At 56.6% G+C, this 43,960-nt stretch carries 43 protein-coding genes and 2 pseudogenes; 24 read left to right on the top strand and 21 right to left on the bottom strand.

Going from position 1 to position 43,960, the window contains the following annotated elements; genetic code table 11:
- The 3 genes and pseudogenes from PHA01_RS27990 to PHA01_RS29560 all read left to right on the top strand — a co-directional run.
- A pseudogene (locus PHA01_RS27990) lies at positions 1-259 on the top strand (hypothetical protein); the annotation flags it as partial.
- A gap of 221 nt (positions 260-480) precedes the next feature.
- Entirely contained in the window at positions 481-1,584 is a 1,104-nt protein-coding gene (locus PHA01_RS27985) for a phospholipase D-like domain-containing protein (RefSeq protein ID WP_271899534.1), read from the top strand.
- Positions 1,581-2,000 carry a phospholipase D-like domain-containing protein gene (locus PHA01_RS29560; protein ID WP_417021059.1) on the top strand — a complete coding sequence of 140 codons (420 nt, stop codon included), beginning with the start codon at positions 1,581-1,583 and terminating at the stop codon, positions 1,998-2,000. Before PHA01_RS27985 ends, PHA01_RS29560 begins: the two co-directional genes overlap by 4 nt.
- Here PHA01_RS29560 and PHA01_RS27980 read toward each other — a convergent pair.
- Positions 1,885-2,895 (bottom strand): putative bifunctional lysylphosphatidylglycerol flippase/synthetase, encoded by a 1,011-nt coding sequence (locus tag PHA01_RS27980; RefSeq protein WP_271899533.1) that lies wholly within the window; start codon positions 2,893-2,895, stop codon positions 1,885-1,887. The genes PHA01_RS29560 and PHA01_RS27980 overlap by 116 nt on opposite strands.
- A 118-nt stretch (positions 2,896-3,013) precedes the next feature.
- Between PHA01_RS27980 and PHA01_RS27975 the strand changes: the two are divergent.
- Together PHA01_RS27975 and PHA01_RS27970 are read left to right on the top strand one after the other, a co-directional pair.
- Positions 3,014-3,608: pseudogene (locus tag PHA01_RS27975) on the top strand (endonuclease/exonuclease/phosphatase family protein); the annotation flags it as partial.
- 107 nt (positions 3,609-3,715) lie between these two features.
- Positions 3,716-3,871: an alpha-hydroxy-acid oxidizing protein gene (locus tag PHA01_RS27970; RefSeq protein WP_271899532.1), complete on the top strand. Its 156-nt coding sequence runs from the start codon at positions 3,716-3,718 to the stop codon at positions 3,869-3,871.
- A gap of 129 nt (positions 3,872-4,000) precedes the next feature.
- On the opposite strand, the gene PHA01_RS27965 is transcribed toward PHA01_RS27970, so the two are convergent.
- Positions 4,001-4,165 carry an alpha-hydroxy-acid oxidizing protein gene (locus PHA01_RS27965; protein WP_271899531.1) on the bottom strand — a complete coding sequence of 55 codons (165 nt, stop codon included), beginning with the start codon at positions 4,163-4,165 and terminating at the stop codon, positions 4,001-4,003.
- Positions 4,117-5,241: an alpha-hydroxy acid oxidase gene (locus PHA01_RS27960; protein ID WP_271899530.1), complete on the bottom strand. Its 1,125-nt coding sequence runs from the start codon at positions 5,239-5,241 to the stop codon at positions 4,117-4,119. Before PHA01_RS27960 ends, PHA01_RS27965 begins: the two co-directional genes overlap by 49 nt.
- A 251-nt stretch (positions 5,242-5,492) precedes the next feature.
- On the opposite strand from PHA01_RS27960, the gene PHA01_RS27955 reads away from it, so the two are divergent.
- Positions 5,493-7,775: a CDC48 family AAA ATPase gene (locus PHA01_RS27955; protein WP_271899529.1), complete on the top strand. Its 2,283-nt coding sequence runs from the start codon at positions 5,493-5,495 to the stop codon at positions 7,773-7,775.
- A 186-nt stretch (positions 7,776-7,961) separates the two neighbouring features.
- Here the strand turns inward: PHA01_RS27955 and PHA01_RS27950 are convergent, their stop codons facing one another.
- Positions 7,962-8,180: a hypothetical protein gene (locus tag PHA01_RS27950; RefSeq protein WP_271899528.1), complete on the bottom strand. Its 219-nt coding sequence runs from the start codon at positions 8,178-8,180 to the stop codon at positions 7,962-7,964.
- Positions 8,177-8,857: a DUF1194 domain-containing protein gene (locus PHA01_RS27945; RefSeq protein ID WP_224514156.1), complete on the bottom strand. Its 681-nt coding sequence runs from the start codon at positions 8,855-8,857 to the stop codon at positions 8,177-8,179. Before PHA01_RS27945 ends, PHA01_RS27950 begins: the two co-directional genes overlap by 4 nt.
- 192 nt (positions 8,858-9,049) lie before the next feature.
- On the opposite strand from PHA01_RS27945, the gene PHA01_RS27940 reads away from it, so the two are divergent.
- Complete coding sequence (locus PHA01_RS27940) at positions 9,050-9,643, top strand: ATP-binding protein (RefSeq protein WP_271899527.1); 594 nt, start codon at positions 9,050-9,052, stop codon at positions 9,641-9,643.
- A 12-nt stretch (positions 9,644-9,655) separates the two neighbouring features.
- On the opposite strand, the gene PHA01_RS27935 is transcribed toward PHA01_RS27940, so the two are convergent.
- From PHA01_RS27935 to PHA01_RS27890, 10 genes are all read right to left on the bottom strand, one after another.
- The gene (locus tag PHA01_RS27935) at positions 9,656-9,988 is read right to left on the bottom strand and encodes a DUF779 domain-containing protein (protein ID WP_271899526.1); all 333 of its coding nucleotides are present in this window, start codon (positions 9,986-9,988) and stop codon (positions 9,656-9,658) included.
- 68 nt (positions 9,989-10,056) lie between these two features.
- Complete coding sequence (gene adh, locus PHA01_RS27930) at positions 10,057-11,574, bottom strand: aldehyde dehydrogenase (RefSeq protein ID WP_271899525.1); 1,518 nt, start codon at positions 11,572-11,574, stop codon at positions 10,057-10,059.
- 162 nt (positions 11,575-11,736) lie between these two features.
- Complete coding sequence (locus PHA01_RS27925) at positions 11,737-12,729, bottom strand: GAF domain-containing protein (RefSeq protein WP_271899524.1); 993 nt, start codon at positions 12,727-12,729, stop codon at positions 11,737-11,739.
- A 400-nt stretch (positions 12,730-13,129) separates the two neighbouring features.
- Positions 13,130-13,414: a helix-turn-helix domain-containing protein gene (locus tag PHA01_RS27920; RefSeq protein ID WP_271899523.1), complete on the bottom strand. Its 285-nt coding sequence runs from the start codon at positions 13,412-13,414 to the stop codon at positions 13,130-13,132.
- Between the two features lie 154 nt (positions 13,415-13,568).
- Positions 13,569-14,537, bottom strand: a complete 969-nt coding sequence (locus PHA01_RS27915) for a DUF4432 family protein (RefSeq protein WP_271899522.1) — start codon at positions 14,535-14,537, stop codon at positions 13,569-13,571.
- A gap of 3 nt (positions 14,538-14,540) precedes the next feature.
- Positions 14,541-16,073 (bottom strand): sulfatase, encoded by a 1,533-nt coding sequence (locus PHA01_RS27910; protein WP_271899521.1) that lies wholly within the window; start codon positions 16,071-16,073, stop codon positions 14,541-14,543.
- Between the two features lie 20 nt (positions 16,074-16,093).
- Entirely contained in the window at positions 16,094-16,933 is an 840-nt protein-coding gene (locus tag PHA01_RS27905; RefSeq protein ID WP_271899520.1) for a carbohydrate ABC transporter permease, read from the bottom strand.
- The gene (locus PHA01_RS27900; protein WP_271899519.1) at positions 16,930-17,880 is read right to left on the bottom strand and encodes a carbohydrate ABC transporter permease; all 951 of its coding nucleotides are present in this window, start codon (positions 17,878-17,880) and stop codon (positions 16,930-16,932) included. The genes PHA01_RS27905 and PHA01_RS27900 overlap by 4 nt, the downstream gene beginning before the upstream one ends.
- A gap of 2 nt (positions 17,881-17,882) precedes the next feature.
- Entirely contained in the window at positions 17,883-19,217 is a 1,335-nt protein-coding gene (locus tag PHA01_RS27895) for an extracellular solute-binding protein (RefSeq protein WP_271899518.1), read from the bottom strand.
- A 161-nt stretch (positions 19,218-19,378) separates the two neighbouring features.
- On the bottom strand, positions 19,379-20,344 hold the full coding sequence (locus PHA01_RS27890; protein ID WP_271899517.1) for a LysR family transcriptional regulator: 966 nt from the start codon (positions 20,342-20,344) through the stop codon (positions 19,379-19,381).
- A gap of 415 nt (positions 20,345-20,759) precedes the next feature.
- On the opposite strand from PHA01_RS27890, the gene PHA01_RS27885 reads away from it, so the two are divergent.
- The 11 genes from PHA01_RS27885 to PHA01_RS27835 all read left to right on the top strand — a co-directional run bounded on the left by PHA01_RS27885 (position 20,760) and on the right by PHA01_RS27835 (position 33,794).
- Positions 20,760-21,800: a zinc-dependent alcohol dehydrogenase gene (locus PHA01_RS27885; protein WP_271899516.1), complete on the top strand. Its 1,041-nt coding sequence runs from the start codon at positions 20,760-20,762 to the stop codon at positions 21,798-21,800.
- Position 21,801: 1 nt separating this feature from the next.
- On the top strand, positions 21,802-23,151 hold the full coding sequence (locus tag PHA01_RS27880) for an ABC transporter substrate-binding protein (RefSeq protein ID WP_271899515.1): 1,350 nt from the start codon (positions 21,802-21,804) through the stop codon (positions 23,149-23,151).
- Positions 23,152-23,223: 72 nt separating this feature from the next.
- Positions 23,224-23,775, top strand: a complete 552-nt coding sequence (locus PHA01_RS27875) for an SIS domain-containing protein (protein WP_271899514.1) — start codon at positions 23,224-23,226, stop codon at positions 23,773-23,775.
- 40 nt (positions 23,776-23,815) lie between these two features.
- Positions 23,816-24,718 (top strand): carbohydrate ABC transporter permease, encoded by a 903-nt coding sequence (locus tag PHA01_RS27870; RefSeq protein ID WP_271899513.1) that lies wholly within the window; start codon positions 23,816-23,818, stop codon positions 24,716-24,718.
- The gene (locus PHA01_RS27865; protein ID WP_271899512.1) at positions 24,715-25,536 is read left to right on the top strand and encodes a carbohydrate ABC transporter permease; all 822 of its coding nucleotides are present in this window, start codon (positions 24,715-24,717) and stop codon (positions 25,534-25,536) included. The genes PHA01_RS27870 and PHA01_RS27865 overlap by 4 nt, the downstream gene beginning before the upstream one ends.
- Entirely contained in the window at positions 25,533-26,444 is a 912-nt protein-coding gene (locus PHA01_RS27860; protein WP_271899511.1) for a sugar phosphate isomerase/epimerase family protein, read from the top strand. The genes PHA01_RS27865 and PHA01_RS27860 overlap by 4 nt, the downstream gene beginning before the upstream one ends.
- A 7-nt stretch (positions 26,445-26,451) precedes the next feature.
- Entirely contained in the window at positions 26,452-27,426 is a 975-nt protein-coding gene (locus tag PHA01_RS27855) for a sugar-binding transcriptional regulator (protein WP_271899510.1), read from the top strand.
- 22 nt (positions 27,427-27,448) lie between these two features.
- Positions 27,449-29,059, top strand: coding sequence for an FGGY-family carbohydrate kinase (locus PHA01_RS27850; protein ID WP_271899509.1), 1,611 nt, complete (start codon positions 27,449-27,451; stop codon positions 29,057-29,059).
- A complete protein-coding gene (locus PHA01_RS27845) occupies positions 29,060-30,145 on the top strand; it encodes an ABC transporter ATP-binding protein (protein ID WP_271899508.1) in 1,086 nt (361 codons plus the stop codon).
- Complete coding sequence (gene xylB, locus PHA01_RS27840; RefSeq protein ID WP_271899507.1) at positions 30,145-31,617, top strand: xylulokinase; 1,473 nt, start codon at positions 30,145-30,147, stop codon at positions 31,615-31,617. Before PHA01_RS27845 ends, xylB begins: the two co-directional genes overlap by 1 nt.
- Positions 31,618-31,982: 365 nt before the next feature.
- Complete coding sequence (locus PHA01_RS27835) at positions 31,983-33,794, top strand: chloride channel protein (protein WP_271899506.1); 1,812 nt, start codon at positions 31,983-31,985, stop codon at positions 33,792-33,794.
- Positions 33,795-33,808: 14 nt separating this feature from the next.
- Here the strand turns inward: PHA01_RS27835 and PHA01_RS27830 are convergent, their stop codons facing one another.
- Positions 33,809-34,252 carry a MarR family winged helix-turn-helix transcriptional regulator gene (locus tag PHA01_RS27830; RefSeq protein WP_271899505.1) on the bottom strand — a complete coding sequence of 148 codons (444 nt, stop codon included), beginning with the start codon at positions 34,250-34,252 and terminating at the stop codon, positions 33,809-33,811.
- 419 nt (positions 34,253-34,671) lie between these two features.
- Between PHA01_RS27830 and PHA01_RS27825 the strand changes: the two genes are divergently transcribed.
- The gene (locus PHA01_RS27825; RefSeq protein ID WP_224515437.1) at positions 34,672-34,872 is read left to right on the top strand and encodes a cold-shock protein; all 201 of its coding nucleotides are present in this window, start codon (positions 34,672-34,674) and stop codon (positions 34,870-34,872) included.
- Between the two features lie 583 nt (positions 34,873-35,455).
- Here the strand turns inward: PHA01_RS27825 and PHA01_RS27820 are convergent.
- Positions 35,456-36,082, bottom strand: coding sequence for a hypothetical protein (locus tag PHA01_RS27820; RefSeq protein ID WP_271899504.1), 627 nt, complete (start codon positions 36,080-36,082; stop codon positions 35,456-35,458).
- Positions 36,083-36,671: 589 nt separating this feature from the next.
- Here PHA01_RS27820 and PHA01_RS27815 point away from each other — a divergent pair.
- The 5 genes from PHA01_RS27815 (at position 36,672) to PHA01_RS27795 (ending at position 41,279) form a co-directional block, all read left to right on the top strand.
- A complete protein-coding gene (locus PHA01_RS27815; RefSeq protein ID WP_271899503.1) occupies positions 36,672-38,105 on the top strand; it encodes a cytochrome ubiquinol oxidase subunit I in 1,434 nt (477 codons plus the stop codon).
- Between the two features lies 1 nt (position 38,106).
- Positions 38,107-39,114: a cytochrome d ubiquinol oxidase subunit II gene (gene cydB, locus PHA01_RS27810; protein WP_271899502.1), complete on the top strand. Its 1,008-nt coding sequence runs from the start codon at positions 38,107-38,109 to the stop codon at positions 39,112-39,114.
- Positions 39,114-39,263 carry a DUF2474 family protein gene (locus tag PHA01_RS27805; protein WP_271899501.1) on the top strand — a complete coding sequence of 50 codons (150 nt, stop codon included), beginning with the start codon at positions 39,114-39,116 and terminating at the stop codon, positions 39,261-39,263. Before cydB ends, PHA01_RS27805 begins: the two co-directional genes overlap by 1 nt.
- A gap of 798 nt (positions 39,264-40,061) precedes the next feature.
- A complete protein-coding gene (locus tag PHA01_RS27800) occupies positions 40,062-40,265 on the top strand; it encodes a hypothetical protein (RefSeq protein WP_271899500.1) in 204 nt (67 codons plus the stop codon).
- A gap of 174 nt (positions 40,266-40,439) precedes the next feature.
- On the top strand, positions 40,440-41,279 hold the full coding sequence (locus PHA01_RS27795; RefSeq protein WP_271899499.1) for a phytanoyl-CoA dioxygenase family protein: 840 nt from the start codon (positions 40,440-40,442) through the stop codon (positions 41,277-41,279).
- 726 nt (positions 41,280-42,005) lie between these two features.
- Here the strand turns inward: PHA01_RS27795 and PHA01_RS27790 are convergent.
- From PHA01_RS27790 to PHA01_RS27775, 4 genes are all read right to left on the bottom strand, one after another.
- The gene (locus PHA01_RS27790) at positions 42,006-42,353 is read right to left on the bottom strand and encodes a hypothetical protein (RefSeq protein WP_271899498.1); all 348 of its coding nucleotides are present in this window, start codon (positions 42,351-42,353) and stop codon (positions 42,006-42,008) included.
- Positions 42,354-42,462: 109 nt separating this feature from the next.
- Positions 42,463-43,032, bottom strand: a complete 570-nt coding sequence (locus tag PHA01_RS27785; RefSeq protein ID WP_271899497.1) for an OmpA family protein — start codon at positions 43,030-43,032, stop codon at positions 42,463-42,465.
- 27 nt (positions 43,033-43,059) lie between these two features.
- Complete coding sequence (locus PHA01_RS27780; protein ID WP_271899496.1) at positions 43,060-43,482, bottom strand: hypothetical protein; 423 nt, start codon at positions 43,480-43,482, stop codon at positions 43,060-43,062.
- A gap of 88 nt (positions 43,483-43,570) precedes the next feature.
- Entirely contained in the window at positions 43,571-43,939 is a 369-nt protein-coding gene (locus PHA01_RS27775) for a response regulator transcription factor (RefSeq protein ID WP_271899495.1), read from the bottom strand.
- Positions 43,940-43,960 lie beyond the last annotated feature (21 nt).

Below are 43,960 nucleotides of genomic sequence, written 5' to 3'. Positions count from 1 at the left end.
CCGGTTTTATTTTGTTTCCTCAATTAAAAAAGCGCCGGCGGGGTCAAAACAAAACGCTACCTATCGGGGGCGGCCGGGCCAACCCGGCCGCGCACCTCTTCAAGGGAGTGCGAACATGAACAAGTTTGTCTTAACTGCCACTGTGCTGTTGCTTTCCTCGCCTGCGGTTGCGCAGTCTGCAACGGAAAAAACCGGCGTGAATTCGTTGATCGGTGTGGCGCCGACAACGGAAGATTCGAGCGCCGACCTCTTCCGCTGATTGTCATTCTTGGATTGCTTGCTTTTGAGAAGCAGAAATCAGGATGACGAGGGCATACAAAATTCATTTCCGCCGAAGAACCCCTGTTAGAGGCTGCCGGCCTCCGGTCGCGATCGGCTCTCGCACAGGGAACTATCTGGCCAGACCGATGTTTTGGTTTCGCTGCACGCCGCTTGGCCCTCGTTGGGCGCAGTCGATGAGAAAGAAGGTGTCCTGACTAGATGGCATTCACACAGATCGAAGAGTCTTCATTAAAGCCAACACTCCCCGCGCAAAACCAATCGCTCATAAGGGTGGGTGTGAATGCGTGGCGTCTTGTATCCGCTGGGCGGATCGCGATGCTGGTGGATGCCGCTGACTATTACCGAAATCTCGACGAAGCCTTCGCTACCGCCCAACGCTCTATCCTTATCGCAGGCTGGGACTTTAACGGAGAAATCGCTTTACGCCCCGACCAGCCCAATCAAGAGCGGCTGGGTCACTATCTGCGGCGATTGATCGATGAGCGGCCGGATCTTCATATTCATATTCTGGTCTGGGCCAACGGCCCGATCTATTCCGCCCGGCAGATGCGCGTTTTTCCCCGGGAGCGGTGGGCAGATCACCCACGTATCGAGCTCTGTTACGGCCACCATCCCTGGCGCGGCTGTCATCATCAGAAAATAGTTTGCATCGATGACAAAATCGCTTTTTCCGGCGGTATCGATCTGACCGTTCACCGCTGGGACACCTCGGATCATTTCGGAATCGACAGTCGGCGCAAAGACTTGGATGGCACACTTTATCCTGCGGTGCACGATGTGCAGCTTGCCGTGGACGCGGAAGCCGCAAGGTCTTTGGCCGATCTTGTGCGCGCGCGTTGGCTGGCGTGCAAAGGCAAGAAGATTGCCCCGGTACATCTCAACGGCAATCGATGGCCCGCCGGCCTGAAACCTGATATTCGCAATGTCAACGTTGCCATTGCCCGCACCGTACCCGGTGCCTTCGGGCGAAAAGGCATTCGGGAAATCGAGCGTCTGAATCAGACCGCACTGAAGGCCGCCCACCGCTTCATCTATATAGAGACCCAGTATCTCACGTGTCGGCGAATAGGAAATTTGATTGAAAACAGGCTGGTGAGCCTGATGGCCCGGAGGTCATCATCGTCGTCCCGCAAGAATGCCATGGCGGCCTGGAGCGACTGTTCATGGGCGGCAATCGCGACCGTCTTGTTCGCCGGCTTAGACGAGCCGACGTACACGGGCGGCTGCGCGTGGTTTACCCGGTCGTCGTTGATAGTGAAGGCTCTCATGAAGCCCCTGTCTTCGTCCATTCCAAACTCATGATAGTAGACGACCGGTTTGCGCGTATCGGCTCGTCCAATCTCAATAATCGCTCTTGCGGCATGGACACCGAATGCGATCTCTCTATCGAAGCAGCTACCGCGTCGGAGCGTGCAGCTGTGGTCCATCTGCGCGATCGGTTGCTAGCCGAGCACCTCGGTATGACACCCAACGAGGTGCAATCGCGCATTAACAAGCGTTGGTCCATTGCAGGGGTAATCGACGAGTGTAGCCGCGGTAACCGCCGCTTAAATCCTATAACGATCGACGCAACCGCCGGGCCGGAGAAGCCTATCCTCCTGACTACGTTATTCGATCCGAAAAGACCCATGCAACCCGCACGATTTGTCGTGAAATGCTGGCAAAGCTTAGGGGCGTGGCTGGGCCGACACTGTTGGTCTTGCTCGCATCCTTCCTGAAGACGCGTTCCGATATGGCAAGCAGAAGAACGCCAAAAGGTAGCGGAAGGAAGAAATAGACACATCGGAAAGCTATGACAGCGCCGATCGTTGCAGCCTGCGGCAACAGGCACTGCGTGGTGGCTTCCAGGACTCCGAGACCACCCGGAACATGGGTCGCGATCGCCATTCCGTTCGCTATCGCGTAAACCGCAGACACTTCCCAATAATGTACATCCTGATAGGCCAACAACAGCTGCTGAAGGCTCGCGCAGATGAAAGCGAAGTTGGTCGTCCCAAGCAACAGTTGCACAATTGCCAATGGCAGAGATGGCAAATTGACTTTCCACTTCCGGACGGTCAGGGGCCGCCGGATCTGCCAGCACAGGATCAGATAGAGTGCAAGAACTGCGAGAAGTGCCATGCCTATAAAGAACGCGGCCCTTCGCTCAAGACCGACGACAACTGCCGAGCTTGCGCTCATGAGCATGGCCCACCCGCACAGCGATAATAGGCCGACGGTAACAGTCGCCCCCGAAAACAGCACGACCTTGGTCACATCCTCGGCTGTTAGTCCCCATCGCGAATAGAAACGATAGCGAATGGCACCACTGCTCAGAGCCGACAGGCCGATATTGTGGCCGATTGAAAGGCTGACGAAGGACGTCAGTGCGGCCTTGCGGTAGTTGAGCGACTTGCCGGCATAGATCAGTCCAAAGGCGTCGAAACCCGTGAGGCAACCATAGCTGACTGCTGCGAAGGCAATGGAGAGAGCGAGATGGTCAAAGGGGATGGCGCCAAGCGATGCCACGATCTCTGCCGGACTGTAGCGGCTGATATTCCGGTAGAGCAGCCAGCAGAAAAAGGCGGCCGCTGTGGCGAGCGCGAAGTTAAATATTGCTTTTCTGCCGTGCATTGCTTTCCCTTTAGGTCTCGACGGCGAGATGGCGTGTCGAAGGGAATGAAGCTGCGGTTCGGAAAGTTCCTTTAGCAAACAGACCGAGGAGATTGCTATCAAGATCCTGACCTATAACGTGCACAGCTGTGTCGGCAGTGACGGTCAACCATCTCCGGGGCGAATCGCGGAGGTTATTGCCGCCTGCGAGCCGGACGTGGTCGCGCTACAGGAGCTCGACGTGGGCCGCAAACGCACCGGCTCTGTGGATCAGGCGCATGCCATTGCGACTCATTTGAACATGAAACTGTTCTTCCACCCGGTGATGCAAATCGCCGGAGCAATATGGCGACGCAATTTTGAGTTCGCTCGACATGCGGCTGATCAAGGCTGGACCCCTGCCCTCTTTCGGCGAACGCCGCGGAGCCCTCTCGGTCGAAGCGGCCTACCGGGGGATAACTTTCAACATTGTAAATACCCATTTAGGCCTGTCGCGGCGCGACCGGTCGGCGCAGGTTGCAGCCCTTTTGGGACCCGGATGGCTCGGACACGTCGATTGCAGATCGCCGAAAATCTTGCTGGGAGATTTCAACGCTGTCAGATCATCATTGGCATACAGGCAGATTTCCAGCCAATTCGCCGACGCATGGGCAAATGAGGCTGGTCCCCCGGCAAAAACATTTCCTGCGCGGCTTCCTCTTGTTCGCATCGACCATATCTTCGTGGAGAGATCGATGAAGGTAACCGAGGTCGGCGTGGTAAATGGACGGGCCGCGCGCATGGCTTCGGATCATCTGCCTCTTTACGCCAATGTCAGCATGAGGGACACGTAGCGGTAAGAGTGCAGGTTGGAATCGTATGGGGCCTAGCGTCGTTCGGAGAGGCGGGTGTGGAATATGTGCTGCAGATGTTGGACGATGAGTTCATCACCATCATGCGCCAGGTGGGTGTTGTCAATATCAAGCAGATTTCGCGTAACCACGTTACTCGTGCATAGCCGCAGTTCCTCGTTTTTGAGTTCCGGCCTTCCATACAGTGCCAAGGAATGCGATCGACAATGAACCCACCTCGCGAAAGACATCGCATTATGCGGTCTTTTCAGGCTGAAGTTGAATCTTGCTTTGGGTTACGCTGGCAATAGCTGGCAGGACTTTAACAGAGCGGCCTCGCACGCGCGGTGAGCGAGGTCGATTGCGTATGGCCGGCCAATACCAACAGCCGTTGCGCCTAAGGCGAGCGCCTTCAGCATGTCAGTGCCGCGACGTATGCCTCCGTCGATAAGCACCGGCATGCGGCCGCGTGACGCCGCCACCACCTCGGCCAGAACTCCGATTGTCGCCTGTCCGCTCTCTTCGGGCGACCGCCGTGGTTGGAAACGATGAGGCCGTCTACGTCGTGGTGCATCGCTTCCTTAGCATCGTCGGCCGTCATAATACCCTTAAGAACGAGCTTGCCCTTAATGATCCCACGAAGGCGATCGACGAATTCCCATGTCATGCCGGTACCGTATAGGTTCGTAACCTTGGAAACATCAATATTCGAGAAGTTGGCCTTGCGGCTCACATCGTTGGAAAAGCCTGGTGTGTGGCAGGAAGAGCAGTCTCGCAGGTCATTACGCCGCTCACGGAACAAGGTCTCGGTGTTGCGGCCCCCTTGTCGGTCGTTGGTGAGGACGATAGCTGGGGAGCCCGCACTCTCGGCCAACTGCACAAGCGCGCTGGTCACATTCCAATCGTCGGTCGGGTACAACATGAACCAAGCGGGCGAACCGCGTGCATTATTCACGTCAACAATGCTGGCGTTGTCGACGGTAGATAGTATCATCTGGTGGTTGCGTTTCGCGGCGGCGCGCGCCACTGCGACCCCCGCCTCGGGATCGTACGCGCCGAGACTGCTGACCGGGCACAGAAAGAGTGGGCTGTCCCAGGTTTCACCGAAGATTTTCACGGTGGTGTCAACCCTGCGCGCATCGACAAGGCGCTGGACGCGGATATGGTAGTTCGCGTAGGCGGTGTGATTGACATCGCGCGTTAAGTTATCGTCCACACCGCTTTCCAGGTAGCCCCAGTGCGCCGGCGCTTCTTGGCTGAGCAAAGCCTTCTTCGCCGCTGGCTCGAATTCGAACACATCCAGTGCATCGGCCGGATTGGTGATGATCCCGTCCGGCCCGAGGGCTCTTTGAGAACCGCGCAGTACGTCGTAGCTTTGCGCGAGCGCTTGATCCGAGGTTTCCGCCAATAGGCTGGCGATAGTGCCAGCCGCGGTCGGGGTCAGAAGCGGGCTGCCGGCGAGAAGGTGTAGGAATTGGCGACGGGCCATCTCCGTCCGCTTCGGAATTCCCGACGCTGTGTACGCAATCTGAGTCATGAGTACCTCTATTGTCCAACCAAACGACAAACCGGGAATTGTTGGAATGAGCGAACTTGAGACAACTCTTGTGGGAGGACTATCAAGACGGAGAAGTAGCCGTTTCGCGTCCTGTCAGTCTAAGGGATTGATAAAGTCAAAGAATTCCTGTCAGGATCGCGACCCCGGCTAACGCGGTGGCCCCACCACCGATCTGCGGCGCAAATCGGGAGTTTGCGCCATACGGACAAGCAAATTGGAAAGGAAGTTCCATGGCTGTGGAAGATTTCACCATCAAACTTCAGGTTGCTAATACCAGACTGACGGACGCCGGGACGAGCATAGCCCGACTGTCGCCCTCTTCAATGAAGAAGATTGGTGTTCAGGAAGGGGAGATCGTTGAGCTGCTCGGAAAGCGCCATACTGCGGCAATAGCCATGCGACCATATCCGGAAGACGACGGGCTGAATATCGTGCGGCTGGATGGATTGCAGCGTGTCAACGCTGGTGCGACGAGTGGTGACCATATAGAAATCAAGAAGGCGGAAGTCAAAGCTGCCACGAAAGTCATTCTCGCCCCGGCGCAGAAGAACCTCCGCCTCCAGGGATCGGGTGATGCCCTCCAGAGGACTTTTCTTTACCGTCCGATGGTTGCCGGAGATGTGGTGTCTACCTCTGTTCAACAGAGGGCCAGCGGCCAGGGTTCTCGCAATACCGATGACCTCCTTCGAGGCCTCTTCGACCTGCCGGCATACGGTCTCCAGGAAATCAGGCTTGTTGTAGTCTCGACACAACCACGCGGCATCGTTCAAATGACCGAAGATACGGTCGTTGAGCTTCGGCCTCAGTTCGAAGAGCCAAAGGAAGCTCGGCGGGCGGATGTCACTTACGACGACATAGGCGGCCTTGGTTCTTCAGTCGATCAGGTTCGTGAGATGGTTGAGCTTCCGCTTCGCCATCCTGAACTCTTCCAGCGGCTGGGCATCGATCCACCCAAGGGAGTGCTGCTTTACGGACCTCCGGGAACCGGGAAAACACTTCTGGCTCGGGCGGTGGCGAATGAGACAGAGGCGCACTTCTTCCACATCGCCGGCCCGGAGATCATGGGCAGCCGTTATGGAGAGTCGGAAGAGCGGTTGAGACAGGTCTTCCAGGACGCCGCGCAGAATGCGCCGTCAATTATATTTATTGATGAAATAGACTCGATCGCTCCAAAGCGGGAACAAGTCACAGGAGAGGTCGAGCGCCGGATTGTAGCTCAGCTTCTGACTTTGATGGATGGACTGGAACCGCGCCAGAATATAGTCGTCATCGGCGCAACCAACCGACGGGATGCCATTGACGAAGCGCTAAGGCGTCCGGGACGTTTTGACCGGGAAATTGTCATCGGTGTTCCTGATCAGGAAGGAAGGCGTGAAGTCCTGGCCATCCATACGCGGGGTATGCCTCTTGCCGAAGATACTGACCTCGACGACATCGCCAGAACTACCTATGGTTTTGTGGGTGCTGATCTTGGGGCTTTGGTACGCGAAGCAGCCATGGACGCGTTGCGCCGGATCCTGCCGGACATCAATCTGCGGGAAGGCATACCAGCCGAAATATTGGAAAAATTGACTGTATCTCAGGATGATTTCCTGACGGCGATGAAAAGGATTCAGCCCTCGGCCCTGAGGGAAATCATGATCCAGGCTCCCAATGTCCGCTGGGATGATGTGGGAGGCCTCGACGAAGCGCAAATAAAGTTGCGCGAGGGGATAGAACTTCCCTTGCGATCACCTCAGTCCTTCAAGCGGCTTGGCATACGTCCCGCGAAGGGCTTCCTGCTTTTTGGCCCACCGGGAACGGGGAAAACTCTGTTGGCCAAGGCAGTCGCACGCGAAGCCGAGGCAAATTTCCTGGCTACGAAGTCTTCCGATCTACTGTCAAAGTGGTACGGAGAGTCCGAACAACAGGTATCGCGTCTTTTTGAACGCGCAAGGCAGGTTGCGCCGGCCGTTATATTTATCGATGAGATAGATTCCCTTGCCCCCGCCAGAGGTGGGTCCCTGGGGGAACCTGCAGCAACGGAGCGCGTCGTCAACACTCTTCTTGCTGAAATGGACGGGCTTGAAGATTTGCAGGGGGTCGTCGTCATGGCTGCAACGAACCGGCCCAATCTCTTGGACCCGGCATTGCTTCGGCCAGGCCGCTTTGACGAACTGGTATATGTCCCGGTCCCGGACGCAAAGGGCAGGCGAAAAATTCTAGGTATTCATACGTCGAAAATGCCAATCGCTGATGATGTGGATCTCGATGATTTGGCAGAGCGTACCAAGAGGTTCACGGGTGCCGATCTCGAGGATTTGACACGTCGGGCAGGTTTATTTGCCCTGCGCCAGTCGCTCGACGTAGCCCAAGTGACGTCAAAGGATTTTGAACAGGCTCTAAAGGAAGTGCGCCCATCAGTGACGCCTGGGGTTGAGAGAGAATACGAGGACATGCTCAGGACACTCCGACAAGAAGACCCCATCAGGAGGCAGATCGGCTTCACCCCTCTCAGGCAGGCGCAGGAATGAGCATTCGCCAAGATCGATGCCTGCTGGGCGCGGACATTCTCCCACTCCTTTTAGCTTCGATCTGCGCTCGGCCATCAATATTACCGAAAAGCGACACCTTCGTACGATATCCGTTCCGTTGACTGGAGCGTTCGCGAACCCGGGTTCGAGCCGGAACTGACGGAGCCAAAGTATTTTACTTTATTGTTAGCCGCGTCGCCACAAGTGCAAACGGGCAATTTTTTGATGATGGGCAGGATGGTAGTAACGGTAGGGGCGACACCACAAGCCATTGAGATCGTTGAAAAAATTATAAGAAACGGCGGAGAGAGCGTCATTTACTATGACTATGTCAATTGGTCTGGGTTCTCGAAACAGCATCCAGTCCAATGCCGAAAGCTGCAGCATGGCACCTTTTATGGTCATGACAACTCCCGGATGAGCTTCAGCCTGATCGCCCTCGCAAAATCCTCGAATTTCGTAATGTCCATAACAAACCTGTTGGGGCCCATGATAACACTCTTGTGGTAGTAATCTGCGAGGTCGGCTTCCTCGTCCGAGATCACCAGCCCGTTGATTGTCACTCCCATCGCTTCCGCGCGGCCGCGCGCCTGATGAAGAGAGATCGACTTTCTCCGCTTGGGCGCGATGGTTTCCCTTCCATCCCCGGAAATGTCCACGATTAGCCTTCGGGCGCATAACTTCGGGTCTGAAAGCAGATCAAGTGCGACCCAGAGGCCGCCACCTATGTCGGTATTTCCCCAAGCCGTTCGCTGATTGCGCTCGATTTCAAGCGCGAACTGCTCCGATGGCTTGATTCCGTCCATGATAATCCAGCTGATTCTTTGTGAGGATAATTCGCCGTCTCCCCAGAATACAGCGGCTACTGCCACGCTCCCGGAGGTTCGTATGGCTGACAGCACCGATGCGTCGCGGAAGGCAGAGACGATCGCAGACTTCTGAAATCCATATTCGTCGTCGGTTATGCTGCCAGAACCATCCACCGCTAATACCAGCGCCGTGTCGACGCATGCTTCCGAGCGCGTGGCGACAGTCATAACAGCCAACGCCCCAGCCGCCACGAGCCATGCCTTGCGCATCATCTCCACCCCCCGTGCCCTCGCCAGCGACGATTGTTGTTCAAAGTAGCATGTCCGCAGCATGAACACGCTTAGCCGAAGAGGTTAGAAAACTCGTTTCTATTGTTGAGTGGGCCGAAAATCTGACAGGTGGCAGCGAGGACAACTTATGGGTATTGTTGGATTGATACCGAGCGTGGCCTCAAGAGGTTGACGATGAAACTGGAGAAACCGTCGATCTACATAACTGGAGCATCGTGTTCAGGGGTGACAACGCTAGGCAGTGGCCTTGCCTCAGCGTTGGGAGTCCGCCATGTGGATTGTGATGACTTCTATTGGTACCCGACCAATCCGCCGTTCTCGACCAAGCGTCCCCCGGCCGATCGCGTCCGCCTGATCGAAGAAGCGCTGGGCGAGGATGGCTGGGTGTTGTCCGGATCATTCGACGGGTGGGGAGATACCCTGATCAAGAAGGTCAATCTGATTGTATTTGTGTACACTCCGACGCCAATTCGGATGGAACGGCTCTTGGCGCGGGAACATCAACGATACGGCAACCGAATATTGCCATCAGGCGACATGTATGAAATCCATACCGCCTTCGCCGCTTGGGCTGCTCAATATGACAAACCGGATTTTCCAGGACGGAATTTGGCGCGGCATGAGGCGTGGTTGGGGACACAAATTGCCCCTGTACTACATCTTGATGGAACCCAAGCGCCTTGGATTCTCGTCTCGCAGGTCCTCGCCGATCTGCCGGATCCAATCAAGGCGTTGGGAGGAAGTCCAGTAGCTTCACCGAGGGAATAGCACCCGACCTGGTTAGATGATGCAGACTTTTGATCGCGTCAGAAATCTCACTTCCCGGCCATTGTCGAGTGAAAACATGCCGCCACGGCCTGGGACGACGTCTATGATAAGCTCGGTGTGCTTCCACACGTCATATTGCGGGGCGCTGATGTAGACGGGAGCTCCACCGATTTCACCAAGCTGAACATCTTGGTCACCGATGATAAAATCGCCTTTTGGATAACACATCGGTGACGAGCCGTCGCAACAGCCACCGGACTGATGAAACAAGATCGGTCCGTACTCCGTCTGCAGCGTCGCGATCAGTTCAAGCGCAGCAGGTGTGGCGCTGACTTTGTCTTTCATGGTGCTCCTCCGCAAAACGTCATCGGCGGCAACAAAGTGCCACCGACGTTTCATTCCAGCCTACGAACTCAGAAGAAACCGAGCTTCTTCGGGCTGTAGCTGACGAGCATGTTCTTGGTCTGCTGGTAGTGATCCAGCATCTTCAGATGGTTTTCACGGCCAATGCCCGACTGCTTGTAGCCACCGAATGCCGCATGCGCCGGATAGGCGTGGTAACAGTTTGTCCAGACGCGCCCTGCTTGAATTGCACGTCCGAAGCGGTAGCAAGTATTGGCATCGCGGCTCCAGATCCCTGCGCCAAGACCATAGAGCGTATCGTTGGCGATCGACAGCGCCTCGTCATTGTCCTTGAAGGTCGTCACCGAAACAACGGGGCCGAATATCTCCTCCTGGAAAACCCGCATGCGGTTGTGACCCTTGAAGACCGTCGGCTGCACATAATATCCGCCCGCCAGATCACCGGCGAGCAAATTGCGTTCGCCGCCGATCAGCACCTCGGCACCCTCCTGTTTGCCGATATCCATGTAGGAGAGGATTTTCTCCAGCTGTTCGCTCGAGGCCTGAGCGCCGATCATGGTCGCTGGATCCAACGGATCGCCTTGCACGATCGCTTCCACGCGCTTCAGCGCCTTTTCCATGAATTTGTCGTAAATGGATTCATGGATGAGAGCGCGGCTCGGACAGGTGCATACCTCACCCTGGTTGAGGGCGAACATGACGAAACCCTCGATCGCCTTGTCAAAGAAATCATCATCTTCGGCCGTGACATCCTTGAAGAAAATGTTGGGGGATTTGCCGCCCAGCTCCAGTGTCACCGGTATCAGGTTCTGGCTGGCATATTGCATGATCAGCCGTCCGGTCGTCGTCTCGCCGGTGAATGCGATCTTGGCAATACGGGGGCTCGAGGCTAGCGGTTTGCCGGCTTCAAGGCCAAAACCGTTGACGATGTTGAGCACGCCGGGCGGCAGGATATCTGCGATCAGTTCGGCGAGCACCAGGATGGATGCAGGAGTTTGTTCCGCAGGCTTCAGCACGACGCAATTTCCCGCAGCCAATGCCGGGGCAAGCTTCCACACCGCCATCAGGATCGGGAAGTTCCACGGGATGATCTGACCGACGACACCGAGCGGTTCATGGAAATGATAGGCCACCGTATCGTGATCGATTTCCGAGATACCACCTTCCTGTGCACGGATCGCCCCGGCGAAATAGCGGAAATGGTCGACGGCAAGCGGTAGATCAGCCGCCGTGGTTTCGCGGATTGGCTTGCCGTTGTCCCAGGTTTCCGCCTGGGCAAGCACAGCGAGGTTGTCTTCCATCACCTGTGCAATCTTGTTGAGCATGACGCTGCGTTCGGCAGCGCTCGTGCGGCCCCAGGCTTCCTTGGCAGCGTGTGCTGCATCGAGTGCCGCATCGACATCGCTTGCGTCGGAACGGGCGATCTCACAAAGAACCTGACCGTTTACCGGCGACGTGTTTTCAAAATAGCGCCCGGCTTTCGGTTCGACGAATTTGCCGCCGATGAAGTTGCCATAGCGCTTTTTGAAATTGGGTTTGACTGTGCGATTGAACTCTACCTTGTTCACGGATTTTCCTCCCTTGCAGCGCAGTTCGCTCCTGCAAACCGGCTGCGTTGAAAACACCGCCTGCTGCGGTATCAAAGGCAAGCATCGCGCTCTATGACTGATATGTCAGCCCAGCCAAGGCAGGGCCGTCGTTGATCTGTCGCAATTTTGCGACAGCTGCGATTAGAAATCGCTGAACGAGACCTTATCGGGAAAGCCGAGCCGTTTCAGTTTGCGATGCAGGGTGGCGCGGCTGATACCCAGATTGTTTGCAGCAGCGGATATGTTGCCGCCAGAACGTGCCAAAGCACGCTGGATGGCACCTCGTTCTGCGGTGGCATAATCGAGCTCGGCATTGGCTTGCTCGCCCAGAACGTCAGAAGCCGGCAAGGGCTTGCGGAGCGATTCATCGGTCAATCCAAGCATATGGCGGGCTGCGCGGGAAGCGCCGATAACGAGATCATCCTCATCCACAGCAATCAGTGCATGCACGGCTCGTTCGCTCGCGGCGTCCGCGCCTTGCGCCAAAACAATTCTTGCCTTGGGAAATGCCAACCGGAAGTTCTCAGCCTCGAGCCTGCGCGCGGCATCAACCACGGCAACCGCGATGAGTTTGACGAAATCCTCGGTCAAGTCGCGACGGGCCGAGGAGACGTCAATTGCCGCAATCAGACGGCCCCGATGATCAAAAATCGGGGCAACGGTACAGGACAGCGCAGTGTTGCGGCTGCGGAAATGTTGATCCCGGTGGATCGTAAGTGCCCTCTGTTCGGCAAGTGCGGTACCAATTCCGTTGGTCCCTTCGCTCTCCTCGCTCCACACTACTCCGGTCCAAAGACCGATCGTGCGGAATGTCGCGTCATCGCCTTCGTAGCCGCGGCGATCAACCGGAACTCCATCCTTGTCAGCGAGCAGCACACAGCAGCCTGCACCACCGACAGCGGAATAAAGGCGCTCCAGCGCCGACTCTGCGGTATCGATTAATGATCCAAGCCGTTCGCGCGCATCTTTCAGTTCACGGTCGGTGAGCACATTCGGAGCGCCTTCTTCGGGACTCAAACCGTAAAGACGCATCGAACGGCCCCAGGACGCGATCAGCGCAGATTGTGCAGCGGCACTTCCGATCAATGCGGACTGTATATGTTCGGCATGCAAGCCATCATGCCGCATTGCCATGGCCTCCTCCCAAGGTTCAAGCGAACTACCATCGCTATTGCCAGCGTATGCTACTTTGACTTGCCGTCAATGGTCGACTTTGTCGTCACGGCTGGCGGCGGACACCTCCGCCACCAGCCGATGGCATCAGAAACTTACTTGCTCCAGCTCTTGACCAGCTCATCGTAGTTGACGGTCTGGGGCTTTTCCTTTTCGTTCTCGATCTTCAACTGGGGCGCCAGATGGCCGTTTTTGACGGCATCGGCATTCCAGTAAGCGGCCTTGGCCCGATCGTCCGGAGTGGACTTAAGCAGCGTCCAGGAACCCGCATCCTGAGGGTCGACATGTCGCCAATCTCCTTGTCAAGGAATGCCTCGGCTTCGTCCATTCCGGCCCAGGCAATAGACGTCCAGCAGACGCGTCATGACACGCGCTCCCGACGACTGCCGACGGAAACACGCAATCCTAAGGTCGCCGCCACCTGCAGGGCGCGTCCTATCTGGTAACTATCCTTCGCGGCTTCGAGTTCGCGCACGAAAAGCACCCCAACCCCCGTCAGCGCCGCGAGCTGTTCAAAAAAGAACCGTTCGGGACCATTTTTTGAATAATCGTAAATGAAGTCCTGAATAATCCCGTTCGGGATGATCACCAGGGTATTTACTGTTCCAGACGAGGCACTATGCGATTTTCGAAGTACCGAGAACATCACGTGCGCTGCCACACCTCGCCATGAGAAAACGCAGGCCAAGGGTAAACCGAGCTACGTGAGCGCTTGCATCCAAGGTACTGTGCTTTTTTGCCAATTTTGCTAATGAGATATTGCGAAGTCATCTGGCGTATAAGCGCGACATCAGTAAGGTTCAAAAATCTGCAAACGAAACCGCTAAGCTGAAGGGCATTGCGTTCCCGGGTGCAATTGAGGGCACGTCCTGGTTGATACGATATTCACGAGCAGAAGTTACCGGCTCAATTCCGATCACCTGACTGTAGGGACGAAGATCGTGCCAAACTTGAGCATGGGGCAACGTGGAAGTCTCCCAGCTCACGATTGCCTCCGTCCCTCGCCTCAAACCGCTGTTCTCGCGCCGGATCACACATCTCGCTTGGCTTTGATCACCAACTTCAAAACACCTCACGGTCGGCTGGGCCTGGAGGTCAACGTCATGGAGCGGCCCGAGCAGAGGACTGTCGTTCAATGACACGGTTGTTCCGGAACCCACAATAGGGAAACCGAAGTTCATATGGTACAGCACCGCAACCGTTTCATGACGCCTGCCAATATTGAGGACCTCATCAATGATCCTCAATACCGCTCCTCCAATTGGGGCCTCGATCCGGCGCTTTAAGCGCAGTCTTTCACCGTTAAGCCGTGCTTGCGTAGTCTCACCTTCACAGAAAATGACCGGCTCGGCAGCATCCCAATCCTCACCATGAGAAAGCAGTCTGCCAGGTGTGAATGGCAGGTGACCGTGCAGCGGTTTCCCGTCAGCCGGTTGACGGATGTGTTCCAGTCCGCACGTCACCAGAAAACCCGAAAACAACCGTTCAAAGCCGAACCCGCCATCGCCGTGGGGATCGCGCAGGTAGGGCGAAGCAAAGCCGGATGGGCTCTGCCAGGCGATCGGCGTGCCGCGCCACCACAGGGGACCGATATCAAAGCTTCGATCGCACAGCACCCAAAAATCCAGACCGCCACCGGTGGAAAAGGCCAGCGCTTGAACGCCACGTTCAGGTCCTTCATCGAGGATTATCCGACGGACAGATGCAAGCTGCCGCAAATCGCCAACAAGGGGGCGAAGCTCTTTTCCACCTCGTGCTGCCTGCCACATGGGTCAGGTATCCATGGATTCAACAACAGGGACAGGGATTTCCAAGCGTCGGTATGCTTCGGGAGGCGCTTCGTTTGCAAGCATGAGGGAGGCCATCAAATTGGACATCTCGGCTTCCGTTGTAGGATTATCAAGAGGACTGTTTTGTCCGGGGTCTGAAACCAGATCATAAAGTCTCGTGTCATTCTCAATCATTGCTCCGGGTCCATAATGTTCATTCATCGGGGAGCGTTCGATGACCGGAATTTTAAGAAGCGGCACGCCTTTGCTGAACTCGAACGGTTCTGACAGGGACGCATTGGACAGTTCTTCCGTTGTGAAAAAACTGGAGATGTGCGTAGGCATCAACGTGTATTGGTTGATTTCCTGCCGAATGAGATCTGCAGGATAGCAGTGGTAACTGTATCTACCGTCCGTGACGTTGACTGCCCCACCGAAATATCCAAACAACAACCCGTCGCGCATTGGCTGGTCCAACGAGGCAAACAGCGATGGCGCCGTCATTTCGGCCGCAGGCTCCACGCCAAAGAAGTCGAGAAAAGTGGCCGCGAAGTCGGTGGTTTGGGTCAGGTTACCGCACCGGGTTCCGTCAAGGAACTGTTTTCGCGGATCATGCACGAACAATGGAATATGAACGATCTCCTGATACATGTTCATGCGGTTCTTGGCCCAGAAGTCGTGTTCTCCCAGCAAGAAACCGTGGTCGGTGGTCACAACCAACGCGGTGTCCTTCCACATGTCGTGTTGATCGAAATAATCCAGCAGATCGCCCAGCAAGGAATCGCATAGAGCTACTGTTGCATAGTAGTTGGCGCGCAGTTCCTCGCATTCCTCCGGCAGTTCATCCACTCGTCCGTATCGCGGCCAATCGCGGATGGGTCCGTTCCACCCGGTGTCGAATTTGTCCTTGAACCGCTTTGGCGCATAGAAGGGCTCATGCGGATCGAAGGTTTCTATCTGCACGATCCAATCGTCAGCTTCGCGGTTAAGGTCGAGAAAATCGAACCCGGCCTTGAATACCTGCACCGACGGGAAATCTTCTTCTTCTTTAATGAACCCGCGGTTGATGATGTGTTGAGACTTGTAGTCTCGCCTCTTGGCCGAAAATTGGCGCGCATGGTACATTTCGCGGAGCCGGTCCCAATGCGGTTGAACCATTGCTTTCCAGCGGTCACCTTCCTGCCCGCGCACGAAATCATAAGAGTCATACCGGTTGTGATATGTCGCACCACCATCCTCGAAGTAATGATAGTGATCTGTGATGAGATGGCTGTAGACGCCGGAGGCAGCAAGCAGCTCCGGGAACGAATTGTCGTAAGGCTCCATCGGGCCCCAACTGCGGTGGAGGAAACTCAGACGCCCGGTTAGCATGTCGCGTCGGGCTGGCATACAAGGCATGCTTCCGACGTAGTGATTGTCAAAGGTAATCGTATGCTGGGCAAGACGGTCAAAGTTCGGTGTCGGGATCCGTGTACCGCCATAGGGACCAAGCATATGGCGGTTGAGCGAATCGAAAAGCGCGAAAACAACTTTCATGATGTCATTCCTTCGGTCGGTTACTTCACCGCGCCAGTGGTCAGGCCGCGGACAATGAAACGTTGGGCAATGAGTAGCAGGAGCACGGCAGGCATCATCGAAAGCACGGACGCCGCTGCCATCTCGGTGTAGGCGATGGTATTCTCCTGGGCATATTTGCCGATGGCGACTGGTACCGTGGCGGTCTGCCGCTGGCTCAGGGTCAACACGACGGCAAATTCATTCCAGCTGAAGATGAACGACAATATGCCTGCTGCTGCGAGACCCGGACGGACAAGCGGCACAACGACATGGCGCAGGATGCGTGGCGTTCCGGCACCATCGATTTTTGCCGCTTCGATCAGTTCCCTTGGAACGTCGCGAACAAAGACTCCCATCATCCAGAGGGCCATGGGCAGATTAAGTGTCGTATGTGCGAGAATGAGTCCCGTATAGGTATTATCGAGCCCAATTGTCCGGAACATCGAGTACCATGCACCAGCCAAGGTGATCGGAGGTACCATATGGAATATCACGGACCAGCCCAGCATGGAGTGAAGTACCCACGACGGCCACTGCATGCACTGCAGCGAATAGGCAGCCAGCGTCGCAACCACGAGAACAAGTACCGTACTCGCACTCGCAATGACCAAACTGTTGCTGAAGTTACGGACATAGTCGGACGTGCTGGAGAAAAGCACATCCACGAAATTTGCCAACGTGGGCTGAAAGAGAAGCTGGCCCGTCAGCAGCGCGATCTGTGTCTTGAAGGCGGCTGCGACAATCCACAGGAACGGAAACAGGACTAGGGCTGCGGCTATAACCAGAAGCCCGTGTCGGAAGAGCATCGGACGGAGGGGGGCACCGTAAGCCGCACTCATGACGTGCTCCCTTTCCGGCGCGTCACGGCAGAGACGACTATGATCATCAGCGCAATGAGGGCGAACGTCGTGACCGACATCGCCGATCCATAGCCGGGCCTGTCTTCCGTAAAAAAGCGGCGGAAAATGGTAAAGCTGACCACTTCGGTCGATGTCCCCGGCCCCCCGCCCGTCAGCAGATAAACTTCATCGAAGACCTTGAATGCAAGGATCAGACGGAAAACGAAAGTTACGGCAATTGCGGGGAGCATCAGGGGGATTGTGATGTACCAGAGACTTTGCCAGCTGGTTGCGCCGTCAATGTCGCTTGCTTCATAAACATCCTGAGGCAGGGTCTCGAGTGACGCGAGCAGAAGCAGGAAACAGAACGGCGTCCAGTGCCAGATGTCGACGACAATGATCGAAGCAAGGGAATAAGTGGCGTCCCCCAGCCAGTCACGCGGCATGATGCCAATCGCGCCTGCCATCTGATTCAGCACGCCGAAATCGAAGCTGAACATCAACTTCCAGATAGCACCGATAATGATACCCGGGACAAGTATCGGCAACAGGAATACCGTTCGGTAGAACAGCCGCCCATGGACAATTGAACTGGTCAGCAAGGCAAGGGCAAAGCCAAGAACCATCTGAACGGAAACGGCCACGGTGGAAAAGACCAATGTATTGAGGATACTTGCCTTAAAAAGCGAATCCGCCGCGAGAGATGCGTAATGCTTGAGGCCAACATAGGTCCAGCTTGAAAGCCCTTGCGCCCAATCGATGTCGTGCAGGCTGAGAACTACCAGATTGACCATCGGCAAGACCGTCAGCGCGAGGAACAACACAATCGCAGGCGCTAGCGTAAGATTTCTCCAAAAGCGGTCACGGTTAAGGGACAGCAAGCTGACATTCTCCACCAGACCTTCCGGACTGGCGGAGCGACCATTTTCCGTAGAGGAGAGATACACTTTCAATCCTTCAGGTCAGGAAGGAGTGGAGCCTTATATCCGGCTGCAGTCATCACTTTCTCCATCTCTTTCGCCATATTGTTCAGGCCGTCGTTAACGGTCGTTTGGCCGGAGATGATTTGATTGAACCCCAGTTCGGTAATTGCCAGTATTTGAGCGGATTCGGGAATGAAAAATGGCAGTCTGGCGGTAGTCAAACCCTTGGAGAGCGCCTTCATCCATCGGTATTTTGGTTGATTTCCAAGGTCCGATTCCAATACGGCACGGCTGACGGGTGGCGATCCTGCCTCGGCATAAGCCATCTGTGCGTCCTTGGACTGGAACCAGTTCAGAAAGGCTAGCGCAGCCTTTTGACGATCTCCGGGGATGTTCTTTGGGATGCCTCCCAGCCAATGCCCGAGCCCGGGCGATGACTGAAAGCCCGGTGCATGCGGCGGCGGAGCGAACCCGACCTTGTCAACCACGGCAGACTGGTTCGGATCGTCAAATATAGAAGCGGCCAGAACAGCAATGATGTTGCCTGCCTTGCCCGTAGCCATATTCTGGAGAACGTTGGCTTGCGTCTGGCCGGCGGTTGACGGATGTCCGGCTTCCTTGGCCAGCTTCAGGTACATCTCCATCCCTGCCTTAGTCTCCGGGCTATTGACGATTATGCTGTAGTCGCCTGCCTTCTGATCCTTCAATAGACCGCCGCCGTAGCTCCAAATATAAGGGAGAACGTCATACGTGACGTCGAACGTTCCGCGCGCGCCACGTTGAACAATGCCGTACATGCTCGGGGGATTGTTCAGTGCCTTGGCATTGGCAAGAAGATCGTCCCAGGTCTCAGGGACTTTCAATCCTTTCTCCGCGTACAGGTCTGACCGATAGTGAAGGATCGGAATGAACGGGTTGATCGGGACCGACATCAGCTTGCCGGTCTTCGCGTCGATCTTGTTGGTCGATGGGTCCCAATAGACAGAATCATCAAACGTATAGAGATCCTTGTCGAGAGCGAAGTTCGGGTCGATGTCGTTCAGCGGAGACAAAAAGCCGCCCTTATACATCTCGATAAAGAAGCCGGCATTCATGATGAGAATGTCGTAGGGGCTCTCTTTCGAACGGACCGCACTCCGCTGCTTTTCCAGACTTCCTGCAAACGGATTGACGTCGAGCGAAACTGTATTGCCGGTCTTTTCCTGATATTGCCCCACGACAGTCTGAAACCCGGCGAACCAGGGTGACTGATTGATAACGATCGTAATGGGTACTTGGTCCTGCGCGTGGGATATATTCATGAATGCAAGGGGCAAGGTAAACGCAATCAATGCCCCGCGTATTTTCGCACACACGTTCATTCTTCTCTCCTCTCGCAAGGCGCAACCACCACCCGTCTCGTATCGTGGACACGGGGCCTCCCAGCCAATAAGTGTAGTTCACCGCACGGAGACTTGCATTTTCAGTTTTTTCTAACAACTAACTTCGAGTGCACAACCCATAGCTAAAAGTAATGGCACGCTTAGTTGTATGGGTCTTCGGCGCTGATTGTCCTGAGGGCTTGGATGACAACTGAGGCGGCGGGCGAAACCCAAGAATCCTTGCGTCTGACTATGCCTGCCGCTCGCTCGGACGTCAGCCCGGTCATCGGGAGTACAACCAGTCCCTCTCCCTCCGGATTGGTAACGGCCGTGCTGGTTGTATAGCTGAGTGCGTCTGAACATCGGACCAAACTGATCATGAAAGCAAGCGATTCAGTTTCGACAGTGGGTACGGGGGGCGAGACATTGTGCGACGTGAACTGGGCATCGAGCCTTTGTCGCGCCCGCGTTATTCCGTTTGGCAAGACCCACGGATAAGCCAGCAGTTCCTGTAAACTGACGGAATCCTTGAGTGACAGGGGATGTCCCTTTCGTGCGACGACACAAAGGTCGATAGATGTCAGGACCTCAACATCGAGGTCACTGGCATTCTGCGACCACGGTGTTTCCGATACCACGAAGTCAACTTCACCCCGGCGTAACTTCCGAAAAAGGGCTTCATCGAAACCTTCGGAGATGAAGATCTTCAACTCCGGCCGCGTTGAGATCGCCCGAGCGATGGCCTCCGGCAAATGCCTGCGCAACCAAGCCGGTCCAGCCCCAATGGTCACTGTTCCGCTATCGCCTTTTTGCAGGGCATTGAGTTCCGAGCGCGCTTCCGCCATCTGGACTTTGATACCTTGGGCGTGGCGAACGAGGTGTTTGCCGGCTTCGGTAAGTTCGACTCCTCTCGGAAAACGGTAAAAGAGCGCACTGCCAAGTTCCTCCTCGAGCAGTCTCATGCTCTTCGTAAGGGTTGGCTGCGCCACGTTAAGTTCCGCCGCGGCAAGAGTGATGCTCTTGCGCTCCGCTACCCGAAGAAAGTACGTCAACTGTCGCAGGTCCACGCGCACCTCGTAAGGGATCGGCAGTTTCGCCAGAAATTTCCACACTGCAGATTTATTCACCGACGTAAAGCGATCCGATGCTGTTCAGGTCCCACCGTTGCAGCATCCCCTCAAGGTTGCAATCAACTCCCTTGGCTGTCGGGCACGGACGCACTGGTAGATGGCAGTGCGGCCGCAGAGGCGAGATTCTTCGCAAGCTTGCCGTCGCTTGGCTGGAAGTTCGCCCCTGCCCCTGATCGGCCTGATCCTCGCTTTCGGCGCGGACCCGGCCAGCCACTTCAAGCCCACAAGGTAAACGCCATGACCGAGGACGCCCTAGTTCTCACCCGCGGCGTTGGCCGCGCAAGAGCGGACCCCATCGTCGTGATGGATAGCTGACAATGCCGACGAAATTTGGTGGACCTATACACTTGAAAAATCTGTTTTACATTTGTATGGTGTTTGAGATCCCTTATCGAGTCCGACGGAAAACTTCATGAGCCGTGCCCTTTTCATCCGTGGAGCCCATGACGCCTATGTAGCGCCGTTCAAGCTTCGCGACGGACGTCCGGGGGAAGTGCTCATCGACGTCGCCTCGGTCGGCCTCTGCGGTTCGGACCTCCATTACTACAAGGATGGCGGTATTGGCTCGGCAGTCGTCAAGGAGCCCTTCGTGCCGGGTCATGAGTTCGGCGGTTATCTGTGCGAGGACCTGGACGAACTTTCGCTTGCGCGCGGAGCGCTCGTTGCCGTGGATCCAAACAAGGCCTGCGGGCATTGTGAGTTCTGCGAACGGGGTCATCCCAATCTTTGCCCGAATGTTGAATTTATTGGCGCGCCGCCATTCGACGGAGCGATGACCGAGCGTATCTGGGTTCCGGCGGCGCAGGTCGTGCCGTTGCCGGCGAATTTCACGCCGCTTCAGGCGGTGATGCTGGAGCCCTTGGGCGTCGCCATTCACGCGGTTGATCTTGCCAAGCCGCGGCTGCTCGAGCAGGTGGCGCTCATCGGCAGCGGTCCCATCGGATTATTGATCCTCCAGGTCCTGAAGGCCGCCGGGGCAGGTGAGATTCTGGTCATCGACCCGCTTGAGCACCGCCGGGAAATGGCTGCCAGGCTTGGTGCAGCGCGCACGGGCACGTCGGTGGACGATATCCGTGGGTGGACCGGTCGCGTCGGTGCGCCACTGGTCATCGAGGCCACCAATTCTCCGCTTGGTTTCCGCGATGCCGTTCTTGCCGCGAAGATCGGCGGCCGCATTGTTTTGGTCGGCATCCCGGACGGCGATATCTACACACTGCCGGCCGCTGAAGCGCGCCGCCGTGGTCTTAAAATCAAATTCGCGCGCCGGATGGGGGAGGTCTATCCGCGTGCAATCGAACTCGTCGCTGGAGGAAAGGTCGATGTCAAGTCACTTGTGACGCATGAGGTCGCCCTGGACGAGGCGCCCGACACCTTCCGCAACCACGCGGACAATGCGCCGGGTTACATCAAGAGCTTGATCTATCCGAATGGAGTAACAAAACTGGGAGGATGACGTGAGGAAACTTTTATATGCATCGTTAAGCGCTGTGGCGCTTCTGGCCGGCGCAGTATCGCTGCCGTCGGCGGCTCTCGCCGATTGGCTGGAAACTGCGGCGCAGCCCTTCAAGGGCAAAGAGATCAATGTGATTTTCCTGGATCGTCCGGGCTATCGCGCGATAATCAAGCTGCTGCCGGAGTTCGAAAAGAAAACCGGTATCAAGGTCAATTACGAGATCGTGCCCTACGAGAACACCCGCGAGAAGCAGGTACTCAATTTCACCTCTAGTGGCGACCTGACGATCGCGCTGGTCGATCTGGTATGGATCGGCGAGTTCGCCGAAAATGGCTGGATCACGCCTATCGACGAATTCACAGCCGATAAATCCATCACCGATCCCAATTTGAACCTCACGGGATTCTTTCCGCTCCTGATCGACGCATTCGGATCGTGGGGCGGCAAGACCTACGGCCTGCCGTTCGACAACTATTCGGGCCTTTTATTCTATAACTCCTGCCAGTTGAAGGAAGCTGGCTTCGAGAAGCCACCGGCAACGTGGGACGAGCTCATGAAGGATTACGCACCGAAGCTGACGGACGCGTCCAAGAATCATTACGCCTTTGCCCTGCAGTCACTGCGTGGAGAGACACAATCGGCTGACAGTTTCATGCGCGTCCTCTGGCCCTTCGGCGGCTCGCTGCTGAACAAGGAATTCAAGTCAAACCTGCTCAGTTCCGAGAGCCAGAAGGGTTTGGCATTCCGCCAGGATCTGATGAAATACATGCCCCCGGGGATCGTCAGTTTCGACCACGCCGAAGCGGTCAATGCTCTGGCGCAGGGCCAGGTCTCGATGATCACCGAATGGTCAGCATTCTACGGCACCTTGACCGATCCGGCGACGTCGAAGTTGGGCGATTGTCTGGCCGTTGCCCCGGAGCCGGCCGGTCCGGCGGGCCGCCTGCCGGCCCTCGGCGGCTTTTCACTCGCTGTTGCCGAGCAGGCTCCGGACGATCTCAAGAAGGCTTCCTGGCTCTTCATCCAATGGGCAACTTCCGAAGAGATCGCTCGTCCCTATGTCGAAGCGGGAGGCGTTTCCGGTCGTACATCCATCTACGAGCAGCCCGACATCAAGGCGAAGTACAAGTTCGTCGAACCGATGGTTGCTTCCTGGCAAAAGGGCGTGCCTGAATTCCGTCCGCGGTTCCCGGCCTGGCCAGCGATTTCGGAAGTTGTGGCCGAATGGGGATCCAAGATGATGCTGGGCGAGGTCACGACCGAAGCCGGTGCCAAGGAAATCGGAACGCGTATGGAGGATATCCTGGCCAAGGAAGGTTACTATGATGGCAAGAAGGAATTGCTGCAGTAGGCAAGCCTTCAACAGTGGCGGGTGGATTCACCCGCCCTTGTTTTCACATACTATCTGTACCGGGAGCTTGCCTTGCCCAAACTCTACAACCAAGCGCTGCAGGAACTGGCAGGCGTTTTCGACCGCATCGACGAACAGGCGGTTGACGCTGCCGTTGCCGTGATCGCCGACGCAGATCGGATCGCGCTCTATGGTGTCGGGCGTGAAGGGCTGCAGATCAAGGGATTGGCCATGCGGCTCCATCACCTGGGACTGAAGGCAGCGGTCGTCGGGGATATGACGACACCACCTTTGGGTGGTGGCGATCTGCTGATCGTCTCCGCTGGGCCAGGGGGCTTCTCAACCGTTCTTGGACTGATGGGCGTGGCTGCCGCCGCGCGTGCCAGGACACTTGTCGTCACCGCGCAGCCCAATGGCGACGCGGCCAGACGCGCTGATCATGTCCTCACCATTCCCGCACAGACCATGGCCGACGATCGGGGAACGAACGTTTCTGTGCTGCCGATGGGATCGCTGTTCGAGGGCGCGCAGTATATTCTCTTCGAGGTGATGGTCCTGAAACTCCGGGAGCGACTTGGAATTTCGACCGAAGCCATGCGGGCCAACCACACCAATCTCGAGTAACGGCGCACCGAGTGAACGTGCAAGCAGGGAGAGAAATTCCGTGGCGCAGACACAGCCAAAACTCAATCCGGGATATGGACGCTGGACGCCTTTCTGGTTTCTCGCGCCGGCTGTGTTTGCTCTGCTCGTCATCGGCATATATCCGACAATTTCAGCCCTGATCACCTCGTTCAGGCGCTACAACATCACCCGTCCGCGTGACGGATTTCCCTTTGTCGGGCTGGACAACTACGTCAATATACTTTCCGATCAGACTTTCTGGCAGTCGCTCGGTCTGACGGCGCGTTTCTTTCTGACTGTTCTGCCATTCGAACTCTTCTTTGGCATCTGTGTTGCGCTGCTTTTGCATCGGCCGGGCCTCGGCATCTTGCGAGCCTTGGCACGCGTGTCGCTGGTAGTACCGCTGGCCACAACCTATGCTGTCGTCGGATTGATCGGGCGACTGGTCTTCAACCGCGATTTCGGCATTGCAAATCAGTTTCTCAACGCGATCGGCGTTGGCGGGCTCGACTGGCTGGGTTCAACAACGGGCGCATTCATCGCGATTGCCGTCATGGACATCTGGCAGTGGACGCCGTTCTGCGCCCTCATCTTCCTTGCCGGCCTGTCCATGGTGCCCGTCGAGATCGAGGAAGCGGCCCGGCTGGAAACCAGTTCCAAGACTGCGATGCTGCGCCATGTACAGCTGCCATATCTGCTGCCGGGCCTGACCGCGATGCTGATCCTGCGGTCGGCCGATATCCTCAAATTGTTCGACATGGTCTTTGTGATGACGCGGGGCGGGCCGGGCTCGGCGACGGATCTTGTGTCCATCTACATTCAGCGCGTGGGATTTCGCATCTTCGATATGGGCACGGCTTCGGCGCAAGCCATCCTCCTACTGATTGTGACGATCGTGCTCAGCCGGCTTTATATCAAGCTCATCTACAAGGAGATCGAATGATGTCCATGACGCTTCGCCGCATCCTGCATGGCCTGGGCTTGCTCATCGTCCTGTGTTTCACGCTGTTTCCGTTTTACTGGATGGTTTCATCGAGCTTCAAGGACCAGACCGACCTTCTGGCCTCACCGCCGGTTTGGTTTTTCACGCCGACACTGTCCAACTACGCTGATATTTTTGCCGACGAGAAAGTGTCCGGCGCAATCGTCAATTCACTGGTCGTCGCAACGCTGACGACCGCGCTGTCGGTCATTCTTGGCGCCCCGGCCGCCTATGCGCTGGCGCGTTTCAACTTTCGCGGCAAATCCGATCTCTGGTTCTGGTTCATTTCCAACCGGATGATCAGCCCTATCGTTCTGGCGCTGCCTGTCTATGTACTTGCGCTGCAATTGAAGCTGCTCGACACCCACCTCGTCCTGATCCTGATCTATCTCACGTTCAACCTGCCGATTGTCGTCTGGATATGCACCGATCAATTTCGCTCCATACCGATCGAACTGGAACAGGCAGCGCGTCTTGATGGAGCGGACCAGTTCACGATCTTCCGGAAGATCTATGTTCCGCTCGGGCTTCCGGGCATAGCCGTCTCAGCGATCTTCAGCTTCATCTTTTCCTGGAACGAGCTTCTCTATGCGCTGGTTCTCACACGCAGAAACGTGCAGACGGCTCCGGTGATAGCGACGAGCTTCATGTCCGGATATGAGTTGCCATGGGGCAAGATCATGGCGACGGGGACGGTGATTGTGCTGCCCGTGACGATCTTCGCGCTTCTCGTCTCCAAGCACATGGTCCGCGGACTCACGATGGGTGCAACGAAATGACGGAAGCCAAGTCCATACCCCTCGGGATCAATCTCTCGTTTTGCGTGAAGCGGTGGGTAACGCCGGATCTTTGGGCACCCATCGTGCAAGAACGGCTTGGCCTGGATCTGGTGCAATTTTCGTTTGATCTCGTGGATCCGGCGTGGCCGGAAGATATTCTCAGAGACTGCGGCAGAGATATCCGGCGAGCAGCCGGCGACCACGGGATCAGCATCCACAGCGCCTTTATCGGGCTTGCACATTACACGTTCAACCAGCTGCTCCATCCCGATCAGCGTGTCCGCGATGTGGCGGAAGACTGGATGAAGAAAGCTTATCGCTTTGCCGCCAGTGCAGGGATCGAAAGAGTTGGCGGGCCTCTCGGTGCTGTTGCGTCAAGGGCTGACGGTGTTGAAGCGGACAGCATTCCCGAGCGCGATTATGGTGATCTGATCCTGCGAATGCGACGCCTTTCCGAGGCGGCGAAGGAATACGGCATCGTCGAGCTCTATGTCGAGCCGACGCCCATGCGCCGGGAATGGCCGTGGACCGTGGAGCAGGCCGGGCGCATGGCGGCAGACGTTGCAGATACGCCGGTTCCGTGGAAATATTGTATCGACTGGGGGCATGCCACGTTGCAGCCGCTGTACGGCAAGGATCATGCAACGATGGGCGAATGGTTTCGGTCGCTGGCGCCGCATATCGGCATGATCCATCTGCAACAGACGGATTTCCAATTCGACCGGCATTGGGATTTCACAGAGATGGGAGCAGTGATCCCAAAGGAGGCGGCGAGCCAGCAACGGGAGTTCGGCCTTGGCGACAGGCCGATTTTCCTTGAGGTGTTCTACCCGTTCGAACGGGATGACGCGTCGGTCCTTCAGGCGCTCAGCCATACGACTACGATCCTCAAACCGGCCTTTGCCTGAGACACCATTGAACGAATTCACTTCAGACGAACTACTCTCAAACCCTGCCGCCGATACCGAGCAAATTCGCGCCCGGGTGGCCTGGTACTACTATGTCGGTGGTCTGACCCAGCAGGAGATCGCCGACAAGCTGTCGATCACCCGGCTGCGCGTCAACAAGATCGTCGTTCAGGCGCGGAGCGACGGACTGGTCAGTGTCGATATCAAGATGCCGCTTACCCGTTGTGTGGCGCTCGAAGAAAAGTTGAAGGGACGCTTTGGCCTTATCGATTGCTCGGTTGTGCCCTCGGTATCCCAAGCAGAAGACCTGCACCGTGTTTTGGGCCGCGCCACCGCTGCCATGCTCGATCCGCTCCTCATCGATGGCAAGGGTTTTGGCATCGGTTGGGGGCAAACGCTTTCGGCCGCGCGCAGACATCTGACGCCGCGCCGTCTGACAAATGCCTGGGTTGCGGCGCTGATGGGTGGTCTGACACGTGGGTCCGGCACGAACACTTTTGAGGTATCAACGGAATTTGCCCGCATTCTTGGCGCCGAATGTTATTACGTCGCAGCACCCATCTACTGTCCTTCGAGCGAGAGCCGCACCACATTGCTGACCCATTACGGTTTGGCAGAAGCGATGCAACGTGGCCGCAATACCGCGGTGGCCCTCATTGCCTGTGGTGACCTCTCCGACCATTCGCTTCTCGTAAGGACGCAGGTCGTGACCGAGAATCTGCCGACGCTCAGAGAGGCCGGTGCCGTCGGCGATATCCTCGGTGTATTCCTCGATCAAAACGGAGAACCTGTCGATCATCCACTGAACCAGCGTGTGATGGCGATGCGTCCCCCGAACCTCAAGCTCATTCCGTCATCGATCCTTGCTTCCGGCGGCATGCACAAGGCGCTTATCATCAAGGCGGTGTTGCGAGCGGGCTATGTCAATCGTCTCGTCACGGACGAAGATGTGGCGGAAGCGATCTTGAAGGACGCCGCATGAAAATGGCGACAATGGTGAGCGAATGATGAAGCATCTCCTTGCAATCGACGTGGGGACGCTGTCCGCGCGGGCTGGCCTTTTCGCTAGCGACGGCCAACTCATGGCAGATGCATCCGCTTCATTCAAACTAGTGACGCCGGCAGAACATCATGCGGTTTACCGCATGGACGATATCTGGAACGCCGTTTGTCTGGCGGCGACGGAATGCCTGTCGCAACGGCCTGAATTTGCATCCTCAGTCGCCGGTCTGGCTTTCGACGCGACTTCGTCCGTCTATATCGAAGCGGAAGGCGAGCCGCCTCTTGATGGAGGCGGCGATGTGATCTGCTGGATGGATCACCGGGCAGAATTTGAAGCGGCGGAAGTTGATGCAACAGGCCATCGCTTTCTCGATCATGTCGGCGGCTCGCTTTCGCCGGAAACCAATCTGCCAAAGCTGCTTTGGTTGAAGCGGCATAGACCGGCGGCGTGGGCGCGGGTAAGAGGCGCGCGCGACCTCTGTGACGAGCTCGCGCGCCGCGCGACGGGAGACGACCGTCATTCCGTCTGCGGGCTCGCTTGCAAATGGCCCTATCTCCCCGACGGAGCTGATCCATGGTGTCAGGATCTGCTCGACGATTTGGGTATTGGTGATCTGACAAAGCTCGGGAAACTCGGCGTCACACCAGGCAAGGTCGGAGAAGTGCACGGCAGGGTATCAGGCTCGGCTGCAGCGGCCATGGGCGTGCCGCAAGGCATACCGGTGGCTATCGGCCTGATCGATGCAGAGGCCGGAGCGCTGGGTGTTCTTGGACGAGATTATCGCAAGCGGATGAACAATCTGCTGCCGATGATTGCCGGTACATCAACCTGCTACATGCCGTTTGCGCAAGGACCCCGCCATATTCCCGGTGTGTGGGGCCCGTTCAAGGATGCGGTATTTCCCGGCTACTGGATGCACGAAGCCGGCCAAAGCCTTTCCGGCACGGCGCTCGACGCGCTGCTTGAGCATCATCCCGCAAGTCCCGGACAGCCGAGCAGCGCGCTTCACCTCGAAACCACCAATCGGATCCTGCAAATCCTTCAACAGGAAGGGGCGGCCTTAGCGGCGGCGCGCCACATTGTTCCGGACTGGCTCGGCAACCGCGCTCCACTCGGAGATGGACGCGTCCGTGCGCTGGTGACCGGCCTCGGGCTCGACACGGGGGAGCGGTCCTTGCTGGAAGCCTACTACGCCACGGCACGTGCACTGGCTTTGCAGACGCGGCAGATCATCGAACACTTAAACAGCCATGGCCAATATGCGATCGACAGTCTAGCTTTGGCGGGCGGTCAGCTGAACAATCCACTGCTCGTCCAGCTCTATCGCGATGCGACCGGAGCGAAACTTGTCATTAGCGACACCAGGGAACCGGTGCTGCTTGGAACCGCCATGGTAGCTGCTGTCGCTGCAGGGCTTCATAAAGATTTGTTCGCCAGTCTCGAAGCCATGGCACCCCGGCAGGAAACGCTCGACGCCGATCCGCGGTGGTGGCGGGCGCATGACGCTGCCTATCGCGTCTATCTAAAGCTTTTCGCCATAAGAAACGAGGTCGAGACCGCGGGCCGCGCGCTTGCAGCCTTTGTGCCTGTCAAAGAATCCGGAGTTTTTTGAATGTCTTTTCTTCGCCTCGACAATGTGGTCAAGCGCTATGGTGAACATTCGGCCGTCCAGGGCGTGAGTTTTTCGGCAGAGAAGGGCGAATTCGTTGTGTTCGTCGGGCCTTCCGGCTGCGGAAAATCAACGCTCCTGCGAATGATTGCCGGTCTTGAGGAGATCAGCGATGGCGATGTCCTCATCGACGAAAAGATTGTTACGCATGTGGAGCCGGCACGCCGCGAAGTGGCGATGGTGTTTCAGTCATATGCACTTTATCCGCATATGAGCGTGTTCGAAAATCTTGCCTTCGGGCTCCGAATGGTCAAGACCAAGGAGGACGAGATCAAGCGGCGCGTTGCCGAAGCAGCGCGGATATTGCAGATCGAGATGCTGCTTGAGCGCAAGCCTCGCCAGCTTTCAGGCGGTCAGCGCCAGCGTGTGGCGATCGGACGGGCAATCGTACGCAATCCGAAACTTTTTCTGTTCGACGAGCCGCTTTCAAATCTCGATGCGGAGCTGCGCACACAGATGCGTGTCGAAATTGCCAAGCTTCACCGCGCTCTCGGCGTCACCATGGTTTATGTCACGCATGATCAGATCGAAGCGATGACGCTTGCAGACCGCATCGTCGTCCTGCGGGCGGGGCTCGTCGAGCAGGTCGGAACACCGACTGAACTTTATGACAATCCGGCAAATATTTTTGTCGCGGGATTTATCGGTTCCCCAAAAATGAACTTTATCCCGGCCGTTGTGACCGGCGCCGCGGATCGCCAGCTGACTGTCTCCTGCCCCGCCTTTGCCGGCGGTACGCTGACTGTCGCCACGAAGCGCCAGCATCAGGTGAAGACGGGCGACACGGTGACGGTGGGCATGAGACCCGAGCATCTTGAGCTTCAATCGGCCACACCGGTACTGAGCCTGAAAGCAGACTTTGCCGAGTATCTTGGCGGCGCGAGCCAGATCTACGCTCTGCCCGAGGGGGCGCCGATGATGACGATCGTCGTGCCGGGCCGTCCGGCAATCGCAAGGAACGACACCCTGCCAATTGGAATTGCGCCGCAGCACATCTACCTGTTCGACAGTCAGGGTCTCGGTATCTGATGGGAACTTTTCTCGGCATTGACGTTGGCACCTCGTCCGTCAAGGCAATTCTGGTCGATGAGGATCAAAGATTGATCGCTGAGGGATCAGCGCCCCTCGACGTCTTGCGGCGCCGGCCAATGTGGTCGGAACAGAACCCTGAAGACTGGTGGAATGCTGCCGACGCGGCCGTGGGTCATATCCGCGCAACGGCCCCGTCCGATTTCCTGCAGCTTCAATCTATCGGTCTGTCCGGGCAGCAGCACAGCGCGACGTTGCTGGACCGCCACGGTTCAGTTCTGCGCCCCGCGATTCTTTGGAATGATGGGCGCTGCGGGCGCGAATGCGCCGAACTCCTCGAGCGGATACCGGATTTCTTCGCCCGTGCCTCGAACACAACTATGCCGGGCTTCACGGCACCCAAGCTGCTCTGGGTTGCGCGGCACGAGCCTGAACTTTTTGCAAAGGTCGCAAAGGTTCTGTTGCCCAAAGACTACCTCCGATACCGTCTCTCGGGGGCGTACGTATCAGACAAATCCGACTCGGCCGGCACCCTTTGGCTCGATATAGGACGGCGCGTATGGGATGACGTTCTGCTAAAGGGCGGTGGCATGAGACGATCGCAAATGCCCGACCTTGTCGAGGGGTCTGAACTCTCGACCGATCTTTCCGCCGAGGTAGCAGCTTTGTGGGGCCTGACTGGACGCAGGATTCCGATTGCCGGCGGCGGTGGAGACAATGCATCGTCAGCGGTTGGTATCGGCGCCGTCAGCCCGGGTGACGGATTTTTATCGCTAGGGACCTCCGGCGTGCTGTTCGTATCGACCGACCGGCTGGTTGCCCTGCCGGAGCGGACACTGCATGGCTTTTGCCACGCGCTGCCGCAGCGCTGGCATGGGATGGTCGTGGCGCTCTCGGCTGCGTCGGCACTGGCCTGGCTGGGCGCCCTGACAGGTCATGGCCGTGATGTCGCCGGTCTGATCGAAAAGGCGAAAATCTTTGCTTCGGACCCTGCACGTCGCGAGGCCGCCCCCGTCTTTCTGCCCTATCTCGCGGGAGAGAGAACGCCTCACAACGACCCGAACGCCACGGCGAAATTCGACGGTTTGCGGACGGAGCACGATGCCGGTGCACTGGCCTATGCCGTTCTGGAAGGCGTTGCCTTCGCGATGGCTGACGGACTCGAAGTGTTGAAGGCGGCAAACGCCGCGCCGCGATCCTGCATGCTGGTTGGTGGCGGGTCTCGCAGCAGCTACTGGAACGGCCTGCTTGCAGATGTCCTCGATCTACCGCTCGATTTGCCCGAGGGCGCCGAGATTGGAGCGGCGTTCGGTGCAGCACGCCTGGCAATGCTGGCGGTTGGTGCCGGGACGATGGAGTCGGTATGCCGGAAGCCCGCTGTTCGCATCCGCTTCGAACCAGATAAACACGCGGCGGCTGTCCTTCATGTGCGGCGACAACGTTACCTCCACATGTATTCACCTGCGGCGTAGAGATCGGCAAAGCGGCTGCCCGGTTCTAAAGAAATGCTGCAACGACGGACAGAACGAGGCTGCTCGAGATCACGCTTTCATGCGCGTCAGGATGGCAAGAGTACACAGAAATGCAACGCGGGTTTTGCATTGTCGTTGTTAATTCAACCTGACGATTGTGCCCCATCACGCTATCTTTACCGAAGTTCCACACAAAACATTATGCAACCGCACCGGTCGAGCCGAAACCCGCAATAACGCGATGTCCGCCCCTGCGCCGAGAGTCATTGCTGCAAGGCGCGCATCTCGTGCCTTAAACCCACTTGAATTATATCGTATCACGATATAACAGATGCGCAGCCAGTCACCTTCCCACGAAAGTCGCTATGTCTCATCATCCGTTCTCCCCCCGGTCCACACCCGCTCCAGGTGATTTTTCGACGGACTATCGCGTTTTGATCCTTGTCGCGATGGCAGCCATCGTCGGCACAGGTGGGACGTTTGCCGCCTGGTTTCTCATCAAGCTCATTGCTCTTGCCACCAATTTAGCCTGGTTCCAGCGTTTCTCTGTCGAAGACGTCTCCTATGCCAACATCACACCCGGCATCATGATGCTGATCGTTCCCGTGCTGGGCGGGTTGATCATCGGTCTGATGGCCCGCTACGGGTCCGAGAAAATCAGAGGTCACGGAATCCCGGAAGCGATTGAAGCGATCCTCATCGGCAGCAGCCGCATGCAGCCGAAGGTGGCTTTGTTGAAGCCGCTGTCATCGGCGATCGCCATCGGCACCGGGGGGCCGTTCGGCGCCGAAGGTCCGATCATCATGACCGGTGGGGCAATCGGCTCGCTGTTCGCACAATGCTTCCATCTGAGCGCGGCGGAGCGCAAGACGATACTGGTGGCAGGTGCAGCGGCGGGCATGACGGCGATCTTTGGCACACCGATCGCCGCAATCCTCCTGGCCGTCGAATTGCTCCTCTTCGAGTGGAAACCGCGCAGTCTCATCCCGGTAATGGTGGCAGCAGCGGTTGCCATCGCCTGGCGTCCCCTGCTCATGGGCGACGGGCCGTTGTTTCCGCTTTTCTTCAAGCATGATCTTTCCCTTCTTACCCTGGCCATGTGTGCCGTGGTTGGACTGACCATGGGCCTGTTGTCAGGTTTGTTGACGTCGCTCCTGTATGCGGCAGAAGATCTGTTCGCGCGGTTGCCATTGCATTGGATGTGGTGGCCGGCTTTAGGCGGCATCGCCATTGGGCTGGGCGGAATGATCGAGCCTCGGGCAATGGGTGTCGGCTATGACGTCATCCATGATCTGCTCAACAACAGCATCGACGCACACGCCGTATTGCTGCTGGTGGTCGTCAAGTCGATCATCTGGATACTGGCCTTGGCTTCGGGAACCTCGGGAGGCGTGCTGGCGCCTCTGCTGATCATTGGCGGATCGGTGGGGTTTCTCGAGGGGCAGTATTTTGCAGGTCCTGTCGAACTCTGGTCGCTGCTGGGCATGGCAGCCATGATGGGCGGCACAATGCGCTCGCCGCTGACCGGCATCATCTTTGCCGTAGAGCTGACCGGGAAAGTAGAACTCCTTGTGCCACTACTGGTCGCGACAGGCTGCGCCTATTGTGTGACCGTGCTTCTGCTCAAGCGCTCTATACTAACGGAAAAAATCGCCCGCCGCGGACAGCACATCACGCGAGAATACAGCATCGATCCGTTTGAACTCCTCCGGGTTTCGGAAGTGATGGTTGCCAATCCGGATACGCTCCCCGCTTCAATGCAGGTTGACGAGGCGGTCGCCTTTTTCACGGCGAGCCAACACAGGCATAAATCCTATCCGCTTGTCGACCAACAGAATTGCCTCGTCGGAATGGTTTCGCGGGCCGATGTTCTTCGTTGGAGTACGCAAGGCGATCATTCCGGCGAGACACTCTTTGAATGCGTCTCCGACAACGCCGTTCTATCCGGTTATCCGGATGAACTCGTCGCACGCCTGGCGGATCGGATGGTGTTAAACGACGCCGGCAGGGTAGCGATCATTGACCCGCAAACCGGGCATGTTGTTGGCCTTGTCGCACGGAAGGATTTACTGCGAACACGTCTTGCAAGCCATTCCGATGAAAAGGAGCGCACGGCGTATTTTCGCGAGCGCTCGAGAAATTCTGAACAGATTGCAGCTAAAGTCGTCAGCGACTAACCGATGAACTGCCGTCAGGTTTTGTTTCTTTTGCGGAGCTGGCCAAGGATTTCGGCCAGCTCTGGTCCAGTTCTTTGCAGTTCCAGCAAATGTGCCGAGGAAAGGTCTGCAAGCAAGGCATGTGCCTTGGGCGTCAGTCGAATATTAACCCGCCGCCGATCGTCTGCTTTGATCGACCGCTCAACCAGTTCGCTATCCTGCAGCCGGTTCACCAATTCCACGGCACTGTTGTGCTGGATCATTAAATGTTCAGCCAGATCACCGACACCCATTTCGCTGTCAGATGCAAATCCGCGAATGGCCAGAATTGCCTGATGCTGCTGTGCTGTCAGACCCCATTCCCGCGCCGCGCTTTCGCTGAAGCTCAGGAATGCCCGAACAGCGCGCCGAAATCGCGCCAGGGCAACATAATCTCCATCCTCGAGTTCCTGTTTCGATAGATTGGATTGATCAGCCATTGGCCTCTGTGCGTAAACGTACTCAGATGGAACATCATTATTTCAACGCTTTTCTACTCTGCAATAACAGATAACGAAAATGAAACCTACCCGGCCGCGGAACAACCCGTGCACAGCTCCAGATCGAGTTCAAAATTGAGTCCCTCCGTTACAGCGCCCTATGTCCCCCGGCTCGGAGTTAAACAGAAGCCAGCAGCAAACATTCGTTTGAAAATGCCAAGACCTGGCAACCCTGAAGGCGCGGAACCAACGACCCATCATTCCTTGCCAAGACGCCCGCTCTTCCACTCATAGCGGGACTGAATAACGACGCTCAACGTTCGTGGAAGCTTGCGCGCCGAGCGCTTATTGCGAATACATGTCAATGGCTATAGGTTTGCCTGGGGGCAATTAACTGCTGAACCTTCGAGGCAAAGTGCATGGCAACTGGTACAGTCAAGTTTTTCAATACGCAAAAGGGTTTCGGGTTCATCACGCCGGAAGGTGGAGGCACGGACGTGTTCGTGCACGTCTCCGCTATCGAGGGTGATGCGCTGAATGAAGGGCAACGCGTAAATTACGATCTGGGGCAAGATCGCAAGACCGGGAAATCGAAGGCGGAAAACGTTCGGGTGCTTTGAGTCGATAGAAGATTCATTGGGACACTTCGGTTAAAATCGCCTGTGCCGTCTCGCTCACGCCATTATACCGTGAGCTGGCTTCGCATCCTGAAATTGGGCTCCAGCTATTACGCCATGAGCGGCCCTATACGACACTCCCCAAAGATCAGCACAGGCCAGCCTGTCCAAAGGGGGCTCCGCAGAAAATTCCCTGAGGTGACACTCGCAAGCCTATGAAACATCCGGGCCTCTGTTGCCAGGTCGTGTGTGATTTGGAAGCTGGAGTGGGCGGTATCCCCGATCGCGCGCATTGCGGCACTGGTCCCGCTTTAAACTGCCCGTGTGGTTTCGCCCCCTTTTTTAGCACCCTGTTTGCCAGCATCCGCGGTATCTTTCCGCTCTTCAATGCGTGCAGCGCTGCCGCCGCTGCACCGGTGGTCAGAGCATTGGCCAGAACCTCGCGTAAAACGGATTGCTCACGAGACCGCGCAGCATTTTGACCGGCAGTGTCTTGGGAACCTTAAAGCCTGCAACCCGCTTCGGTCCGGCTTTGCGTTTTTACCCATGGTTTGGCATGGAAAAGCCAGTCAGTTCCCACGCTGCTTCAACTGCGCTTCAGTGTGTAGGATCGAGCTCGCTTGCGCCCGGTACTCGTATCGCGCGTGGCTACACGTTGCACTTCGTCATCCTCGGTGCCAAGCATCGGACGGTCTATGTCATCGGCCGTTGCATCACCCGACGAACTCGCGACACCCTCCACGGTTGAGACCTGCGGATCGCCAGTCCGGTCGTACTGGGAGGGGGGCAAGTCTTCTGATGCCGTTGGCGACCAGCCTTCCGAACGCCACGACTGCGCTCTTTCGTCGATGTCGACGCTGCCCTCGTCATCGAGAATGTCAAGGGCTTTGTCGGCCAGTTCGCCGCTCACCTCCGTGACGGTCACCAAAAACCCGCCGCGGCGAACGCCCTCGAAGTACGCGTCCCTATCCTCGGCGGGAAAAAAGAAATCGCCAATAGATTCCCAAAAGCCCATGCGGCGCTCGTCGGACGTTGCGTTTGGATCCAAGGTGTCGTCGCCTTCGACGAGACGAACTTTATTGTGATCGATTCCGGCATCCACCAACCGCAATACGGCTCGCTCCGCCATTTCGCGATCTTCGTAAAACGCCGTCAATGTAGTGGAAGCGCTTGGGTCATGATCCGCGCTTGAGACTTCGTTATAACTGGACATTTTGCAGTCTCCGGTTGTTTGATCCCACTCTCATGCCGCCCGTTTTGGACGTGACGCTAAACGCAACGGCACGTTCCAAAAGTCGGTCTTGCGCTGCTAACAAACGGCTTCTCAAATGGTTCCCAGAGCCGCACGTTGAAGATTTTCTTGGACTGTCCCGAGCCGCGTAACTGCCCAAGATGGAATGTTCAGTGGCATGATCACCCAAATTTGCAATGTTCATGATGGATGGATTGGGTCCCCGCCACGCCCACGGCGCAAAATAGAGCCACTGCCCGTGGGCTCGTCTGGTCGCGCGGCGAAAAACGCCTCCGAAGCAGAAACGTGCATCCAGGAAGCGAGCTGCTGACCATTGGATAATTTTGTGACTGTCGTATGCGTTTGTTCATTGATTTCGCGCTGAGCTCTTCTGGGCCGCCGGTCTTATTGCGACCGCACTGCTTGCCATCGCCAATTTATTGGTGGCCAAATTCCCGCAGCGATAGTAATTTCCAGCAATAGGCTGCGGACGGTTTGTATAAAACTCAGCGTCTTGGTTACTGACGTTCTCGGGCCGGGGCAGATTGCTACAAACACAGGAACGAATTCCATGCTCGGATTCACTGCGCTTGAGCTGGCCCGAATTCAGTTTGGTTTTACAATTTCATTCCACATTATTTTCCCGGCAATCACGATCGGTCTTGCAAGCTACCTCGCCGTTCTTGAAGGCTTGTGGTTGTGGAAGCAGGACGTCGTCCATCGCGACCTGTACCATTTCTGGTCGAAAATTTTCGCGGTTAATTTTGCCATGGGGGTGGTATCTGGCATTGTCATGGCCTACCAGTTCGGCACGAATTGGAGCTATTTTTCTGCATTTGCAGGAAGTATCACCGGCCCGTTGCTCACCTATGAAGTGCTAACCGCATTCTTCCTCGAGGCGGGTTTTCTCGGTGTCATGCTGTTCGGATGGAACAAGGTGGGTCCAGGCCTGCATTGGTTCGCCACCATCATGGTGGCAATCGGAACACTCGTGTCTGCAACTTGGATCCTTGCATCGAACAGCTGGATGCAGACACCGCAAGGATACGAAATTATCAGTGGCCGCGTTGTTCCGGTAGACTGGCTGCAGGTCATTTTCAATCCCTCCTTTCCCTACAGACTGGCGCATATGACCGTGGCGGCATTCCTTGCTACCGCCCTTTTCGTCGGCGCATCCGGTGCGTGGCATCTGCTTCGGGGCAATGATATTCGTCCGATACGCATTATGCTATCGATGGCCATGTGGATGCTGGTTCTCGTCACGCCGTTGCAAATCGCACTCGGCGACGCCCATGGCCTAAACACCCTCAAATATCAACCCGCCAAGATTGCAGCGATGGAGGGCCACTGGGGAAACACGCCGGGACAAAGCGTGCCGCTTATACTGTTCGGATGGCCCGACATGGCGGCTGAAAAGACGAAATTCGCGGTGGAAATTCCTCATCTCAGCAGCCTCATCCTTACCCATGAATGGAATGGCCAGTTTCCCGGGCTTAAGGAGTTTGCTCCCGACGACCGGCCAAATTCAACGGTGGTTTTCTGGACATTTCGCGTCATGGTGGGTTTGGGTGTCCTCATGCTCTTGTTGGGTGTATGGAGCTTGCTGTTACGGTATCGCCGAACCTTGTACCAATCGAAGCCGTTCTTGCGCTTTGCCGTTGCGATGGGGCCCTGCGGACTGATCGCCATACTCGCTGGATGGCTTACCACCGAGATCGGCAGGCAACCTTGGGTGGTCTATGGTGTCATGCGAACCAAGGATGCCGTGTCGAACCATTCGGCTCTGGCGCTGTCGACGACGCTGCTGGTTTTCATTGTGATCTACATCGCAGTTTTCGGCACCGGCGTGAGTTATATGTTGAGGCTGGTGGCCGCAGGGCCGGCGGACATTTCTGATTCTGAACGGCACGGTTCGCATCAGACACAGCGGCCGGCCAGGCCACTTTCGGCCGCGCCCGACGACGTGGATCCAACAATTGATCTACCGGAAAGCGAGGACCGATAGCATGGGAATTGACCTTCCGCTAATTTGGGCAATCATAATCGCATTCGGGTTGATGATGTATGTCATCATGGATGGTTTCGATCTCGGCATCGGGATCCTCTTTCCGTTCGTGCCGGACCGCGATGACCGCGATACGATGGTCAACACCGTCGCCCCCGTATGGGACGGCAATGAAACGTGGCTCGTCCTTGGCGGCGCGGCTTTGTTGGCGGCCTTTCCGCTTGCCTATTCAATCATCCTCAGCGCTTTGTATTTTCCTCTCTTTTTGATGCTCGGAGGCCTCATCTGGAGAGGTGTGGCATTCGAATTTCGCTTCAAAGCAAATGACAGTCATAAGCCATTTTGGGACAAAGCCTTTGCCTGGGGATCGTATGTTGCAACTTGCTCGCAGGGACTTGCGCTTGGAGGTTTTATCAATGGCTTTGAGGTCAAGGATGCCGCATTCAGCGGCGGTGTTCTCGATTGGCTTACCCCGTTCAGTCTCTTCACGGGGGCAGCGCTGGTTGTGGCATATGCGCTGCTTGGCTGCACGTGGCTAATCATGAAAACCGAAGGCGAATTGCAGCGCAGTATGATCAAGCTGGCGCGCCCAGCCACCCTGGCAGTGCTTGCAATTATCATCATCGTCAGTATTTGGACACCGCTGGCGCATGCCGATGTCGCAAACCGCTGGTTCGCCTTACCGAATATGTTGTTTTTTGCCCCGGTGCCAGCGCTTGTATTGGCTACAACTTGGGCCATCCTTCGCCTGCTTAGGGGTGAGCCCCACGTCGGGCCTTTTTTGTTCACCTTGTTCTTACTGTTTTTAGGCTACAGCGGGCTCGCTATAAGCCTTTGGCCAAATATAGTGCCCCCTGCGATATCCATTTGGGAAGCGGCAGGTCCAGCGGAGAGTATGGGTTTCACCCTTGTCGGCGCGCTCCTCGTGATACCGTGCATTCTGGCCTACACGGCGTGGTCATATTACGTCTTCCGAGGAAAGGTAAAACCAGGCGAAGGCTATCACTGATGCCGTCGGAACGGTCTCCTGTACCCGAGCACGGCCGGCTTCGACGGCTGGGATGGCTGGTGCTAATCTGGGCCGCAAGCGTGGCAGCACTCGCAGTTGTAGCCGGTCTTTTTCGCGTCCTCATGAGTATTGCCGGTCTTACTGTTTGAGACAAGTTGAGCGGATACACCCTGACACGTGGTGGTCGGTGGCTGTTCGGCAGATTGGTGAGGGACCCAGCAACAGCCGGCGAGACTTCGATACATGTCGCCGTTCACTTCGACATACGGATTGACTATAGAGGATGCTCCTGATGGGTCGCCAATGATCGGACCACCCGATGAATCTCATTGGCAGCAGCGACGTGACGGTTACGCCCGGATAAATGTCCTCCGCACATTTACGCCGACAGGATCTGTGCAGTTACAAAGCAGCGGCAGCCGTACAAGACACACCCAGATGGTCAGTTTCCTTTCTTGCAATAGCAGCACATTTGTAGATGCTGATCTAAGGATTGTCAGCAGCGGTCTTCTTCCAGGACGCAAGTGAGGTCAAGCCTCACCGAATTATTTGGCAATCAATGAGCCTCGTTCTTCAACACAATCGTAGCGGCGCGGAACCAAGTTTTTATGCTTGAGTTTCCAGCCTGCCGAGACAGTCGGCTGTGTCCCTGATGACTCCCCTGCCCCAATTCGTGGCTGATACCAGGCGGTGACAGGCTCACCGTCATTTTCACTGACAGCCTGATCAAGGTCAGAGGCGCTCGGCCGCGAGTGTCAGTGACCCGGCCCGCGATTGTAGTGCGTATCCGGCAGGCCGGGTCCGGACTTGCCCGTCGCGATTCATTAGAGTTTAGTAGTTCGGTGCGGCGTCCGCCTGCTAAAATCGGCTCACCAGGCCGCATGGGCGGTGATCGCGGTCATTATGATTTGATGTTATTCTGCTGCTTATTCACCCAGGACCTCGTGATGATCAACCCTAACGCAAAAATACGCATATTCATCCCGGATGAGATACTAACAAGTACCGTCAAAACGTTCAGCAATGCCAAGGATGCGCTTGCAGCGATGCGCGAGCATTCAGTCCTCAAGGTAGATGTTGACGGATACGGCCCAATGACCCCGGATGAGTTTGTTGCCTGTTGCGCCGAACTCGGCTTGACCAGACAATAGCTGGCATGCACCTCCTTTGCGGTTATGCTTTGCTCCTGCTGCGCCACAGGTTGATCACCCGGACGCCCTCCGGCTGCGAAAATTCCAAATCGGCTTACACAAACAAGTGTTCAGCTTAATTGACTTATAATTATAACCGTCCATATTGATAATAATAAACTGTGCGAGGTTACCATGAGCAGCACTGGTCAACCGCTAGCTGACGAAATTGAACGCGATCTACTGATGCTAACGACCGATGGAATCGTTGGTAGGAAATCAGCGTTTCCGCGCGAATGGGCTGAATCGATGCGCGAAGATATGATGACCGCTTTCTGGTCTGCGATTCAGCAGCCAGGCGGAGCAGTAGGACGCGGCCCGCGGCGCTGGTATGTGGAAATCCATCCTGAGGAATTTGGAGGCTTTGTTGACCTTGTTACGCACCCGTGGGTTGTAGGGATGTGTGAAAAGACGCTTGGAAAGGACTACCAAATTGTCGAAATCGGTTTTGATGTTCCTTTCCAAGGTGCCAAATATCAACCTTGGCACAGAGATTTCCCCTCTCCGGCAGAAACCTATGCAGATCGGCGCGTCACGTCCCTGGCTTTTAACTTGACGGGTGTGGATGTCACGGACGACATGGGGCCGTTTGAAGTCGCGCTTGGCACGCAATACATTGACGGTCGTGCGTGGAAGCATGAAATGTTTCCGCCCAAGGAGAGCTGGCAGGAGTTTCAGAGCAAAGCCGTTCGCAAGTTTCCCCAACTCGGCGATATTTCCTGCCGTTCGGCGCTGACCGTGCATAGGGGAACAGCACATGCATCGCCGATTGCCCGACCCGTGCTGGTGCTCGGGGTCGATGCTCCCGGAGCAGGACACGCGGAGCTGCATGACCTGATGGTGACCCAAACCTATTTCGATGCCTTACCCGATTCAGTGAAAGAGCATTTGGTATGTCGGGTGGTCGATGCGTTGGAACCTGTGATTCAAAAGCACGACATCGAAGGATTGGTTATGGGTGCCGATCCTGAATAATCTGCAGAGTTGAACTCTCTGGGCACATTGCTTACGCCGGCAAGGCTGATGTTGGCAGGAACTGATTCTAGATGGAATACTTGTCGTCGTTCCAACCGTGGAGCCTCGGCCCCCGCGTTCCGCCCAAAGCTTTTCCGGCCGGTTCTCGAACTCCGTGCGGGAGACGTAAACCTCGGAGCCGTCGAGGGGAAAATCAACAGCACGGTCGATTCCTAACCTGTCGACTCGTCCAAGGTGTGTGCAACCACCGCTCCCCGCTCTGCCATGGGACGTGGTGCACCGGTGGTGCTGTCCTTCGCAGTTTGCTGCTCGAGTTTTGCATTAAGTTCGGCTCCGAAGATCAGGATTATCAAGGAGATTCAGGTCCACGTCATCAGGCCGACGACCGCGCCCAAGGTCCATAGCTTGCATTGCAATCTGCAAAGTTGGCGAGATGGACCGTGAAAGCGGCGGAGGCAATGATCCATAGCAAGGATTCTGATTGATCCCATCTGCCTCTCCTGGTTGCCAAGTGGCCTCCGCCTTCGGTGGCCCCAGCGAACTCGTCGCGGAAGGAGGGGTGCCGTCGATCATCTCGTAAACAGCTTTCGCGCGACCGCGCGTTGCCATAAGCGAAGAAGGGCCGGCGAAGGGCTCACGTGTTTCTGGGGGCTGGTGAACACGCCTTCCAGTTATTTCTCTGGGCGCCAAAAGGCGACGTCCGGCTATTTGATTGCACCGCGATAATTATTGCTGGCCACAGTAGCGCATTGTTGCCGTTCCGATAGTTTGAAACGTCCCGTTGCTGGTTACTGTCGTTGCGCAGATCGTCGTTTTGGGATTCCACCAATACGTGATCGAACCTTGCTGTTGGGTAAACGAGTACCCGCGCGCGCGCATCTGAGCTTGAGCGCCGGCGGCAGGGGCATTTACCAGATCGGCAAGGTCGACCGGTGCGCCCTCCGCCGTGGTAGCGGTCGCATCCATGGCAGGCGGCGCGGCTGATGCTGGCACGCCGTCAGAAGTGGTGCCATTCGACTGGCATCCGGTAAGAGACATCATCGCTAGTATCAATATTGCAATTGCAGCGCGCATTCTGTGTTCCCCATATTGCTCCGAGCCCCCCGCTGGATGTTTCTCCAAATATGACAATCAGATGTTCTGTCACAACGCCCTGCAAACGCCCGATACGTCGCATTGCCCGTTACTTGATCCGGCCAAGGTTGATCAGTTGCACGCGCCGGTTGTCGGCGGCCTTCGGGTTGGCCGGATCGACGGGCATCTCCTGGCCCACGCCAACGGAAGAAAGCCGGTTGCGCGGAATGGCAAACGTCGTTGCCAAGGCTTCCGTAATCGCATCGGCGCGCTGCTGGCTCAGCTTCAGATTGTGTTTGGCATCGCCCGTCGAACTGGTGTGTCCAACCACCAGGAACTGGTAAAACATCAAATTGGGATGATGCAGGGCATCGGCGATCAGGCCGACCGTCCGGTATGACTTCGGTTCGATGGCGATAGAATCATTCTCGAAATCAATCTCGACGAGCAGCTGCGACAGGTTGGCAAGCTGGCTCCAGTTCGGCTGGCCGGCAACGCCTTTGCCAACATTGGCATTGGCTTCCTGCGTGAGCAAAGCCGGATCGATGACGGGCGCTGCCTTGGAGATCTGGCTCAGAGTGCTGATCAGCTGCTGATTGTTGAGCTGCTGAGCCGAGGCATTGCCGGCGGCGAGCAAAAGTCCCAGCGCCAATCCCGCGCGAAGGTGACGAACAAACATTTTCTTTCCCTCGATTGTGGTCATGATCTAGCGCCATCCCGCATCTGTGATTGCCTGGTTGCATTTGCCGTTGTCGACGCGTTTCGAATTCAACAGACAGGCCAGAATGTTGCCCTCCCCTTTGACGCCCCCGCAGTACTGCGCGGCATCGTGCGCACATATCTTGAAGAACCCGGTCTGCGCCGCCTGCCGTTGCTGGATCGAAGCGGTCACCTGTCCCAGCGTGGAGGTACAGGTGGGCGAAACCTTTGCTTGGTTTTGCTGCAGGCAGTCCTGTATCCGGTTATTGCCGAGATTGAGGCCCTTACAGACCTTCTTGATGTCCGCGCCACAGTCCTTGGCAAGCGCCGTCACCGCATCGGCATAACTCATCGTATCGGCTCGACCAATCCCAGCCAAGGATAGCGAAGCGATCACAATCGCCCCGCCAATTAAACTAGATCTGTTCATTGCTGATACTCCCGAGATTGATTTCCAGCGGCAGTCTATCGAATGGCTGAGAAGTGGCTATTGTCCTTAAGGGAAGGCAATCGTTCGCCTAAGCGGCCAACGCCTTGTCGATGGCGTCGATCAGGGAGGTGGCGGCAAATGGCTTGCGCAAATACGCAATGCAGCCTGTCCGGGCCGCTTCCGCTTCCAAAGCATCGTCTTCGAGAGCGGTCATGAAAATCACCGGAAGTTTTGAGCCGGCGTCCCTCAATTGGCGCTGCAATTCGATCCCGGACATGCCGCCAAGATCGACGTCGAGCACGAGGCAGTCGATCTTAGTGACGGGGCGATCCAGATAATCTTCGGCCGACGAATATGCTTGTGTCGTATATCCGTGGACATTGAGCAGCCGCTGAACACTTTTCAACATACTCGGATCGTCCTCCACGACAGCAATCGTCCATGGCAGCTTTTCCACCTGATCCTCTTTTCAGCCGGT

Origin of the sequence: Candidatus Phyllobacterium onerii (genome assembly GCF_028331445.1) — a bacterium.
In the GTDB taxonomy this organism is placed as follows: Bacteria; Pseudomonadota; Alphaproteobacteria; order Rhizobiales; family Rhizobiaceae; genus Phyllobacterium; species Phyllobacterium onerii.
This window is presented reverse-complemented; position numbering and strand designations above follow the sequence as displayed.

Coding starts and splice junctions, on each gene's coding strand:
- PHA01_RS27805 (WP_271899501.1), top strand. CDS start 39,114: ATGCCGTCGGAACGGTCTCCTGTACCCGAGCACGGCCGGCTTCGACGG.
- PHA01_RS27785 (WP_271899497.1), bottom strand. CDS start 43,032: ATGTTTGTTCGTCACCTTCGCGCGGGATTGGCGCTGGGACTTTTGCTC.
- PHA01_RS27910 (WP_271899521.1), bottom strand. CDS start 16,073: ATGAAAGTTGTTTTCGCGCTTTTCGATTCGCTCAACCGCCATATGCTT.
- PHA01_RS27800 (WP_271899500.1), top strand. CDS start 40,062: ATGATCAACCCTAACGCAAAAATACGCATATTCATCCCGGATGAGATA.
- PHA01_RS27820 (WP_271899504.1), bottom strand. CDS start 36,082: ATGTCCAGTTATAACGAAGTCTCAAGCGCGGATCATGACCCAAGCGCT.
- PHA01_RS27920 (WP_271899523.1), bottom strand. CDS start 13,414: ATGTTCTCGGTACTTCGAAAATCGCATAGTGCCTCGTCTGGAACAGTA.
- PHA01_RS27915 (WP_271899522.1), bottom strand. CDS start 14,537: ATGTGGCAGGCAGCACGAGGTGGAAAAGAGCTTCGCCCCCTTGTTGGC.
- PHA01_RS27985 (WP_271899534.1), top strand. CDS start 481: ATGGCATTCACACAGATCGAAGAGTCTTCATTAAAGCCAACACTCCCC.
- PHA01_RS27850 (WP_271899509.1), top strand. CDS start 27,449: ATGATGAAGCATCTCCTTGCAATCGACGTGGGGACGCTGTCCGCGCGG.
- PHA01_RS27860 (WP_271899511.1), top strand. CDS start 25,533: ATGACGGAAGCCAAGTCCATACCCCTCGGGATCAATCTCTCGTTTTGC.
- PHA01_RS27885 (WP_271899516.1), top strand. CDS start 20,760: ATGAGCCGTGCCCTTTTCATCCGTGGAGCCCATGACGCCTATGTAGCG.
- PHA01_RS27960 (WP_271899530.1), bottom strand. CDS start 5,241: ATGACTCAGATTGCGTACACAGCGTCGGGAATTCCGAAGCGGACGGAG.
- PHA01_RS27940 (WP_271899527.1), top strand. CDS start 9,050: ATGAAACTGGAGAAACCGTCGATCTACATAACTGGAGCATCGTGTTCA.
- PHA01_RS27790 (WP_271899498.1), bottom strand. CDS start 42,353: ATGCGCGCTGCAATTGCAATATTGATACTAGCGATGATGTCTCTTACC.
- PHA01_RS27815 (WP_271899503.1), top strand. CDS start 36,672: ATGCTCGGATTCACTGCGCTTGAGCTGGCCCGAATTCAGTTTGGTTTT.
- PHA01_RS27825 (WP_224515437.1), top strand. CDS start 34,672: ATGGCAACTGGTACAGTCAAGTTTTTCAATACGCAAAAGGGTTTCGGG.
- PHA01_RS27905 (WP_271899520.1), bottom strand. CDS start 16,933: ATGAGTGCGGCTTACGGTGCCCCCCTCCGTCCGATGCTCTTCCGACAC.
- PHA01_RS27935 (WP_271899526.1), bottom strand. CDS start 9,988: ATGAAAGACAAAGTCAGCGCCACACCTGCTGCGCTTGAACTGATCGCG.
- PHA01_RS27795 (WP_271899499.1), top strand. CDS start 40,440: ATGAGCAGCACTGGTCAACCGCTAGCTGACGAAATTGAACGCGATCTA.
- PHA01_RS29560 (WP_417021059.1), top strand. CDS start 1,581: ATGATAGTAGACGACCGGTTTGCGCGTATCGGCTCGTCCAATCTCAAT.
- PHA01_RS27980 (WP_271899533.1), bottom strand. CDS start 2,895: ATGCACGGCAGAAAAGCAATATTTAACTTCGCGCTCGCCACAGCGGCC.
- xylB (WP_271899507.1), top strand. CDS start 30,145: ATGGGAACTTTTCTCGGCATTGACGTTGGCACCTCGTCCGTCAAGGCA.
- PHA01_RS27780 (WP_271899496.1), bottom strand. CDS start 43,482: ATGAACAGATCTAGTTTAATTGGCGGGGCGATTGTGATCGCTTCGCTA.
- PHA01_RS27965 (WP_271899531.1), bottom strand. CDS start 4,165: ATGCCGGTGCTTATCGACGGAGGCATACGTCGCGGCACTGACATGCTG.
- PHA01_RS27955 (WP_271899529.1), top strand. CDS start 5,493: ATGGCTGTGGAAGATTTCACCATCAAACTTCAGGTTGCTAATACCAGA.
- PHA01_RS27895 (WP_271899518.1), bottom strand. CDS start 19,217: ATGAACGTGTGTGCGAAAATACGCGGGGCATTGATTGCGTTTACCTTG.
- cydB (WP_271899502.1), top strand. CDS start 38,107: ATGGGAATTGACCTTCCGCTAATTTGGGCAATCATAATCGCATTCGGG.
- PHA01_RS27950 (WP_271899528.1), bottom strand. CDS start 8,180: ATGACCATAAAAGGTGCCATGCTGCAGCTTTCGGCATTGGACTGGATG.
- PHA01_RS27925 (WP_271899524.1), bottom strand. CDS start 12,729: ATGGCAATGCGGCATGATGGCTTGCATGCCGAACATATACAGTCCGCA.
- PHA01_RS27865 (WP_271899512.1), top strand. CDS start 24,715: ATGATGTCCATGACGCTTCGCCGCATCCTGCATGGCCTGGGCTTGCTC.
- PHA01_RS27945 (WP_224514156.1), bottom strand. CDS start 8,857: ATGATGCGCAAGGCATGGCTCGTGGCGGCTGGGGCGTTGGCTGTTATG.
- PHA01_RS27830 (WP_271899505.1), bottom strand. CDS start 34,252: ATGGCTGATCAATCCAATCTATCGAAACAGGAACTCGAGGATGGAGAT.
- PHA01_RS27835 (WP_271899506.1), top strand. CDS start 31,983: ATGTCTCATCATCCGTTCTCCCCCCGGTCCACACCCGCTCCAGGTGAT.
- PHA01_RS27845 (WP_271899508.1), top strand. CDS start 29,060: ATGTCTTTTCTTCGCCTCGACAATGTGGTCAAGCGCTATGGTGAACAT.